The 56825-nt window shown below is 69.8% G+C and carries 49 protein-coding genes, 2 tRNA genes, 1 pseudogene and 1 riboswitch (1 of these 53 running past the window's edge); of the genes and pseudogenes, 27 read left to right on the top strand and 25 right to left on the bottom strand.

The features are described from left to right. On the top strand, positions 1–644 hold the 3' portion of the coding sequence (locus J8J14_RS19930) for an alpha/beta hydrolase (RefSeq protein WP_209381301.1). 259 nt of this gene lie to the left of the window's left edge; 644 of the gene's 903 nt are visible here — the last part of the coding sequence; its start codon lies off the left edge, out of view; the stop codon is at positions 642–644. 33 nt (positions 645–677) lie between these two features. Here J8J14_RS19930 and J8J14_RS19925 read toward each other — a convergent pair whose 3' ends face one another. Next, on the bottom strand, positions 678–1679 hold the full coding sequence (locus J8J14_RS19925) for an ATP-grasp domain-containing protein (RefSeq protein WP_209381300.1): 1002 nt from the start codon (positions 1677–1679) through the stop codon (positions 678–680). Positions 1680–1766: 87 nt separating this feature from the next. Continuing rightward, positions 1767–3341 (bottom strand): ABC transporter substrate-binding protein, encoded by a 1575-nt coding sequence (locus J8J14_RS19920; protein ID WP_209381299.1) that lies wholly within the window; start codon positions 3339–3341, stop codon positions 1767–1769. A gap of 130 nt (positions 3342–3471) precedes the next feature. On the opposite strand from J8J14_RS19920, the gene J8J14_RS19915 reads away from it, so the two are divergent. Continuing rightward, positions 3472–4929, top strand: a complete 1458-nt coding sequence (locus tag J8J14_RS19915) for an N-acyl-D-amino-acid deacylase family protein (RefSeq protein ID WP_245215994.1) — start codon at positions 3472–3474, stop codon at positions 4927–4929. A 4-nt stretch (positions 4930–4933) separates the two neighbouring features. On the opposite strand, the gene J8J14_RS19910 is transcribed toward J8J14_RS19915, so the two are convergent. The 3 genes from J8J14_RS19910 to J8J14_RS19900 are packed head-to-tail and all read right to left on the bottom strand — an operon-like array spanning position 4934 to position 6684. Then, positions 4934–5239 carry an AzlD family protein gene (locus tag J8J14_RS19910; RefSeq protein WP_245215993.1) on the bottom strand — a complete coding sequence of 102 codons (306 nt, stop codon included), beginning with the start codon at positions 5237–5239 and terminating at the stop codon, positions 4934–4936. Continuing rightward, positions 5236–6000 (bottom strand): AzlC family ABC transporter permease, encoded by a 765-nt coding sequence (locus J8J14_RS19905; RefSeq protein ID WP_245215992.1) that lies wholly within the window; start codon positions 5998–6000, stop codon positions 5236–5238. Before J8J14_RS19905 ends, J8J14_RS19910 begins: the two co-directional genes overlap by 4 nt. Positions 6001–6042: 42 nt before the next feature. Continuing rightward, complete coding sequence (locus J8J14_RS19900; RefSeq protein WP_209381298.1) at positions 6043–6684, bottom strand: regulatory protein RecX; 642 nt, start codon at positions 6682–6684, stop codon at positions 6043–6045. A 107-nt stretch (positions 6685–6791) separates the two neighbouring features. Here J8J14_RS19900 and J8J14_RS19895 point away from each other — a divergent pair, with 107 nt between their 5' ends. The 8 genes from J8J14_RS19895 to J8J14_RS19860 all read left to right on the top strand — a co-directional run bounded on the left by J8J14_RS19895 (position 6792) and on the right by J8J14_RS19860 (position 14071). Beyond that, positions 6792–8198 carry a PRC-barrel domain-containing protein gene (locus tag J8J14_RS19895; protein ID WP_209381297.1) on the top strand — a complete coding sequence of 469 codons (1407 nt, stop codon included), beginning with the start codon at positions 6792–6794 and terminating at the stop codon, positions 8196–8198. Positions 8199–8398: 200 nt separating this feature from the next. Continuing rightward, the gene (locus J8J14_RS19890) at positions 8399–8779 is read left to right on the top strand and encodes a hypothetical protein (RefSeq protein ID WP_209381296.1); all 381 of its coding nucleotides are present in this window, start codon (positions 8399–8401) and stop codon (positions 8777–8779) included. Positions 8780–8963: 184 nt separating this feature from the next. Further along, positions 8964–10169, top strand: coding sequence for an aspartate aminotransferase family protein (locus J8J14_RS19885; RefSeq protein ID WP_209381295.1), 1206 nt, complete (start codon positions 8964–8966; stop codon positions 10167–10169). After that, on the top strand, positions 10166–11113 hold the full coding sequence (argF, locus tag J8J14_RS19880; RefSeq protein WP_209381294.1) for an ornithine carbamoyltransferase: 948 nt from the start codon (positions 10166–10168) through the stop codon (positions 11111–11113). The genes J8J14_RS19885 and argF overlap by 4 nt, the downstream gene beginning before the upstream one ends. Positions 11114–11211: 98 nt before the next feature. After that, positions 11212–11922, top strand: a complete 711-nt coding sequence (locus J8J14_RS19875) for a CBS domain-containing protein (protein WP_209381293.1) — start codon at positions 11212–11214, stop codon at positions 11920–11922. A gap of 120 nt (positions 11923–12042) precedes the next feature. Next, on the top strand, positions 12043–12990 hold the full coding sequence (hslO, locus tag J8J14_RS19870; protein ID WP_342452497.1) for an Hsp33 family molecular chaperone HslO: 948 nt from the start codon (positions 12043–12045) through the stop codon (positions 12988–12990). 42 nt (positions 12991–13032) lie between these two features. Further along, the gene (locus J8J14_RS19865; RefSeq protein ID WP_209381292.1) at positions 13033–13638 is read left to right on the top strand and encodes a hypothetical protein; all 606 of its coding nucleotides are present in this window, start codon (positions 13033–13035) and stop codon (positions 13636–13638) included. Between the two features lie 55 nt (positions 13639–13693). Continuing rightward, on the top strand, positions 13694–14071 hold the full coding sequence (locus tag J8J14_RS19860) for a hypothetical protein (protein WP_209381291.1): 378 nt from the start codon (positions 13694–13696) through the stop codon (positions 14069–14071). 45 nt (positions 14072–14116) lie between these two features. Here J8J14_RS19860 and folE read toward each other — a convergent pair whose 3' ends face one another. The 4 genes from folE to metZ all read right to left on the bottom strand — a co-directional run bounded on the left by folE (position 14117) and on the right by metZ (position 17302). After that, on the bottom strand, positions 14117–14716 hold the full coding sequence (gene folE, locus J8J14_RS19855) for a GTP cyclohydrolase I FolE (protein WP_245215998.1): 600 nt from the start codon (positions 14714–14716) through the stop codon (positions 14117–14119). Positions 14717–14921: 205 nt separating this feature from the next. Then, a complete protein-coding gene (apaG, locus tag J8J14_RS19850) occupies positions 14922–15356 on the bottom strand; it encodes a Co2+/Mg2+ efflux protein ApaG (RefSeq protein ID WP_209381289.1) in 435 nt (144 codons plus the stop codon). Then, entirely contained in the window at positions 15353–15967 is a 615-nt protein-coding gene (locus J8J14_RS19845) for a LysE family translocator (protein ID WP_342452496.1), read from the bottom strand. The genes apaG and J8J14_RS19845 overlap by 4 nt, the downstream gene beginning before the upstream one ends. Positions 15968–16054: 87 nt before the next feature. Further along, positions 16055–17302: an O-succinylhomoserine sulfhydrylase gene (gene metZ / locus J8J14_RS19840; RefSeq protein ID WP_209381288.1), complete on the bottom strand. Its 1248-nt coding sequence runs from the start codon at positions 17300–17302 to the stop codon at positions 16055–16057. A gap of 44 nt (positions 17303–17346) precedes the next feature. Continuing rightward, positions 17347–17424, bottom strand: a riboswitch (SAM riboswitch). A gap of 232 nt (positions 17425–17656) precedes the next feature. On the opposite strand from metZ, the gene J8J14_RS19835 reads away from it, so the two are divergent. Further along, a tRNA-Gly gene (locus J8J14_RS19835) sits at positions 17657–17731 on the top strand. Positions 17732–18022: 291 nt separating this feature from the next. After that, positions 18023–18298, top strand: coding sequence for a hypothetical protein (locus tag J8J14_RS19830; RefSeq protein ID WP_209381287.1), 276 nt, complete (start codon positions 18023–18025; stop codon positions 18296–18298). A gap of 185 nt (positions 18299–18483) precedes the next feature. On the opposite strand, the gene J8J14_RS19825 is transcribed toward J8J14_RS19830, so the two are convergent. The 6 genes from J8J14_RS19825 to modA form a co-directional block, all read right to left on the bottom strand. Then, positions 18484–19053 (bottom strand): hypothetical protein, encoded by a 570-nt coding sequence (locus tag J8J14_RS19825; protein WP_209381286.1) that lies wholly within the window; start codon positions 19051–19053, stop codon positions 18484–18486. Further along, the gene (locus J8J14_RS19820; RefSeq protein ID WP_209381285.1) at positions 19050–20078 is read right to left on the bottom strand and encodes a hypothetical protein; all 1029 of its coding nucleotides are present in this window, start codon (positions 20076–20078) and stop codon (positions 19050–19052) included. The genes J8J14_RS19825 and J8J14_RS19820 overlap by 4 nt, the downstream gene beginning before the upstream one ends. A 20-nt stretch (positions 20079–20098) precedes the next feature. Continuing rightward, complete coding sequence (locus tag J8J14_RS19815) at positions 20099–21190, bottom strand: glycosyltransferase (protein WP_209381284.1); 1092 nt, start codon at positions 21188–21190, stop codon at positions 20099–20101. 206 nt (positions 21191–21396) lie between these two features. Next, positions 21397–22479, bottom strand: a complete 1083-nt coding sequence (gene modC / locus J8J14_RS19810; protein WP_209381283.1) for a molybdenum ABC transporter ATP-binding protein — start codon at positions 22477–22479, stop codon at positions 21397–21399. Further along, on the bottom strand, positions 22479–23174 hold the full coding sequence (modB, locus tag J8J14_RS19805; RefSeq protein ID WP_456307530.1) for a molybdate ABC transporter permease subunit: 696 nt from the start codon (positions 23172–23174) through the stop codon (positions 22479–22481). The genes modC and modB overlap by 1 nt, the downstream gene beginning before the upstream one ends. Further along, the gene (modA, locus tag J8J14_RS19800; RefSeq protein ID WP_209381282.1) at positions 23174–23965 is read right to left on the bottom strand and encodes a molybdate ABC transporter substrate-binding protein; all 792 of its coding nucleotides are present in this window, start codon (positions 23963–23965) and stop codon (positions 23174–23176) included. The genes modB and modA overlap by 1 nt, the downstream gene beginning before the upstream one ends. A 312-nt stretch (positions 23966–24277) precedes the next feature. Here modA and J8J14_RS19795 point away from each other — a divergent pair, with 312 nt between their 5' ends. From J8J14_RS19795 to J8J14_RS19780, 4 genes and pseudogenes are all read left to right on the top strand, one after another. Next, a complete protein-coding gene (locus J8J14_RS19795; RefSeq protein ID WP_209381281.1) occupies positions 24278–24598 on the top strand; it encodes a hypothetical protein in 321 nt (106 codons plus the stop codon). Between the two features lie 3 nt (positions 24599–24601). Next, positions 24602–25990 (top strand): L-seryl-tRNA(Sec) selenium transferase, encoded by a 1389-nt coding sequence (gene selA, locus J8J14_RS19790; protein ID WP_342452495.1) that lies wholly within the window; start codon positions 24602–24604, stop codon positions 25988–25990. Between the two features lie 171 nt (positions 25991–26161). Continuing rightward, positions 26162–28267: pseudogene (gene selB / locus J8J14_RS19785) on the top strand (selenocysteine-specific translation elongation factor); the annotation flags it as partial. 63 nt (positions 28268–28330) lie between these two features. Further along, positions 28331–28426, top strand: a tRNA-Sec gene (locus J8J14_RS19780). Positions 28427–28534: 108 nt separating this feature from the next. Here the strand turns inward: J8J14_RS19780 and J8J14_RS25655 are convergent. Further along, a complete protein-coding gene (locus J8J14_RS25655) occupies positions 28535–28864 on the bottom strand; it encodes a hypothetical protein (protein ID WP_342452494.1) in 330 nt (109 codons plus the stop codon). Next, a complete protein-coding gene (gene selD, locus J8J14_RS19775) occupies positions 28865–29581 on the bottom strand; it encodes a selenide, water dikinase SelD (protein WP_342452493.1) in 717 nt (238 codons plus the stop codon). A 304-nt stretch (positions 29582–29885) separates the two neighbouring features. Here selD and J8J14_RS19770 point away from each other — a divergent pair, with 304 nt between their 5' ends. Continuing rightward, entirely contained in the window at positions 29886–30734 is an 849-nt protein-coding gene (locus J8J14_RS19770) for a glycosyltransferase family 2 protein (RefSeq protein ID WP_209381280.1), read from the top strand. A gap of 24 nt (positions 30735–30758) precedes the next feature. Here the strand turns inward: J8J14_RS19770 and J8J14_RS19765 are convergent, their stop codons facing one another. The 5 genes from J8J14_RS19765 to J8J14_RS19745 form a co-directional block, all read right to left on the bottom strand. Then, positions 30759–33476 carry a class I SAM-dependent methyltransferase gene (locus tag J8J14_RS19765; protein ID WP_209381279.1) on the bottom strand — a complete coding sequence of 906 codons (2718 nt, stop codon included), beginning with the start codon at positions 33474–33476 and terminating at the stop codon, positions 30759–30761. 53 nt (positions 33477–33529) lie between these two features. Continuing rightward, a complete protein-coding gene (locus tag J8J14_RS19760; protein WP_209381278.1) occupies positions 33530–36964 on the bottom strand; it encodes a glycosyltransferase in 3435 nt (1144 codons plus the stop codon). 46 nt (positions 36965–37010) lie between these two features. Continuing rightward, positions 37011–41606 carry a glycosyltransferase gene (locus J8J14_RS19755; RefSeq protein ID WP_209381277.1) on the bottom strand — a complete coding sequence of 1532 codons (4596 nt, stop codon included), beginning with the start codon at positions 41604–41606 and terminating at the stop codon, positions 37011–37013. A gap of 172 nt (positions 41607–41778) precedes the next feature. Continuing rightward, entirely contained in the window at positions 41779–42474 is a 696-nt protein-coding gene (locus J8J14_RS19750) for a LysR substrate-binding domain-containing protein (RefSeq protein ID WP_209381276.1), read from the bottom strand. Then, entirely contained in the window at positions 42380–42715 is a 336-nt protein-coding gene (locus tag J8J14_RS19745) for a LysR family transcriptional regulator (protein ID WP_209381275.1), read from the bottom strand. Before J8J14_RS19745 ends, J8J14_RS19750 begins: the two co-directional genes overlap by 95 nt. Before the next feature lie 126 nt (positions 42716–42841). Here J8J14_RS19745 and J8J14_RS19740 point away from each other — a divergent pair, with 126 nt between their 5' ends. The 8 genes from J8J14_RS19740 to J8J14_RS19705 all read left to right on the top strand — a co-directional run bounded on the left by J8J14_RS19740 (position 42842) and on the right by J8J14_RS19705 (position 51351). Then, positions 42842–44197, top strand: a complete 1356-nt coding sequence (locus J8J14_RS19740) for an ABC transporter substrate-binding protein (protein ID WP_245215991.1) — start codon at positions 42842–42844, stop codon at positions 44195–44197. Positions 44198–44206: 9 nt separating this feature from the next. Further along, entirely contained in the window at positions 44207–45142 is a 936-nt protein-coding gene (locus tag J8J14_RS19735) for a branched-chain amino acid ABC transporter permease (RefSeq protein WP_209381274.1), read from the top strand. Then, positions 45139–46080, top strand: a complete 942-nt coding sequence (locus J8J14_RS19730) for a branched-chain amino acid ABC transporter permease (RefSeq protein WP_209381273.1) — start codon at positions 45139–45141, stop codon at positions 46078–46080. The genes J8J14_RS19735 and J8J14_RS19730 overlap by 4 nt, the downstream gene beginning before the upstream one ends. Further along, positions 46077–46847 (top strand): ABC transporter ATP-binding protein, encoded by a 771-nt coding sequence (locus J8J14_RS19725; RefSeq protein ID WP_209381272.1) that lies wholly within the window; start codon positions 46077–46079, stop codon positions 46845–46847. Before J8J14_RS19730 ends, J8J14_RS19725 begins: the two co-directional genes overlap by 4 nt. Then, positions 46834–47490, top strand: coding sequence for an ABC transporter ATP-binding protein (locus J8J14_RS19720; protein ID WP_209381271.1), 657 nt, complete (start codon positions 46834–46836; stop codon positions 47488–47490). Before J8J14_RS19725 ends, J8J14_RS19720 begins: the two co-directional genes overlap by 14 nt. A gap of 73 nt (positions 47491–47563) precedes the next feature. Continuing rightward, entirely contained in the window at positions 47564–49003 is a 1440-nt protein-coding gene (locus J8J14_RS19715; protein WP_245215990.1) for an aldehyde dehydrogenase family protein, read from the top strand. A 2-nt stretch (positions 49004–49005) separates the two neighbouring features. Then, positions 49006–50142, top strand: coding sequence for a CaiB/BaiF CoA transferase family protein (locus tag J8J14_RS19710; RefSeq protein ID WP_209381270.1), 1137 nt, complete (start codon positions 49006–49008; stop codon positions 50140–50142). 204 nt (positions 50143–50346) lie between these two features. Then, a complete protein-coding gene (locus J8J14_RS19705) occupies positions 50347–51351 on the top strand; it encodes an MBL fold metallo-hydrolase (RefSeq protein WP_209381269.1) in 1005 nt (334 codons plus the stop codon). 344 nt (positions 51352–51695) lie between these two features. Here the strand turns inward: J8J14_RS19705 and asd are convergent, their stop codons facing one another. Further along, entirely contained in the window at positions 51696–52559 is an 864-nt protein-coding gene (gene asd, locus J8J14_RS19700) for an archaetidylserine decarboxylase (RefSeq protein WP_209381268.1), read from the bottom strand. 37 nt (positions 52560–52596) lie between these two features. Between asd and J8J14_RS19695 the strand changes: the two genes are divergently transcribed. Beyond that, positions 52597–54252 (top strand): aminotransferase class III-fold pyridoxal phosphate-dependent enzyme, encoded by a 1656-nt coding sequence (locus tag J8J14_RS19695; protein ID WP_209381267.1) that lies wholly within the window; start codon positions 52597–52599, stop codon positions 54250–54252. A 67-nt stretch (positions 54253–54319) separates the two neighbouring features. Here the strand turns inward: J8J14_RS19695 and J8J14_RS19690 are convergent, their stop codons facing one another. Continuing rightward, positions 54320–54931, bottom strand: coding sequence for a hypothetical protein (locus J8J14_RS19690; protein ID WP_209381266.1), 612 nt, complete (start codon positions 54929–54931; stop codon positions 54320–54322). Further along, positions 54928–55641, bottom strand: a complete 714-nt coding sequence (locus J8J14_RS19685; RefSeq protein WP_209381265.1) for a class I SAM-dependent methyltransferase — start codon at positions 55639–55641, stop codon at positions 54928–54930. Before J8J14_RS19685 ends, J8J14_RS19690 begins: the two co-directional genes overlap by 4 nt. Positions 55642–55999: 358 nt before the next feature. Between J8J14_RS19685 and J8J14_RS19680 the strand changes: the two genes are divergently transcribed. Further along, a complete protein-coding gene (locus tag J8J14_RS19680; protein ID WP_209381264.1) occupies positions 56000–56515 on the top strand; it encodes a CYTH domain-containing protein in 516 nt (171 codons plus the stop codon). The last annotated feature ends 310 nt before the right edge of the window (positions 56516–56825 follow it).

Here is a 56825-nt window from a genome sequence, read left to right as displayed (position 1 = left end):
TCGACCTGCTGGACGTGCATTGGCGCGCGGTGGAGGAACTGGTGCGGCGCACCGGCGCCACGGTGACCATACCGCTTTATCCGCTGGCGCCACGCCATTGCTGGAAGGATGCGCTCGGCATGGTGCAGCCGCTGCATGCTGCACTGGCGGCGCGGCACGGGGCGGAGAACCTGATCGTCGCGGGCGACTCCGCCGGGGGCGGCATGACGCTGGCCCTGGCGCAGTTGATCCGGGATGCCGGGGAACGCCTTCCGGCGGGGCTGGTGATGTTCTCGCCCTGGCTGGATGTTGCCAGCGACGATCCGCGCCTGATGGCGCTGGCGGCCCGGGATCCGATGCTCGCGCCTCCGGCCGCACAGATGGCGGGCCGGTGGTATGCGCGGGACCTGCCGTTGGACGATCCGCGCGTGAGCCCTCTCTATGGCTCGCTCGAGGGGCTGCCGCCGATGATCCTGTTCACGGGCACGCGGGACATGCTGAACGCCGATGCGCACAGGTTGCGTGACAAGGCCGCAGCGGAAGCGGCCGATCTGCGCTTCCGCGAATATGAAGACATGTTCCATGTGTGGGTGTGCCTGCCGATCCCAGAGGCGCGGCAGGCACTGGCCGAGGCGGCCACCTTCATCATCGGCGGCCGATCCTGAGAGGGGCCGCGCCGGGCGGCGCGGCCCGGCCCGTCAGGCCGCCACCAGCCGCGTCCGGGCGAGTTCGCCGCCGAGGAAGCTGGCAATGGCGCCAGGGCCGGAGCGGTCCGTGCCCGCCAGCCCGGCGGCCGCCTCGGCGTCCGGGTTGTAATTGGTGTTGGTGTTCACGTCGTAGGTGAAGACCTTGCCTTCCGGCGTGCGGATGAACTCGATGCCAGCGACCTCGATGCCATTGGCGGCCAGGAACGCTTCCAGCTTCTGGCGCTGGGCGGCATCGATCCCCTCGGGCAGCACGCGGAAGCGGGGCTTCGCGGCGGCCGGGGTTTCACCCACGGGGCAGAAGGCGTCGCCCACGGCGGCGGAGGGGGCGGGCACTTCGCAGACATCGGCGGGGCAGAGCTCGAAGCCCGAGGAGGTGTCCACCTCCACCGCATAGAGGAAGCGGCCGCCGACGAACTCGGCGCGGGTGATGAAGGGCTGGGCGGCGCGGATATAGTCCTGCAGCAACCAGAGACCATCGGCGGGAAGCTCGTCCTCCGGCACCTCGGCGAGGAAGGCTGCCAGCGCGTCGGGATCGGAGAAGAGGCGGACGCCCAGGCCCTTGCCGCCGCGATTCGGCTTCAGGATCAGCGGAGCATTGCCGTAGCGCCGGCGGGCGGCCTGCACCACGTCGCCGGCCTCGCCCCGGACCACGACCGTGCCCGGCACGGTGATGCCGGCCGTTTCCAGTGCCGCGTACTGGCGAGCCTTGCTGATCTCAAGGTCAAGCGCCCGCGGGCCGTTCACGACGCGGCGGCCGTAGCGCTCCAGCCAGGCGAGCACGGCGGCGGTCAGCTCCGCCGAGTAGCGGTGCCCACGCGTGTGCGACGAGGCGGACATGCGGTTGTAGAACACGCCCTCCGGCGGGGGCGCCGAGAGGTCGAAGGTGCCGGAGGAGAGGTTCCACTCGGCCCAGGGCAGGCCACGCTGGTCAAGGGCCCGCGCCAGGGGCGGCAGCCATTCCGGGTTCTCGTGGATGATGTGGATCTTGGACAAGGCGGGCCCTCCGGTCGCGGCTGCGATGTGGTACCGGAGGTAGACCGATCAAGAGGCGTGCGAAAGTGGATTTCACGTCAATCCACGCTAGATCCGCCGGATGCCGGTGAAGGTCGGCAGGCCGGATTGCAGGTCCCGCAGGTTGGAGGCGTAGGCTGTGACGCGGAAATACTGCCCCAGGGGGAGATAGGGCAGGTCCTGCCAGAACTGGGCCTGGATGCGGTCCGCCACCGCCTTCTGGGCCGCCGTGTCGGGCGCGGCCATCCATTCGCGGCGCAGCGCTTCCAGGGCTGGGCTGTCCGGCCAGCCGAACCAGGCGCGGGCGCCATTCGCCCGCAGGCCAAGATGCGCCACCGGGTCCAGCAGCCCCGCCGCGCTGAGGCCGGAGATGAAAACGCTCCATCCGCCCTTCTCCACCGGCTCGCGCGAGTTCCGGCGCTGGACGACGCTGCCCCAATCGGCTGCATAGGCCTCGGCGTTCATTCCGGCGCGGGTGAACATGTCCAGCGCCACTTCGCTCATCGCCTTGAGGATGGGGAAGTCATTGGGCTGGAGGATGAGAACCTTCTCGCCCTTGTAGCCGGCGGCGGCCAGGTCGCGCCGCACCTTGTCCATGTCGCGTGGGCCCCGCAGCGCATCGAGCCCGGCCTCGCTGGCCATGGGCGAGCCGGAGAGGAAGACGCCCACGCCCTCTCGCCAGAGCGTGCGGTCCTCGCCGAAGGCGGCGGTCATGTAGGCGGACTGGTCCAGAGCGCCGAGCACGGCGCGGCGGATGGCCGGGTTGTTGAAGGGTGGCTGCAGGTGGTTGAAGCGCAGGATGCTGATGCTGCTGTCATCGGTGACCTGAACAGTGATGTTCCGGTTCCGCCGCATCAGCGGGATCAGGTCGTTGGGCGGGTATTCCACCCAGTCCACCTCGCCCTGCTGGAGGGCGGCCACGGCCGTCGCGGCATCGGGGAGGATATGCCACTCCACCCTCTCGAAATGGGCGATCTTCGGCCCGGCGGTGCGGCTGGCCGTGCCGCCCTGGCGCGGCACGTATCCATCGAAGCGCGCATAGGCGACGCGGGCGCCGGACACGCGCTCATTGGCGAGGAAGCGGAAGGGCCCGCTGCCGATCACCTCCGGCACGGGGCGGGCCGGATCGAGCATGGCGAGGCGCTCGGGCATGATGGCGGGCATGGCCGCCGTCACCTTGCCCAATGCGCGTGGAAGGAGCGGGAAGGGCTGCTTCAGGCGGAAGCGTATCGTGCGGTCCGTCGGGGCGGAGAGTTCGTCGGTGGCGGCCATCAGCTCGCCGCCGAAGGCATCCCGCGCGGCCCAGCGGCGCAGGCTCGCCACCGCGTCGCGCCCGCGCACGGGCTCGCCGTCATGGAAGCGCAGGCCTTCGCGCAAGGTGAGGGTCCAGTCGCGCCCATCCGCCTCGGTGGCGTGGCCTTCCACCATCTGCGGCTGGACATTGTAGTCGCCATCCAGCCCGTAGAGCGTGTCATAGACCATGAAGCCATGGGTCAGCGTGACGGTCGCGGTGGTGACGACCGGATCGGTGACGGCGAGATCGGCCTGGGGCACGAAGCGCAGCAGGCGGGCGCCCTGCGCCATGGTGAGGCGGGGCGTGGCGAGGGCCGCGCCCGAGGCGAGAAGCTGGCGGCGTGTCGGCATCGGCGATGCTCCTTCCCGGCGAAGGCAAGGTCGGGCGGTGTGGCGCGCCCTGTCAACGATTCCGCTGCGAAACGGCCTTGGCGCCCCGGGACGGCCAGCGCATGCTCGGCGCGTCCGTCCGGGAGAGGCGATGATGACCCTACGCTGCGACCTGATCATCCGTGACGCCACGCTGATCGACGGAACCGGCGCCCCGCGCCGCCGCGGCGATATCGGCGTGACCGGTGACCGGATCGTGGCGATGGGCGATCTCTCCGCGGCCAGCGGGGACCGCGAGGTGATGGCGGCCGGCCGTGCGGTGGCGCCCGGCTTCATCGATGCCCATACGCATGACGACCAAACCGTGCTCTGCGGCCCGGCCTGCATGCTCTGCAAGACGAGCCAGGGCGTGACGACGGTCGTGACGGGGAATTGCGGCATCAGCATCGCGCCCGTGGCGATGTCGGAGCGCCCGCCTGCGCCGCTGGATGGCGTATGCGACACGTCCTGGTACCGCTTCGGCAGCTTCGCCGCCTTTGCCGAGCAGTTCCGCGCCGCTCCTTCCTCGGTGAACACGCTGGCGCTGGTCGGCCATATGTCGCTGCGCATCGGAGCTATGGGAAAGGAACTGGACCGTCCGGCGACGGACGGGGAGGCGGAGCGGATGCGGAGCATGCTCGCCCAGTCCCTTGCTGAAGGCGCGGCGGGGCTTTCCACCGGCCTGTTCTACCCGCCCAGCAAGCATGCGCCGACCGATGAGGTGATCGCGGTGGCGGAGGCGCTGCGCGGCATCGGCGGCCTCTATGTCACGCATATGCGGAACGAGGCGGAGGGCGTGATCGATTCCATCGAGGAGACGCTGCGCATCGGGAAGGCGGTGGGCGCGCCCGTGGTGATCAGCCACCACAAATGCGCGCAGCCCGAGAATCATGGCCGGTCCGTGGAGACGCTGCCGCTGATCGCGCGCCACGCGGAGCGGTATCCGGTGGCCTTCGACGTCTATCCCTATACCGCCTCCTCCACCTCGCTTGCCGCGCGCAAGCCGCGGCCGGACGTGCCCGTGCAGATCACCACCTCCGTCCCGCATCCGGAGATGGCGGGGCGGATGCTATCCGACATCGCGGAGGAGTGGGGTGTCTCGCTGGAAGAGGCGGCGCAGCGGCTGATGCCCGGCGGGGGCGTGTTTCACAACATGGCGGAAGAGGATGTGCGCCGGATCATGGCGCATCCGCTCTCCATGATCGGCAGCGATGGCGGGCCGCTGGCGAAGCAGCCGCATCCTCGGCTCTGGGGCACTTTTCCGCGCGTGCTGGGGCAATACAGCCGGGAGCTCGGGCTGTTCAGCCTGGAGGCCGCGGTCCACAAGATGACCGGCCGCACGGCGGCGGTATTCGGCATCCCCGATCGCGGCGTGCTGCGGGAAGGCGCCTTCGCGGATCTCGTGATGTTCGACCCGGAGACCGTGCGGGACCGCGCCACCTTCGCGGAGCCGCGTCAGGTGGCGGATGGGATCGTGGAGACCTGGGTGAACGGACAGTCCGTCTATTCCCATGCGGCTGGCGCGAGCGAGACGCCGGCGGGGCGGCTGCTGCAGCGGCAGCCGGGCTGAGACGCTACATCCCTGCCCAGCGCAGCAGCGCGATGGCGCCAACCCCCACCACGATGGACAGGCCGAAATTGCCCCATCTGGCATGGGCGGCGGCACAGGGAATGCTGGCCAGCGTCGCCGCGAGATCCTGCTTCGAGAGGGCGAGGGCCACATAGGCGGCGAAGAGCGGCGCGGGCAGGTTGCGCAGCAGCGCGTCGATGAAGGGCGGCGTGGGCACGGCGCGCAGCACCGCATAGCCCCCCGCGCGGCAGAGATACGTCACCACGCCCATGGCGACGATGGCCATCACCACATCCCAGCGCATGGTCATGCCCGGGTCCCCCGCGTTTCCTGCCAGGCCGCGAGGAGGGCGCCCGAGAAGGCACCGGCGAGCAGCGGCACCGGCGCGGGCAGGTGCAGCGCCTGGGTGCCCAGGGCCGTGGCCGCGGCCAGGATCCAGGGCGGCACATCCTTGCGCGGGCTGCGCCAGAGGGCGACGAGGATGCCCACGAAGCTGGCCGTGGCCGCGAAGAAGAGTGGATGGTCCGGCGGCAGGGCCACCACCGAGCCCATCACATGGCCAACACCGGTGAAGATGAGCCATCCGAACCAGGTGAACACGCCAAGGCCGAAGAGGAAGCCCGCATCACGTCCGCCCGCACGGTTCTCCGCGACCGAGAGCGCGAAGGAATGGTCCACCGTGACGAAGAGGGATCCCCAGAGCCGCCATCCCCGCAGATGGTCGAGCCAGAAGGACAGGGCGGCGCCGATCGGCACCATGCGGATATTCACCACCAGCGCCGCGACCGCGACGGCGAGGATGTCCGGCGGGTTGGTCCAGAGTTCGAGCGCGAGAAGCTGCGAGGCGCCGGCAAAGACCAGGGCGCTCATCAGCAGCGTCTCCGCGAGGGTCAGTCCCTTTCCGAGGGCGATGACGCCCACCACCGCCCCGAAGGGCGCGATGCCGAGAAGGAGCGGCACGCCACGCCGGACACCGCGGAGGATGCCGTCCATCGTGAAGGTGATGCGCATCCCGGCCGTATAGGCGGAAGGGGAAGTGGGCACCATGCGCCGCTCCGCGAGGGCAGCCATGCCGGGCCGTCCGACGGAACTGCCGGGAGGGCGGAGGGGTCTTCAGCCGCGCCGGGACTCGATAATCCGCATCTCGGCCTCGGCCGGGTCCGTGTCGAGCGCGGCCTCGGCCACCTCGCGCGGGAAGCCGGCCCGGGCCAGGGAGCCCATGGCCTTCATCCGCGCGGTGCGCATGGCCTCGGGCTCCTCCGGAGGGGAGGGGTCGAAGGGGCCCTGGCGGCGGCGGCGCAGATGGGCGAGGGCCGCCGCCACCTCATCCGTCCCGGCCTCCTCCAGTGTTTCCGCCGCGACCTCCCCGCCCACGCCCTTGGCCGCCAGATGCGCGGAAATGGCGCGGCGGGAGCGTCCGGCGCGGGAAAGCCGGCGGGCGCGGGAAGCGGCGAAGGCCGCATCATCCACCGCCCCGGCCGAGACCATGCGCTTCGCCACGCCGGCCGCCGCGGCGCGGCCCTGTTCCACGATGGGCGCGATCTGCTCCGGCGGCATGCCCTCCCGCTCCGCCCTCTGCGCCCATCGCGCCACCCGGCGCTGCAGCACGCGGGTGAGCCCCGCCTCGGTCGCGGCGAAGCGGGCCAGGTGGTTCAGCGCGGCCTCGTGCAGCCGGGCCTCGGTGGGGGCGGGGCCGGCGGTGGGCGGGCGGCGCTCGCGCTTCCGCCATGCGGGCTTGGAAGGATCCTCGGCCATGGACGGAACCTGCCATGCCCGAACGAGTGGGGGGAGAGGCCGCGCAACGGCTTTCGCCGGGGCGCGTTCCTCGACCACTGCAAGACCACGCCGGAAGGAGGCGCCGCATGACCGATCGTTCCTACAAGTCGACCCTGATGGGCCTGACCGCTGCGGCCGCGCTGCTGGCGGGGCCTGCCCTCGCGCAGACCCAGGCCACGCCGCGCGACGGCACGCCGGGCAACCCCCCCTCGACCGCCACGCAGCGCGCTGCCGACCGTGCGACGGGCAACCAGACGCAGCCGGACGGCACCCCCGGCAACCCGCCCGGCACCGCGCTGGGCCGTGCCGCGGATCGCGCCGGCGATGCCGTCGGCAACGCGACTGACCGTGCCGCCGACAATGCATCCGCCGCGAATCGCCGCGCCGGCGATCCGCTGAACCTGCAGGGCCGCCCGGATGGAACCCCCGGCAACCCGCCGGGCACCGCCCTGGGCCGCACCATCGACAGCGCGGTGGACACCGCCGCGGATAACAGCCAGCGGCCGGGGAATGTGCTGAACGCCCCGGAACGCCCGGATGGCACGGCGGGCAACCCGCCCGGCACCGTTGTCACGCGCGGGCTCGACCGCGCCCTGGGCACCAACATGTCCGGTGCCTTCCCGCGGAACGAGGGCGAGAGCAACGGCGCCAACAGCCCTGATCATGGCGGCCAGGGTGCCACCAGCGGCACGCGCGCGACCGTGACGGGCCGTGGCCCGGCCGCCGAGGGTGGCGTGCGCGAGACCAACCCACCCGCCGCCAGCGCCCGCACCGATATCATGGGCAGCACCCAGTCCGCGCCCGCGGCCAGCGGTGGCCAGGGACCAGGGGCCACCAACCGTCCTGCCAACATGAACCAGGCGGCCAACGCGAACCTGGGGACCAACGAGCCCCGGGCCACCAGCACCAACCAGGCGAACTCCCAGGGGCAGAATTCCCAGGGGCAGAACTCCCAGGGCCCGAACGCCCAAGGGCAGGTGCAGCCCGGCGCGGTGAACCGGACTCCCGATGGCGACCAGGCGCGCGCCGGGACCATGACGGTTCCGCTGCAGAACCAGGCCGCGAACACCGGTACCGGCACGAACGCCAACATGACCGGCAGCAACGCCACCGCGACCACCGGTGCGCAGGGCGGCCAGGCGAACCAGGCCGGCACGGACCGCTCGGCCTCGGGCATGGCGGCCGGCACGGCCGCGACCGCGCCGGCGGCGCAGACCGAGCGGGTGAGCCGCATCATTGGCTCGAACGTCTATAATGAGCGGAACGAGTCCATCGGCTCGATCGACGATGTGATCCTGCCCTCGGGCAATTCCTCGCCGCTCGCGATCGTCTCGGTGGGCGGTTTCCTCGGGATCGGCGCGAAGCTCGTGGCCGTGCCGATGTCGGATCTGCGCTGGTCCGCCGCCGACAACCGCTGGACCATTACCGGCGCGACGCGGGAGAGCCTGACCTCGCTGCCGGCCTATTCCTACGACGCTGCCCGCCGCGGCTGAGCACGGCGCGGCTGCTCCATGCGAAGGGGCCCGGATGCGCAAGCATCCGGGCCTTTTGTGTGTCTCATGGCGTGACGCTCCTCTCGCACACGAAATCACGATGGTGCGGCGAAGGACGGAACCGCTGTCACAATCCAGCGTTGCCCTGACAGGTCCAGCAACATGCAGGACCATTTCAACCGGACCGGAGAAGCTATCCGATGCTGTCCCACACCTTCCGTGCTGCGGCGCTGGCCTTGAGCCTTGGTGGTCTGGCGGCCTGCGCGCAGGACCCGCTGAACACGCAGAACCGCCCGGACGGAACGCCCGGCAACCCGCCGGGCACGGCCGTTTCCCGCGCCAATGCCCAGGTCGGCGACCCGCTGAACACCCAGGGCCGCCCGGATGGCACGCCGGGCAACCCCCCGGGCACGGCCGTTTCCCGCGCCAATGCGCGGGCCGGCGATCCGCTGAACCTGCAGGACCGTCCGGACTGCACCCCCGGCAACCCGCCCGGCACCGCCGTCTCCCGTTCGCTGGGCACGACCGATACCAGCGACTGCGCCCCGCGGACCACGCGCCGCAGCAGCCGCAATCGCTGATCCGGCTTTCCGGGAGGGGGCGCCGCAGCGATGCGGCGCCCTTTCTCGTTTCCGATGGATGAGCCTTGCGTGAAGCGGGGGCCTATCCTTTGACCCGGCGCTTCCTTTCCGTCATCTTCCGCGGCTTCCCGCCCGGCGCTGCGACTTCCGCCCCGCCCGCGGGCCCAACGGAGGGCCACGCCGCGTGATCCCCCCCCTGATGCCGAACTACAACCGTGCCGACCTTGCTTTCGAGCGGGGTGAGGGTGCCTGGCTGTGGGATGCGCAGGGCCGACGATTCCTCGATTTCGGGGCCGGGATCGCGACCACGAGCATTGGCCATGCCCATCCGCATCTCGTGGCCACCATCGCCGAGCAGGCGGGGCGCGTGATGCACACCTCCAATCTCTACCGCGTGCCGCAGGCCGAGCGCCTGGCCGCGCGGCTGGTGGAGGCGACGCCTTTCGCGGACACGGTCTATTTCTCCAACTCGGGCGCCGAGGCGAACGAGGCGATGGTGAAGGCGGTGCGAAAGTACCACGCCGCCAACGGTCATCCGGAGCGCTACCGCACGATCTGCTTCGAGGGCGCCTTCCACGGGCGCACGCTGGCCATGATCTCCGCCACGGGCAACGCCAAGTACCTGGAGGGCTTCGGCCCGCCGGTCGAGGGGTTCGACCACGTGCCCTTCGGCAACATGAACGCCGTGCGCCAGGCGATCACGAAGGAAACGGCGGCGATCATGATCGAGCCGGTGCAGGGCGAGGGCGGCGTGCGTCCGGCCGACCTGCGCTTCCTGCGCGAGCTGCGCGCGGTCTGCGACGAGTTCGGGCTGTTGCTGGCGCTGGACGAGGTGCAGACCGGGATGGGCCGCTCCGGCAAGCTCTGGGCGCATGAATGGGCCGGGATCGAGCCGGATGTCATGTCCTCGGCCAAGGGTATCGGCGGCGGCTTCCCGCTGGGCGCGACGCTCGCGCGCGAGAAGGTGGCAGAGCATCTGAAGCCCGGCACCCATGGCAGCACCTATGGTGGCAACCCGCTGGCCTGCGCGGCCGGCAATGCCGTGCTGGACGTGATCCTGGCGCCGGGCTTCCTCGGTCAGGTGGACCGCGTGGCGCGCCATCTCTGGCGCGGCATGCAGGACCTGGCCGCGCGGCATCCGGCGGTGGTGACGGGGGTGCAGGGCGCGGGCCTGCTGCTCGGGCTGAAGCTGAGCGACGCGGTTTCCAACACCGAGGCGCAGGGCGCCGCGGTGGCGGAAGGGCTGCTGACCGTGGCGGCGGGGATGAATGTGCTGCGCGTGGCGCCGCCGCTCATCATCACCGAGGCCGAGGCGGACGAGGCGCTGCGCCTGCTGGACCGCGCCATGCTGCGCATCACGCCGGGCGCGGCGAAGGCGGCCGCCAAGTGAGCGCAGCGTTGAAGACCGTGGAGGGGGGGCCTGTGGCCCCCCGCCACTTCCTCGAGCTGATGGATTTCGACACCGCGACGCTGCGCCGGATGCTTGATCTCGGGACCCGCACCAAGCGCGGCGAGACGGTGGGCCAGCCCCTGGCCGGCAAGACCGTGGCGCTGATCTTCGAGAAGCCGAGCACGCGGACCCGCGTCTCCTTCGAGGTGGGGATCCGCCAGCTCGGCGGCTTCGTCACCACGCTGACCAGCAAGGACACGCAACTGGGACGCGGCGAGACGCCGGCCGATACGGCGCGCGTGCTGTCCCGCTATGTCGATGCCATCGTGCTGCGCACCGACAATGTCGAGAAGATGCGGGAGCTGGCGCAGTACGCCACGGTGCCCGTGATCAACGGCCTCACGGATGTGTCGCATCCCTGCCAGCTGATGGCGGATGTGATGACCTTCGAGGAGCATCGCGGCCCGATCGCGGGGCAGGTGGTGGCCTGGACCGGCGACGGCAACAACGTGGCGCAGTCCTTCATCCAGGCCGCCGCGCGCTTCAACTTCACGCTCCGCGTCGCCACCCCCGCGCAGCTCGCGCCGCCGGCCGATCTGATCGCCTGGGCGCGCGCGCAGGGCGCGACGGTCGAGCTCTTCAACGATCCGGCGGAGGCGGTGCGCGGTGCGCGCTGCGTGGTGACCGACACCTGGATCTCCATGAGCGACGAGAAGCGCGAGCTGCGGAACCGGCACAACATGCTGGCGCCCTATCAGCTGAACGCCGCGCTGATGCGCCATGCCGCGCCGGACGCCATCGTGATGCATTGCCTGCCCGCCCATCGGGGCGAGGAGATCACCGACGAGGTGATGGACGGCCCGCAGAGCGTGGTGTTCGACGAGGCCGAGAACCGGCTGCACGCGCAGAAGGGCGTGCTGCTCTGGGCCCTGGGCGCGGGCTGAGGCCATTCGCCGCCCCTTTCCCGGGGCTTGACGCAGATCAAGGTCGTTGCGTTCCCGGTTTCGCAACCTGTCTTCAGGCACAAGCCCTGGAGGCAGCGATGAGCACCGTGACCGAATCCCTTTTCGCCCGCGACCTGATGACGCGTGAGGTAATCTGCGTGCCTGCCGCGATGCCCGTGGCCTCTCTGGCCCGGCTCCTGGCGGAGCGCGGCATTTCCGCCGTGCCCGTGACCGGCGGCGATGGCCGGTTGCTGGGTATCGTGACCGAACTCGACCTGATCCGCCGGCTTTCCGGCGCGGAGGAACGCCCGGGATGGCTCCACCGCCTCTTCGGCAGCCGCGACCGGGATGCCGAGCGCTATGCCCAGCTGCATGGGATGCTGGCCGAGGATGTGATGACCCGCGACCTCATCACCGTGACCGAGAACACGCCGGTGGAGCAGATCGCCCGGATTATGGAGGAGCGGGGCATCCGCCGCGTTCCGGTGCTGCGGGGTGAGAGGCTGGTCGGCATCGTCTCTCGCGCCGACCTGCTCCAGGCCCTCCTGGTTCCCCCGGCGAGCCTGGGCGAGGGCGGTTCAGAGGATGAGCGGATCCGGGAGGTGATCTGGAGGGAGATCCGCCAGCAGCCCTGGGCGGACACGATCTACACCTTCGTGGCCGTGAAGAACGGGGTGGTGGAGTTCCAGGGCTTTGCCCGGTCACAGGCCGTGCGGCGCGGCCTTCAGTCCATCGCGCATCGTGTGCCCGGCGTGCGGCAGGTGGTGGACAACATGGTGGAGGGGGTTCCTCAGAACGTCCTCTACTGAGGGCCGGGCCCGCCGGCCCCGCCCGGGCTGTTGGCAGTGCGGGGCAGGGCGGGGGCGCCATGCACCGGGCGCAACCGGTTGGCCCTGTCGGCGCGGCGCGGCGCTCACTATCTAGCGCGGGTGCAGAACGTGACCCGCCCCTCCGAGACCTCCGATTTTCTCAACCATGACCGCCCGCCGGTGCCGGATATCGTGGTGCCGCGCGCCATCATGCCCTTCCACCTGGATGGCCGCCCCGTGCGCGGCCGGCTGGTGCGGCTGGGAGACCTGGCCGAGGCGCTGATCGGCCGCCATGACCTGCCCGAGGATGTCTCGCGCCTGCTGGGCCAGGCCCTGGCGCTGACCGCCGGCCTTGCCGCCGCGCTGAAGTTTCAGGGCTCCTTCTCCCTCCAGGCGAAGGGCGACGGCCCCGTTCCCATGCTGCTGGCCGACTGCACCGATAGCGGGGAGATCCGCGGCTATGCCCGCGCCGATGGCCCGGCCAGCGGCGAGGCCGCGGCTCTGCTCGGCAAGGGGTACCTGGCCTTCACCTGCGACCAGGGCCCTGAGATGGACCGCTACCAGGGTATCGTCGCGATCGAGGGCGAAACCCTGGCGGAGATGACGGACAACTACTTCCGCACCTCGGAGCAGCTCCAGGCCTTCGTGCGCCTTTCCTGCCGCCGCACGCCGCAGGGCTGGCGCGCCACGGCCCTGATCCTGGAGCGCGTGGCCGCCGAGGGCGGCATTGACGGGCTGCGGAACGAGGAGGCCGACGAGGCCTGGAACACCGCCACCATCCTGGCCTCCACGGTGAAGGAGGAGGAGATGCTGGATGACGCGCTGGCGCCCGAGCAGCTGCTGCACCGCCTGTTCCACGCGGAGGGGCTGCAGCTGGACCGGCCACGCGCCCTTTCCTATGGCTGCCGTTGCTCCCGCGCCAAGCTGGCCGGCGTGCTGCAGGGCTTCCCCGAGGCGGACCTGGACCATATGGCCGAGCACGGGCAGATCACCATGACCTGCGAGTTCTGCAACCTGGCCTTCCGTTTCGACCGCGCGGATGTCAGGGGTGGCGCTGGCCGGGCCTGATCGGCTAACGCGGAACCCAGTCTTTGGGGATTCCGTGGAACCATGACCGGATGCAGCCTGACCAGGCGGAGCCTCGCGATCGGCATGCCGCTGCTGCTGCTGGCCTGCGGGGAGCGCGAGCTGCCGCCCGCGCCGCCGCGGCTTGATGGCTATGCCTGGCTGACGCCGCTGCGCCTGAATGTCGCGGATGTGGAGGTGGTGGAGAATACCGCCGGCTCCCGCGCCGATCCGCCCGCGCCGATCATTCCGGCGGTCGAGGTGGCGCGGATGGGGCGGGACCGGGTGGTTCCCTCCGGCACCACGAATCGCGCCCGCTTCACGGTGGAGACGGCGAGCCTGGTTCGCTCGGGCGACTCCATCGCCGTTTTGCTGCGGGCACGGCTGGACGTGCTGGACAATGAGCGCCCCGTGGCCTTCGCCGTGGCCGAGGTGCGGCGCAACCTGACCGGGGCGGGCAGCAGCGCCGCCGCGCGGGCCCGCGCGGCCGAGACGGTGATGATCCGGGCAATGGAGGACCTGAACGTGGAGTTCGAGCTCCAGGTCCGCCGGAACCTGCGCGACTGGCTGCTGGAAACCACCCCCGCCGCGCCCGTCCTGCCGCTGGACAGCCCTGGCGGGATCCAGCGGCAGGATCTCCCCCAGGGCTGATCCGCAACCCGGATACGGGCTCCCGCGCTTTTCCTCTCACCAGAGGAGACACGCCATGACCCGTATCCGCTCGCTTATGCTGCTTCCGGCCATCGCCCTTGGCGCGGGCCTTGCCGCCTGCGCACCCTATCCGGCGGATCCCTATTTCCCGCCCGGCAGCTATGGCGTGGCGCCCAGCGCGGGCTATGCCACGCCGATGCCGGCCTATGTCGGCCAGGCCCCCGTCGCCCCGGGTTACGCTGCGCCAGGCTACGCTGCGCCCGGGTATGCAGCGCCGGGCTACGCGGCCACGGTCGCCGCCGCCAATGATCCCTATTGCCGCGAGGCCTATGCGGCTGCCGCCGGCGCGCAGCAGCAGGCCGCGATCACCGGTGCCTATGCCGATGCGGCACGCGCGCAGCGCACAGCGGGCTTCTATCGCCGCGACTGCTGATCGCGGCCGACAGGGCGCCGGGGTTCCGGCGCCCTGTCCCCGCTCCTAGCCCTCGAAGGTGCCGGTGCGGCCGTTGATGATCGAGAGGAACTCGCGCCGCGTTGCGTGATCGTCGCGGAAGGCGCCCAGCATGGTGCTGGTGACCATCGTCACGCCGTGCTTGTGCACGCCGCGCGTGGTCATGCACTGATGCGCGGCCTCCACCACCACGGCCACGCCGATCGGGTCCAGCACGTCATTGATGGCGTTGGCGATCTGGGCTGTCAGCTTCTCCTGGATCTGCAGGCGCTTGGCGAAGGCATCCACCACCCGCGCCAGCTTGCTGATCCCGACCACGCGCCCGCGCGGCAGGTAGCCGACATGGGCCCGGCCGATGATGGGCACCATGTGGTGCTCGCAATGGCTCTCCAGGCGGATGTCACGCAGCACCACCATCTCGTCATAGCCCGCCACCTCCTCGAAGGAGCGCTGGAGGAGCTGCACGGGGTCGGTGCCATAGCCGACGAACAATTCCCTGTAGGACTTCGCCACGCGCTTGGGCGTGTCCAGCAGGCCTTCCCGGTCCGGATCATCGCCAGCCCAGAGCAGCAGCGTGCGGACCGCCGCCTCCGCCTCGGCCTGGGTGGGGCGTTTGTGCCCGGCCAGGTCGGCGGGGAGGGCAGCGCCGGCCTCGGCGGCGTCCTGGGTGTCTGGGCGTGAATCCGTCACGGTCATTCTTCCTCTGGTGCGCGGCCGTGCCGGTCTGTCAGGCGATTTTTGGTAGCGGCACGCCGGGGAGAAGATGGGGGCGCTGGCGGAGCAGCGGAAGCGCGGCCCCTGCCGGGCTGCTCCGCGCCTGCGGCGATCCGGGCTAGTTCACCGTGAACTGCCCATGCGGGCTGTCCAGGCTGAAGGGGGGTATCTCTGCGTCGAACCGCTCCCCCGTGGCCGGAACCACCATGTGGTAGAGGCCGCGCATGAAGCCCGAGGGCGTGGCGAGGGGAGTGCCCGACGTGTATTCGAAGGCCTCCCCTGGCTCCAGAACGGGCTGTTCCCCCACCACCCCATCACCATGCACCCGCTGCGTGCGCCCTTGGGCATCGGTGATTTCCCAGCTGCGCTTCATCAGCTGCACGGTATCGCGCCCCTCATTGGTGATCCGCACGCGATAGGCCCAGACATGGCGGCCCAGCTCCGGGTCCGACTGGTCCGCCAGGTAGTAGCTGCGCACGGTGACCCGAAGCCCGCGGGTCACCGCGGTGAAGGCGTTCGTCTCCTTGCCACTCTCGCTGCGCCGCCCGCTCATGCGCGGCGGCCGATCAGGGCCGTGGCGAGCCCCGCGCCAACGAGCATGGAGCCGCCGATGCGGTTGATCCTGCGTCGGAACCGGGGCAGGCGGACAAGGCCGGAAAGCCGCCCGGCCAATAACGCGTAGCCCAGCGCATTGGCCGCGCCGAGGGCGACGAAGCTGGCGACCAGCAGCGCGGCCTGGGGCAGGAAGGGGCGCGCGGGATCCAGGAACTGCGGCACGAAGGCGACGAAGAAGGCAATCCCCTTCGGGTTCGTGGCCGTCACGATGAAGGCCTGCAGCCCCGCCCGGCGCGGCGGCAACGGCGCGGGCGCACCCTCGACCGGCGCATGCCAGAGGCGGAGGCCGAGATAGACGAGATAGGCCGCGCCGGCCCAGCGGAGCAGGGTGAAGGCGAGCGACGAGGTAGCGAGCAGCGCGCCCAGCCCGGCGAGGGAGAGGCTGAGGGCCAGCGCATCCCCCGCCGCCACGCCGGCGACGAGCGGCAGGGTGGACCGGCGGCCGCCACCGAGCGACTGGCCGAGCACCAGAAGGATGGTGGGCCCGGGAACGACCAGCATGGCGGCGGAGGCCGCCAGGAAGGCGAGCCAGGTCTCGATATTCATCATGCCTCCCTTCCTGGCGTCGTGGCCGGGGCGGGGCAGCCTGCCACCGGCCGCGCCGCCTCGTCCACCGTCATGCCCGGGTGGGCCCGGTCAGCGCTCCGGCGCCGCCGCGCGGGCCACGTTCAGGCGACCGCCGCCCGTTCCGCGCAGACCGTCCAGCGCCTGGGCCAGATCGTCGATCAGGTCCTGCGCATCCTCAAGGCCAACGGAGAAGCGAACCGTGCCATCGGTGATGCCGAGCCGCGCGCGCTCCTCCGGCCCCACCTTCATATGCGTGGTGGTCGCGGGGTGGGTGACCATGCTACGGGCATCGCCTAGATTGTTGGAGATGTCGATCAGGCGCAGCGCGTCCAGAACCCGGAACGCCGCCTCCTTGCCGCCCTCAACGTCGAAGGTGACAAGGGAACCGCCGGCCGACATCTGCTTCTTCGCCAGTGCCTGCTGCGGATGGCTGTCCAGGAAGGGATAGAGGGTGCGCGAGACTTCCGGCCGCGTGGAGAGGAAATCCGCCAGCTTCGCGGCATTGGCGCACATGGCCGGCAGGCGCAGATGCAGCGTTTCCAGCCCCTTCAGGATCACCCATGCATTGAAGGGGGAGATGCTGGGACCGGTGTTGCGGATGAAGGGCTGCAGCACCTCGTCCACCCATTTGGCGGAACCCAGCACGGCGCCGCCGAGCACGCGGCCCTGGCCATCGAAGTGCTTGGTGGCGGAATAGACGACCACATCCGCGCCCATGCTCAGCGGCTTCTGCAGCAGGGGGGTGGCGAAGACATTGTCCACCACCACGATGGCGCCGGCCGCATGCGCCAGCTCGGCCACGGCGGGCAGGTCCACCAGCTCCAGCATCGGGTTGGAGGGGGTTTCCAGCAGCACCAGCGCGGCCGGCTTCCTGAAGGCGTCCCGCCACTGGTCGAGGTCGGTGCCGTCCACGAACACCGTCTCGATGCCGTAGCGCGGCAGCAGGGTGGAGACGATCCAGTGGCACGACCCAAACAGGGCGCGGGAGGCGACCACGCGGTCCCCGGCCTTGAGATGGGCCAGCATGGCGGAATGGACGGCGGCCATGCCGGATGCGGTCACGCGGCAGGCCTCCGCGCCTTCGAGCGCGGCGAGCTTGTTCTGCAGCGCCTCGATCGTCGGGTTGCCGAAGCGGGAATACTGGAAGTGCTGGATCTGGCCGAGGAAGGTGTCTTCCGCCTGGCCCGCGCTTTCGTACATGAAGCCGGAGGTGAGATGCAGGGCTTCCGACATCTCGTCGAAGGAGCTGCGGTTCTGGCCGCCGCGCACCAGGAGGGTGGCGGGGCGGAGCGGGATATCCGGAAGGGTCCTGGGCATCGCGGGCATTCCATCAAGTCACGGATGGCCCGGTCGGGCGGGGGCTCGCCCCCGCCACGGCCGTTTAGCGCGTTTCTTTAGGCTCGCCGCAAGCTGGCCGACAAATCGCGAGCTGGCTTCCGCCCCGGGGGCATCGCCGGCCGCAAGCTAATCCGCTGCCCCGGGACGGGCAAGGCCAGCGAGGGCTCAAGCGGCCGTGAAGGGTGCCTTGCCGCTGCGGAGGCCGGAGAAGCGCCGTTAGCACCGGGTAAGATCGCAATGCGGGCTGTGGCCGGATGCCGGTAGCGTCCTCCTTCCGGAGGCCTGAGGTGGATTGCGCAGCTTGTAGGCCTGCGCTAGGTGTTGGCGCAGAGCGCGGGCGTAGTTCAGAGGTAGAACGTCAGCTTCCCAAGCTGAATGTCGTGGGTTCGATTCCCATCGCCCGCTCCACTTCCTGCCCCTCATCAACTCCCGGGGCGCCTTCCCCGCTTCATGCAGTTTCGCACCCGTGCCGTGGTATACCCCTGGACCACGGGCCATCCGTGCAGGACACGGACGCAATTGGGCGGTGCTCGTAGCCCCGACAGCCGATGTGTATAGACGGGGCAGGATGCGCTTGGTCGGACATTGGATGAGACGCTGTAAGGGACCGAGCATGCTTCGTCGGCAGAAAAGCTCATGAGCCGCAACCGCCGGCCCGGGCCAGCGAAGAGAGGACCCGGTCCTCGCGCGGGGAACCTTGTGGCAGAGGTCGCGCGCCTGAGCCGCGAGCTGGACGAGGCACGCGCCAGGCTCGCGCAGATCGAGAAGCATGGGATCGCGAAGGTGACAGCCCAGCGGCTTGCGGCCCTTGAGGAAGGGCAGCAGGTGGCGCGCGGCCAGGCTGTTGATGCCGCCCTCGCGAAGTCGAAGGCCGAGGCCGAGCTGCGTAGCCTTCGCAAGGCCATCACGGAGGCGCCTGGCCCGCTGGGATGGCTTTTGCGGCGTGCGGCGCGGCGCCTCACGCCTGGCGCATAGCCGAACGGGAAGTTCATCCCCGGGAACGGCGGTGGCGCGGGCCTGCGGCTGGGACGGGATCGTCCGGGCGCCGGGGCCAGGATAGGCATGCCGCGGCCACGGGTGACATCCCGGGGCGCCACTCCTCAGAGGCAGACGCCGCCCTGGACGATATGAGGGCAGTTGAGAGCAGCGGGCTCCCGCAGCTAGCTGTCGGAGCGTTGCGCCACGACTCGCTCGCCGAGCGCACGCAGGACCGCAACGTGGTGCACGAGGTTGAGGTCGAGCCGGTCCACCTCCTGCTCGACCTTCTCGGAAATCTGCCGCGCCTGCGCCTGGGAAGCGTCGGTCAGGCGCGTGGCCAGCGGGTCCTGAGATGCATGAACCATTGCAAAGTGGTAGGCGAGATAACCATCCAGCCGGTCCACTTCTGACGCCGTGATTTCGGCCATGCGGGTGGTGATTCGCACCGGCATGTCGCGGAGCGCGATCTCCGACACGCTGAGCCTCTCGTTCACGGCGTTGAGGGATGCCCGGAGCTCCTCCAGCGTGCGCGCGAGGCCGGCTGAGGTCTGCTGCAGCTCTTGGAACATGGCGCTGAGCGCCAGCTGCTGTTGCTCGATGCGGTAGGTGTGCTGCTGGATATCTTGCGTGTGCTGCTGGATACCTTGCGTATGCTGCTCGACACGGTGAAGGCGTTCGATCGGGCCCAGGAGGCGAAGCGCCCGGGCCACTTGAAGGATCGCCCGCCGGAAACGACCGAGCAGCTTCCTCATGATCGAACTCCCAGAAGGTTGGCCCAGGCAGCACGCGCGGCTTCAGGGGCAAAGGGGGCGAGCAAGGCCGGTGCGGCGGCCCGGATCTCTGCGGCGAGAGTCGTGTTGCCCCCGACGAGGGCCTCGGCCTTCGCGCGCATCTCCGCCAGATCGGCGCAGCCACCGGGCAAGCCGGGGACGAGCCGATCGAGAAGGGAGCCGCGCAGATAGAGGACCGGCGCGCCGATGACCAACGCCTCGACCGGAGGATAATGCAGGTGCCGGGGCTCGCTTGAGGTGTAGGCGAAGGCCGAGCAGGAGGCGAAGAGGTTCAGCAGCTCATCGTCAGGGGGAGAGGCGATCACGGAAGGGTCGGCGACGGGGCGTGGCTGATGCCCGAAAATGCGATGTGGCACGCCTGCGAAGGTTGCCTTCGCGCCCTCGTAGATCGGCTGGTAGTACGGTGAGGCACCGATCAGGGGAATGTTGAGCAGGACGAAGCCGCCGGCCCCGTTCCAGCTATCCCGGCGAGCGTCCACCCAGCCCGGCCTGACAAGAGGAAGGGTGAAGGCGTGGCGGGCGTTGAGCGGGGGCTCGACTTCCGCAAGGAACGGATAGGCCTGGCCGAATATGTAGCGCTCGCCAGCCTGCTCGATATGATCCTCAAGGTCCGGAAGTCCCCAGGCGGAGGTCCAGTGCCGGTAATTCGCAGTCCCCTCCCGGCCGAAGCAGCGGGCGATGACACGCCCCTGGAAATGCTGGATGGCGGAGCTGAAGCACTCCGGGTAGAAGGCCGTCACGACGGCCTCGAAATGTTCATTCAGGATGGAGGTGAGCGTCGGCGTCCAGCGCCGTTCGTAGAAGGGGAACGCTTCGAGCACGGCGCGTGTCTCGGGCGGCAGGTCAAGGGCCGCGTCATCCGGGTCCTGCTCGATGGCAGTGGACCGCCCTTCCAAGCCGCGTGGCAGGACACGCGGCGTGAACACGGCGAAGCCGAGGCTGCGAAGAATCGCGACCTCATCCGGCATGAGGGTGCGATGGTTCAACGCCCATAGGACACGGCGGGTCAGGGTGCCCTCCCCAGCACGGCTTCCCATTGCCGCCGGGCGAGATCGGATGAGAACGTATCGACGATGCGGCCCTGCGTCGCGCGGATTGCTTCCGCGAGGTTACTGTCCCCGGCAAGAAGGCGCTGCGCCTTGTCACGCATCTCCGCTGTGTCCGCGCAGGCGCCCGGCAAATCCGCCCCTTCGGCCAGCGTGTCGGTCAGGCTGCCGCGCCGATAGAGCACGGGCGTTCCGACCACCATCGCCTCGATGGGGGAGTAGTGGATATGCCGCGGCTCAGCCGACGGATAGATGAAGACAGGAGCGCGGGCGTAGAGATCCAGGAGTTCCGGATCGGTGAGATAGGGCAGCACAGCCGGATCGTTCACCGGTTCGGGCTGGCGACCGAAGATCACATGGGGCAGGTCGCCGAAGTCACGCTTTATCCCGCGATAGATGTTGCCGTAGTAGCTCTGGCCACCGGCCGCCATGATCGCGGGGCACAGGAGAACAGCCTCCTTTCCGCCCCCCCGCCACGTGTTGGCAGAGGCGTAGATATAGGGAGGCAGCGGCACGGTGACGGTCATCGCGGTGCGCTGAAGCACCGGGGGCTCGATATCGGCAATGTTGGCGTAGCCCTGGGCATGGACGAGGCGAGAGCCCAATGCGTCCAGCTCGTCCAGAACGGATTTGCGAGGCCCGATCTCCGCGAACTCGGCATAGCGGCTGGGATGTTCCCGCCCGAAGGTCCGCAGCACGACTAGCCCCGGGAAATGGCGCGCTGCTTCTGAAACCGGCACGCTGTAATAGGAAAAGTGATTTATAATGACGTCGAAATAACGGCCTGCGACATGCCGCACGGTACTTGACCAGGAACGCTCATAAAAATCCTGGCTGTTCAATACATCGAGCGCTTCCTTTGGGATTGTCAGGCTGCTGTCGTATTCGCGCGTGACCAGGGCGCTCCGAAAGCCTGGATCATGCGACGGAACGATTTTTGGGCAGAATACCTCCCACCCGAGTTCCATGAGCATGGGGACTTCGGCTGGCATGAGCGTGCGGTGATTCACAATGTAGAGCAGCCTTCGCGGCCGATCTGTCACTTCCACCATGTCCCGCGCTCCTCAGAGCAGCGCAGGTGCCTTCCGCAATTCACCGTGTCAAGCGACCGCGGCCCGGGCTGCGCTGCCGGTGTGGCCTGGAAATGCCGTCGTGCAGGTCTCGTGAGAGGCGACCCAGGACCGCCAGACCGACTGGCCGGAACGCGCCCGCCGACCCCTTCCTGGAGCGGCCTTTTTCCCATGTGGGGACAGGCAACTCAGCCGCCTGGCCCTGCGAAGGCCACCGACTTCACCAGCGCCCAGATTCGCTGTCCCGGATGGAGGCCAAGCCGGGCCGCCGCATCGGCGGTGATCCGGGCGAGCAGCAGCGCCTCTCCGATCCGCAATCGCAGCACCGCCTCCAGCGCGCCCATAGGCTCGATGGCCTCCAGCGTGGCGGGCAGGATGTTCTGCACGGAAAGGCCGCGTGGCTCCTCCGTGGCAACAGCGACATCACGCGCGCGCACCCGCACGCGGATGGGTGTGCCGGGCGCGCCATCCTGCAACGGCACGCGGAGCTCCCCTCCGGCGAAGCCGAGCCGGGTAAGCCCGCGCGCCGGGTCATGCCCCAGGACCACGCAGGCGAGCAGCGCGCCCGCATCCCGCCGCGTGGCGAGAAGGGGCAGGTCGGTCCGGGCAGCCAGCTCTTCCACTGGCCCCGAGGCGAGGACGCGCCCGGCCTGGAGAAGCACGAGGTGATCCGCAAGCCGGTCCACCTCGTCCAGCGCATGGGTGACATAGAGCATGGGCAGCCGGAACCGGTCCCGCACACGGGCGAGATAGGGCAGCACCTCGGCACGGCGCGCGGCGTCCAGCGCGGCCAGGGGCTCGTCCATCAGCAGGATGCGGGGGCGGGAGAGCAGGGCGCGGCCGAGCGCGACGCGCTGCTTCTCCCCGCCCGAAAGTGCCGCGGGGCGGCGGGCGAGGAGGTGGCCGATCCCGAGAAGGGCGGTGATCTCTTCCAACCCCGGACCTTCCGCCCCGCGCGGGGCACGGCGCAGCCCGTAGCGGAGGTTCGTTTCCACCGAGAGATGCGGGAAGAGCCGCGCATCCTGGAAGACCACCCCGCAGCGCCGGCGCTCTGGCGGAGCGGCGATCCGGGCGGCGGTGTCCAGCAGTACGGCACCATCCAGGGCGAGCCGCCCCTCATCCGGGTGCAGCAGCCCTGCCACGGCCGCGAGCAGGGTGGACTTCCCGCAGCCGGATGGGCCGAAGACGGCTGTCACCCCCGGGGATGGCGCCTGGAACGCGATGTCCAGGGTAAAGCCGGGGAAGCGATGCCGGATGGCGGCGTCGAGCATCAGCGCGCCGGGCGGCCGAGGAACCCGGCCAGGCGCTTGCCGGCCAAATCCGCGAGAAGGAGCCCTGCCACGGCCAGTGCGAAGGAGATGGCGGCCAGCCGCGCCGCCACAGCCTCGCCGCCCGGGGTCTGGGTGGCGGCGTAAATTGCCAGGGGCAGGGTCTGGGTTTCGCCGGGGATGTTGGAGGCGAAGGTGATGACCGCCCCGAATTCCCCCAGCCCCGCCGCGAAGGCGGTGATCGCGCCGGAGAGGATGCCGGGCGCGATCAGCGGCAGGGTGATGGTGGCGAAGCGGTCGATCGGCCCCGCCCCCAGGGTGCGCGCCGCCGCCTCCAGCCCGGGATCGACGGCATCCAGGCTGAGGCGCACGGCCCGCACGATCAGGGGGAAGGACATGACGGCGGTGGCCAGGGAGGCGCCCGAGGTCGTGAAGACCAGGCGCATGCCGAACCACTCGTCCAGCAGCGAGCCCACCGGCCCGCGGACGCCGAAGGTGACCAGGAGCAGCCAGCCCACAACGACGGGCGGCAGCACCAGGGGCAGGTGCACCAGTGCATCCAGCAGCGCGCGCCCCGGGAAGCGCCCGCGCGCCAGTAGCCAGGCCATCAGGACCGCAGGCGGCAGCCCGAAGACCACGGAGCGCAGGGCGACGGAAAGGCTGAGGCGCACGGCGCCCCATTCCTCCGGGGTGAGCACTATTCGGCGCGCAAGGTGAAGCCGAGGCGCCGATAGGTCCCGGCTGCCCCGGGACCGGTCGCGAAGCCGAGGAAGGCGCGCGCATGCCCGTTCGCCGCTGCGCGCCGGGTGAGGGCGAAGGGATAGCGGATGGCGGGATGGCTCCCCCCCGGGAAGGTCCCGATGACCCGCACCTGGTCGGAGGCCGCGGCATCGGTGGCATAGACGATGCCGAGCGGCGCCTCCCCTCGCTCCACCAGCAGCAGGGCGGAGCGGACATTGTCGGCCCGCGCGATGCGGGACGCGAGGCTGCCCCACTGCCCCATCCAGGTGAGGGCGGCCTGGGCATAGCGGCCGGCCGGCACATGGGCGGGATCTCCCGTGGCGAGCCGGCCGGAGGGACCGAGCAGCGCGGCGAGGTCTGTTCCAGGGGTAAGCGGCACTGGAGCCTGCGCCGCACCGGCCGGCGCGATCAGCACGAGCGCGTTCCCGACCGGGCTCACGCGTGTCTCGCCCAGGATGAGGCCGCGCTGCGCGGCATAGTCCATCCAGGCCTCGTCGGCCGAGGCGAAGATATCGGCCGGCGCCCCCTGCTCCATCTGGCGTGCAAGGGCAGAGGAGGCCGCGAAGGAGAAGCGCGGCACGGGGTTGCCGTCTGCACGCCAGGCCTCGCCGAGCGCGCGCATCGCATCGGCCAGGCTGGCCGCGGCGAACACGATCGGGCCTTCCTGTCCCGGGGTGGCGGCGATGGTGGGGCGCGCCAGCGGGGCGGCGAGCCCGGCGAGCACGGCGCGAAGGAGCAGGCGACGCATGGACCGCATCCACCGTTGTTCCCGATTGGATATATCGGTGCGGCCGCGGCGGAGCAATCGTGGCGCCGGGATGGGAAAGGAGCGGGATCGGGAAGCCTGGCCCGCCATGGCCGTGCTGCGCGCCGCGCACGGGGGGGCAAGCCCAGGGCGGCACGGGACCTCCCCTTGTTGCTGCTCCGCGGCCTCATTGGCGCAGTGCTGATCGTCCGCCTTTTTATGTTTGGCCTGACTTCGGGATCTGGACCTGCGGTCCGCTCCGGGCGATGACGCGGGCCCGTTGATTGGCGGTGGATCCTGGCGCTGCCTCCGCCGATGTTGCGGGAGCTGACGGGCAAGCCGAAGATCGGCTTGGCCGAGCAACCCTTCCATGGCGGCGTGGCCGGTCCGGCCTGCCGAGGTGACATGACCGGATCCAGCAGCGTGCAGCCCGATCTTCCTGCGACCGGGCGGCTCATGGGGGCCACCTTCGCCAGCCTGCCCAATCCGCCGGGCCTGTCCATGCGAGGGGCGGCGCGGTTCGAGGTCCGGGCGGTGGGAAGCGGCGCCGTACCCGCCTTTTGCTTCCTCACCCGACGCTGCGGCAGGTCGCAGAACCGGGGCGCGGGCTTCGATTTTTTCCGTCCGGTGCACTGAATCGTGGCGAAGGCGCCGCTGCGCGCGCTCCCATCGGTGGATCGTGTTCTCGGGCTGGCGGCGGCAGCGGCACTGGTGGAGCGCTTCGGGCGGAGCGAGGCAGTGGACGCCATCCGCGCGGCCCTGGCCGAGGCCCGTGCGGCCGGCGGTGCCTTGCCAGGCGCCGCGGACGTGGCGGCCATGGCGCGGGACGCGCTGGAGCGGCGCCACCGCGACGCGCTCCGGCCCCTGTTCAACCTCACCGGTACGGTGCTGCACACCAATCTCGGCCGGGCGCTTCTGGCCGAGGCGGCCATCGAGGCAGCCGTCGCGGCCATGCGGGATGCGGCCGCCCTGGAGTTCGACCTGGAGACGGGGCGGCGCGGGGAGCGCGACGGCCATCTCCGGGAAATCCTCTGCGAACTGACCGGGGCGGAGGACGCCACCCTCGTCAACAACAACGCTGCCGCGGTGCTGATCGCGCTCAATACGCTGGGCCAGGGACGCGAAGCGATCGTGTCCCGCGGGGAGCTGATCGAGATCGGCGGCGCCTTCCGCATGCCGGACATCATGGCGCGCGCCGGGGTGAGGCTGGTGGAGGTGGGCACCACCAACCGCACCCATCCCGGGGATTACCGCACCGCCCTTGGCCCGGAGACGGGGCTGGTGCTGAAGGTCCACACCTCCAACTACCGGATCGAGGGCTTCACCGCGGAAGTGGCCGGCGCCGCGCTGGCGGCCATCGCCCGTGAAGGCGGGGTGCCCCTGCTGAACGACCTCGGCTCCGGAACGCTGCTCAATCTGTCGCGCTGGGGGCTGAAAAGGGAGCCGACGGTGCGAGAGGCGGTGGAGGAGGGGGCCGATCTTGTCACCTTCTCCGGGGACAAGTTGCTGGGCGGGCCGCAGGCCGGCTTCATCGTTGGCCGGAAGGATCTCATCGCGGCGATCAACCGCAACCCGATGAAGCGCGCCCTGCGGGTGGATAAGGTGCGCATCGCCGCCCTGGCCGCGACGCTGAAGCTCTACCGTGACCCGGACCGGCTGGCGAAGCGGCTGCCCACCCTTGCGTTGCTGTCCCGCAAGGTGGTGGAGATCGAGGCGCTGGCGCGGCGGGTGGAGCCGCATCTGGCCGCCGCGCTGCCCGCCGGCTTCGGGGTGGCCCTGTGCGAGTGCCGCAGCCAGATCGGGTCCGGGGCCTTGCCGCTGGACACCTTGCCCAGCGCCGGCCTTCGCATCACCGCCCCGCGTGGGCGGGATCTTGATGCCCTGTCCGCTGCCTTCCGGGCCTTGCCGCGCCCGGTGATCGGGTATGTGCGCGATGGCGCGCTGGTGCTGGACCTGCGCTGCCTGACTGACGAGGCGGGCTTCATCGCCAACCTCTCCGCCCTGAGGGCCCCTCATGGGCTGGCCTGACCACGACCGGTGCCCCGCCCCGCCGCCGGGGCGGATGGCGGAGGCCATGGCCGCCGCCCGCGAACCCTGGAAGCCGTGGAGTGGGGAGGGGCTGGCGATGGCGCCCGGCCCGGCCGGGGCGCGGCGGGTCGCAATGAAGGCAGGCGAGGCAGGCATCGCCTCCGCCATGACATGTTTGGAAGCGCTTTATCGCCCCGCAATGGGCGTGGAGCAGCGTGTGGCCGAGGCGGCGCACTGGTGGTGGGTGGCGGCGGGGCAGGGCGATGCCGATGGGCAGGCCGGGCCGGACGCCGCGCGTCGCGCCGGCGCCGGGCCGGGGCGTGGCCCCGTGCAGGCCGCCTTCCCGGCGGAGCGGATGGCAGGGGCAGCGCGGCGATCAGTGCGACCCCGGCCGGGGTTGGCCGCATGATCATCGGCACCGCCGGCCATGCCGGCCATGGCAAGACCGCGCTCGTGAAGGCTCTTACCGGCGTGGACACGGACCGGCTGAAGGAGGAGAAGGCGCGCGCGATCACCGTGGATCTCGGCTTTGCCTATCTCGGCCAAGGTGAGCAGCGCATGGGCTTCGTGGACGTGCCGGGGCATGAGCGCTTCGCGCACACCATGCTGGCCGGGGCCACAGGCATCGATTTCGCGCTGCTGGTCGTTGCCGCCGACGAGGGCGTGATGCCCCAGACCCGCGAGCATCTGGCAATCCTCGACCTGCTCGGCATCGGGCGGGGGATCGTGGCGCTGAACAAGTCCGACCTGGCCGTTGCGGAGCGCCGCGAGGCCGTGGCGGGCGAGATCCGGGCGGCGCTGGCCGGCACGGCCCTGGCTGGGGCGCCGATCCTGGCTGTTTCCGCCCGAACCGGCGAAGGGATCGAGGCGCTGAAGGCGGCGCTCGACAAAGCCCAGGCCGGGACGCCGCCGCCGGATCGGCGCGGGGCCTTCCGGCTCTCGGTGGACCGCAGCTTCGACCTCCCCGGCGCAGGCACGGTGGTCACGGGCATGGTGCGGTCCGGTGCCGTTGCGGTGGGCGACCAGGTGCTGGTCAGCCCGCGGGGCATCCCGGCGCGGGTGCAGTCCATCCATGCCCAGAACCGCCCGGCCGAACGCGGCCTGGCCGGGCAGCGCTGTGCGCTGAGCCTGGCGGGCGAGGAGATCAGCAAGGAGGCCATCTCGCGCGGGGACATGGTGCTGGACCCCGCGCTGCATGCGCCGGCCGACCGGATCGATGCCGAGCTCCGCGTGCTGGCAGGCGAACCCCGGCCGATCGACGACTGGTTCCCCGCGCGGCTGCACCATGCGAGCGCGGAGCTGGGCGTGCGGCTGGTGCCGCTGGAGGAGGGGATTGCGCCAGGAGGCCGGGGCCGGGTGCAGCTGGTGCTGGAACGCCCCATCGCGGCTGCCATCGGTGACCGCTTCATCCTCCGCGATGTCTCGGCGCAGCGGACCATCGGGGGCGGGCGTTTCCTCGATATCCGGGCACCGGCCCGCAAGCGGCGCACGCCGGAGCGCCTGGCCCAGCTGGAGGCGCTGTCCGAAGCCTCCCCGGCGCGGGCCTTCGCCCGGCTGCTGGAGGTGCCTCCTTATTGGGTGGAGGTTACCGGCTTCACCCGCGACCACGCCCTGACGGCCGAGGAAGGAAGAAGCATCCTGCAGGCGGCGGAGGCCGTGGTGCTGGAAGCCGGCGGGCTGCGACATGCCCTTTCCGAAAGGTGCTGGGCGGCGTTCCGTGAGGGACTGCTCGGGACGATTGCGCGGCTCTATGAGGAGAGCCCGGACCAGCAGGGCGTCGGGCGCGAGCGGCTGCGCATGCTCGTCGAGCCCCGGCTGCCCGCCGCCGCTTTCCGGGCGGCGCTGGAGCGGGAGGCGCGGGCGGGCAACCTGGTGCTGGAAGGCGCCTTCCTGCGCCTGCCTGGCCAGGAGTTGCGGCTGGAGCCGGCTGACGAGGCGCTATACGCGCGTATCGCGCCGCTGCTGGGGGCGGAGGCGCGGTTCCGGCCGCCCCGCGTGCGGGACTTCGCCCACCTCCTCGATCACCCGGAAGCGGATCTGCGGCGTCTGCTGCGCGCCTGCGCCCGGCTGGGCCGCGTGGACCAGATCGCCCAGGACCACTTTTTCCTGCGCGCCACCACGGCCGAGATGGTGGCCATCGCCCGGGATGTGCAGAGCGCCGCGGCGGATGGCTGGATCACGGCCGCTGCCTTCCGGGACCGGATGGACAACGGGCGCAAGGTGGCCATCCAGATCCTAGACTTCTTCGACAGGCATGGTGTCACCTTGCGGCAGGGCGACCTGCGGCGCATCAATCCGCACCGGGCGGACCTGTTCGGTCCCACCGCAGCCAGTGGTGCTGGAGGAGAATCGTCCCCGGTGGGGCGTCCGGACGTCACGTCCGGGTGGGGCAGCGAGACTGTCCCGGGTGGGTTCGACTCCCATTCTCTTCCGCCACTGTCCGGGCCCCTCTGACCTTTCTCGTGCTGCCCCAGGGCAGGAAAGCCGCACCGAGGGCGTTTGGCTGAAGGGCGGTTCGTTCCGCCCGAATTGCCTTGCCGCGCGTCAGATCACGGCGATCCCTGGTATCCCCTCTGCCGCGGTCCCGATATCGCGTGCCAGCGGATAGCCGGCCGCGCGGATGCGCTGCACCAGCTCGTCCGCCGCCTCGGGGGCGCAGGCAAGAAGAAGCCCGCCCGAGGTCTGCGGGTCGGTCAGCAGGAGGCGCTGCGCATCCGTGCCATGCGCCGGTAGCTCCACCGAGCTGCCATAGCTGTCCCAGTTGCGGTGGGAAGCGCCGGTGACGAAGCCCTGCTCGGCCAATGCCCTCGCCTGGGCGAGCAAGGGCACCTCCTCGCGCCGGAGGGTCAGCCGCAGGCCAGAGCCGCGCGCCATCTACAGCGCATGCCCCAACAACCCGAAGCCGGTGACATCGGTCATGCCGTGCACCGCGGGATCCGATGACAATTCCGCGCCGATGCGGTTCAGCAGCGTGGTGGAGGCGATCATCTCGTCATAGGCGGCCGAGGGAAGGGCGCCCTTCCTGATGGCGGCGGAATAGATCCCGACCCCGATGCCCTTGGTGAGGATGAGCGCGTCGCCGGGCCTTGCCCCGCTGTTGCGCCGGATCCGGTCCGGGCGCGCCAGGCCGGTTACCGCGAGGCCGTAGAAAGGATCCGGGGAATTGATGGAATGGCCGCCCGCCACGGGAATGCCCGCCTCCGCGCAGATGGAGGCACCGCCCTGCAGGATTTCCCGCACGATGGCAGCGTCCAGCCTGCGCTCGGGGATGCCGAGGATGGCGAGCGCCATGATCGGCTTTCCGCCCATGGCGTAGATGTCGGAGATCGCGTTTGTGGCGGCGATGCGCCCGAAATCGCGCGGGGCATCCACCATGGGTGTGAAGAAATCCGTGGTGGCGATGACGGCGAGGTTCTCGTCCACCTGCCAGACCGCGGCGTCATCGGCGGTTTCCGTGCCTACCAGGAGCTGGCTGAAACCAGCGGCCATGGGCTGGTCGGCCAGGATGCTCTGCAGCACGGCAGGGGCCAGCTTGCACCCGCACCCACCCCCATGGGTCAGTTCTGTGAGCCGGATGGTCGGCGCGTCCATGTCGTGGTCCGTCATTCTAGCCCCAGGGACGCCGCAGATGGCGCTGGCCCCCTGGCTGTGAAAGGGATGGGCTGCAACGCCCTGATCCCCTGCCGGGGAGGGGCGGCCTGCGAAGGTTGCATCCGGCACGGCTGCCGATACCTTGTGCCGCCACCCCGTGCCGGTGGGATGGCTATGGCGGCTCACGCGTCCCCGGGCCGGTCCGGCGGAGTAGCCGCCGCGCGACAATCCGGGGAGAGATGCCCTTGCGAGGAACGGAACTATCCGTGCCGGGAAGCGGACTGGCCGTGCGGATGGCTGAGCCATGCTGAGGGGAACCGTCGGTGTTGTCGTCCCGAACTACAACTACGCCCGCTACCTTCCCGAGCGCCTCGCCTCCATTGCGTCGCAGGGCGAGGTGCTGGGCGGCCTGACCTTTCTGGATGATGCATCCACCGACAACAGCATGGCCGTGGCGGAACCGTTGCTGGCCGAGTTCGCCTGTCCTGTTTCGGTGCTGCGGAACCCGCTGAATTCAGGTTCCGTGCTGCGCCAATGGGCGCGGGGACTGGCCGAGACGAGGACACCCTATCTCTGGATCGCGGAGGCCGACGACACTGCGGAGCCCGGCATGGCGGAGATCCTGGCGAAGCGGCTTGCCGCCGACCCGGCTGCCGCCTTCGCCTTCGCCGACAGCGCGGCGATCGGGCCGGAGGGCGAGGTGATCGAGGAGAGTGGCAAGCGCTACAGCGCCGCGATGGGCGACCCGGTGCTGGAACGCGACGCGGCATTCCCCGCCGGCGAATTTCTTCGGCGCTGCCTTGCCCCGCGCAACCTCGTGGTGAGCGCAAGCGCCGTGCTCTGGCGCACGGAGGCGCTGCGGGCGGCCTTTGCGCGGCTGAGGGAGGAGGTAGCGCGCTGGCGCTTCGCGGGGGACTGGCGGGTCTATGTGGAGGCGATGCGGGAGGATGCGCGCGTGCACTATGTGGCACGCCCGCTGAGCCGGCACCGACGGCACGGCGGCAGCGTTACCGGCGCGGCCAGCGCCGCCGCGCATTATGCGGAGGTGGTGGCCCTGCACTGCCTGCTCCGCCGCCTCCTGCCGGAGGAGCAGGCCACGGCGCGGATGCGCCGCCACCTGTCCGATCTGCGCCGCGCCTGGGCCCTGGGCTGAGGTGCCCTCTTCCGGGGTGGAGGGCTACTTGCCCTTCTTCTCGGGCGGAAGAAGCAGCCAGGTCTGGCGGTTGGCCTGGATCGTGAATCCCTTTTCCGCGGCAAAGGCCTTCACATGCTCCTGCATGCGCAGAACGCCCGTCGCGTCAGGCCAGAGCCAGTCGTCGCCGCAGAGGATGGAGTCCGGGAAGAGATCAAAGGCCGCGTCCAGGTCCTCGCGGTGCTTGCCTGCATCGATGTAGATCAGCTCGGGCACGATGCCGCGGGCATGGAGGTAGTGCAGGGCCTCCGGCGAGCGTCGCCGAACGGGGTAGAAGCGCTGTTTGTAGAGGCGCAGATTGTTCATCGCGACGCAGAAGCTTCCATGCCGCCGGATATCCGCCACGATGCTGGCGATCTTCTCGTCGCCCAGGTGCCAGAGGCTGCGGGACTGGACCGGGTCCTGCGCGATGCGCTCGATATAGGCCGCCCAGTTATCGTCCCAGGGATCGACGCCGATGACGGTGAGCTTTTCCGAACTGCGAAGCCACTGGAGCGTGGAGCCGCCGAGGAAGCATCCAATCTCCACCATTAGTGAGACTTCGCGCTGCTTGATGATATCCGTGACGAGCTCCCGCCCACCGCGCCCGTTGCCGTCCAGCGCGAGGTGGAAGGGCTCGATCTCGCCATAGCCGAATTCAGGCCAGGGATTGTCGCGCAGCAGGGCGCGCATGCCCAGGTTGATGCGCGAGACCGGCCAGTTGCCTGTGCCCGCCGCCTCGCGGGGCGCGCGCTTCTCGGGCCCGGCCTTCACGGCCTCCGGGGCGGCTTCTGCCATGAGGGCTCTCCTTGTCGATTGGTCAGCTCGTTTCGCCCTGCGGCGCCAGGCAGGCGCGAAGGGCCTGGGCCTTCGCGCATGGACTTCGGGAGGGCAAGGAGAGGGCGGCTGCCTTTCCCCGTCGGTCGTAGCGTCCCCATGCCCGGCAGGCCGCTCCTGATCGAGTGCGAGGCACAGGCGACGGAGCGTCTCGGCATCCCAGGCCTGGAAGGCCGCGTCGTCGATGACGGCCACATCGCCCTGCAAGGCGGCGGGATCCAGGCCGAAGCGCCCGGCGAGGTAGCCGATCTCGCGCGCCAGCACGGGTTCCAGGCGGCGCCAGACAGCTTCCGGGAAGGCCAGTGGCTCGCCCTCCAGCCGCGCCAGCCTCTTCTCCAGGGCCGCGCTGCCCGGCCCACCCCTGCGCAGGGCGAGGAGCGCCCGTGCCGCGGTGAGAGATGGCTTCGGCTCGGCCGGGCCCGCGCCGCGGAGCGGCGTTTCGGGAATGGCGATGCCGAGCCCGGCCAATGCCGTCCGCCAGGCTTCCGGTGCTTCCCCGGGCGACAGGCAGAGCGTCACAGCCTGGGGGCCGAAGCTGCCGAGCCATGCATCCAGCCGCTTGTAGGAGGGGGCGAAGCGTGCGCCGATCCCGGGCCCCAGCGCATCGGGGGAGAGATCGCGCAGCAGCCGGTCCTCCAGCATGGCGGCGATCTGCTCCGCCGGCGGGCGAAGCCAGCACAGCAGGCTGGCGCGGACCCGCCTTGCGGCCAGATGCCCGGCGAGGGCGGAAATCTCGGGGGGCTGCATGGTCCAGAGGCCATCAGCCAGCAGCAGCCCCGTTCCCTCGCCCAGGCTGTCGAGCCAGGCATCAAGCCGCACGCGCGCGGCCTCGGGGGAACGGAGCCCGCCCGGGCGTGCCTGCGCCCGGCGGAGCCAGCCCTCCTGTCCTGCGAGGCGCTCCGGCGTGCCGAAGCCGGCGAACAGGGTCGCCATGGGGTCCTCGCCCGCCGGCCAGGCCTGCACGCCCAAAGGCTGCAGATGGGATCTGGCCGAGCGCAGCCAGCGCTCCATCGGCGTAACCCCGGCAGGGCGCGCGCCCGTCACCAGGATCAGGCGTGGGCCACCGGTTGCCACCGGTGGCGGATGCGGCCCGGCCAGTGGAGCGGGGGGGACGGATGCAGCCCGGATCCGGAGCGGCCAGCAGACCGGCCGCTGGCGATGGAACACGGAATGGCCGCTGATGCCCCGCCAGGCGACGTCAGGAATCCCTGCGCTGGCCAGTTCCTCGGGCGTCAGCAGGGAGAGCGGCTCGATGACCGGGTTCTGGTCGCCCCATACACGCTGCAGCAACTCCACCAGATCAGTGGCCCCGAAGATCCGCATATGGTCGTCCTGGCCGAAGAGGCGGCGCCTCTCATCGGGCGTGAGGCGTTCGTCCAGATCCTCCTGCGTCGCGTCGCCCCGGATGGGCACGGAGAAGAAATGGTGTCCGCCCGGCGCCAGGATGCGCTCCATCTCCCCGAGCACGGCTTCCACATCGCAGGGCAGGTGCTCCAGCACATGGCTGTGCAGGATCAGGTCGAAGCTTCGCGAAGGAAGCTTCTGCAGGTCCGTGCAGAGATCCATGGGGCGCAGCTGCACGAAACGGCTGCGGTAGCGCTCCGGTTCGATGTCGGAGGGGTGGTAGCGGTCCCCGCACAGGTCCCACAGTTGCCGCGCAATGCCCGTCTCCGGAGCCATGTGCAACACGCGCATGCCGGTCCGCAGCACGCCCATCTTCTGCAGCAGCATCCAGAGGAGCCGGTTGCGCTCCACCGCCTTGCAACTGGCGCAGCGTGCCATCTCGCGCCCGTTGAACGGGCTGAATTCCGTGCCGCCGCAGATCGGGCAGCGATGCGCGGACAGGGCCTCGCCGGAATCGGCCGCGGGCAGGGTTCGGGTGTTCATCCGCAACTCGCTATCCTTGCCGCGGGGGGGCGCATGCAGGGCTGCCTTCCGGTTCATGGCGCGGCACCCTTCCTGGCAAAGGCATCGCGCAAGCCCGCCATGATGGCCTGCATCCGGGACTCCCAGGACAGGGCGCGCATCCTGGCGGGCTCCGGCCAGATCCGCCCTCTGCGCCGCTCCTCCAGCGCCCCATCGAGAGCGGAGAGGAAGTCCTCGGGCGTCGCCGCGATGCGGATCTCCCCCGCCAGGTCTTCCAGATTGGCGATGGGCGTCGAGACCACGGGCAGGCCGAGGCTGCGATACACATAGAGCTTCAGCGGGTTCATCCGCTCCGAAAGGCCGGTGCGGAGATGCGGGATGATCGCCGCGTCGAAAGCCGCGATATGCGCCTTGGCTTCCGCATAGGGTACCACGCCGGTCGCGTGGATGTTTGGACGCGCCATTGCTTCCGCCGCCCGCGTATCGCCCGGGGTGGCGCCGATCAGCACGAAGGACCAGCCGGGCCGGGCATCGGCCAGCCCGGCGATAAGCTCCCAGTCCACGCGGTCCTGCAGGTTGCCGGCATAGCCGATGATGGGGCGCGGGAGGCCCGAAAGGGCGGATGGCACGGGCCAGCCCTCCACGCCCTCATGCAGTTCCATCCCGTTGGGCACGAGCAGGGGACGGAAGCCCTCGGCCTCCATCCATTCTGCCACGGGTGCACAGTTGGCGAGGAGCAGGTCACTGGCCGCGAAGGTGGCGCGGTAATTCGCTTCCATCTCGGCGCGTGCGCCGGGGCGCATGGGCCATTGCCGCTGGTCGTCGATCACGTCCGACACGATGAAGGAAAAGCCGAGCCGCGCCTGCACCTCCGGGAACATCGGCACGACGGGGCAGACCCAGGCAAGCAGGTTCGAGGTCATGTCCAGTTCCCGCAGCCATTGTCCGACGGCCTGTGGAAAGAGCGCCCGGTGCGGCAGGGGCTGGCCGAGCACGCTGGCATTCCGCCCAGCATGCAGGAAGACGCGGCGATGCACCTTCCCGCGGTCCTGCAGGCGGAGAAAGCGCTGCAGCGTGGCGCCTGCGCCGAAGCGGTGCTGGCTGGGCGCACGAGAGCCGGACATCGCTTCCAGCTTATCCGCCGAGATCGGCGCGTCGACATGCAGGATGCGGCGCACCGAGGGCAGTCGCTCCAGTTGCTCGAGCAGCATGTCCTGGCGGCGCCCGTAAAGGCCGGAATCATTCTGCTTCCAGAAGAAGGCGATGTTGATCCCCTCCTCGAGAGAGGCGAGCCTGCCGATGCGCGGGAAGGCGGGAATCGCGCCTCCGAGATGCCGTGTCAGATCGGGCTCGATCAGCCCGGGCATGTGCTGGTCCAGATGGGCCAGCAGCCGCAGGAAGCCTTGCGGCACTCCGTCCGTCGCGGCCCGGGCGGCTTCGAGCGCCTCCCGCGCGCGCGGGAGGTTGGCGGCGTAGGAGAGCTCCTGCAGAAAGACGGCGCGCCCGTCCACGGCGCCGCGCCCAGCCTCGAGCGCGCGGCGCAGCGCCTGGGTGATATCCTCTCCTTCCTGCATGGCACCGGGCAGCAGGTCGTTCAGCGGCGGGGCCGCGCGGGCCAGAACGGGGGTACCGACGGCGAGCGCGTCGGTCAGCTTCGCCGGGGTCTGGCTCTGCGCGATCGGGCTTTCCGGATCCTGCAGCAGGCAAACCAGGTCGGCCATGGCGTTCAGCTCTGCCGCGCGGCGGAAGGGCTGGTCGGGATGCAGGGAAACCCGCAATCCCCCGAAGCCCAGCAGGCGGCCGCGGAGCTCGCGGTCCGCGATGGTCCCGATGATGCAGAGCACCACGCGCGGGTCGCCCAACTCCCGTAGCGCCTCCGCAACTTCGATCAGCCCCTTGTGCCGGCGCGGCGTGCCGAGGAAGAGCACGACCTTGTCGTCCTCCCCGAAGCCGAACTCCGCCCGCACCGCCTGGCGGTCGATTCGCGCGGGGTCATAGGCCGCCTCGTCGCGTGCATGCCGGATGATGATGCCGCCATGGCGGGCCTGCAGCACCGGGTTGCAGACCGTGACGGCATCGCCCCAGCCGATCATCGACTGGGCAAGCCGGGTCCAGCGCGTCCCGTAGGGATCTTTCCAGTCCTCGGGGCCGCTTTCCGCGAGGAAGGTGTCGAGGGTCAGCGGCTCCTCGGCATGCACGAATGCCAGCTCGTCGTCGTCGATATCGACCAGGATGCGGGCGCCGTGGATCAGCCGTTGCAGCAGCCCGATGAACAACCCGGGGAAGCGAGGCTTGCAGACCCACGCGATGTCGCAGGGATGGTCCAGCACCAGCCGGATGGCGCCGTTCACGAAGCTGGCGAAGCCATCGGCCATGTAGCCGCTGATGGACAGGCCGCGATCACTGTCCCGCAGCGGTGCCCAGAGCGAGGTGCCGAAGGCCGGGAACAGCGGGCCGACGATCTCGGTTGGGCCGAGATGGGCGCCAAGCTCCGCCAGCACCCAGGCCCGCCCCAGCGGGTTGTGCGCCAGGTCCCAGGAGATGACGCCGATGCGCGGCCCTTCCGGCATGGTGCGGGGATGCGTGGCCGGCCAGTGCTGCAGGGCTGGCACGCTCTGCACGGCCTGCCGGCGCCGCAACTCGCCCAGCCTTTCGCGGATGAGGTCCTGCTCTGCGGCAGGGGCGCGCGTCAGCGCCTGTGAAAGGGCGGCGATGGCGGAGGTGGCGTCCGCCTGCCCCTCATGCAGCTCCGCGAGGGTGAGATGCGGCCGTGGGGAGGCCGGATCCAAGGTGGCAGCCTTTACCAGGCGCTCCTCGGCCTCCTCGTAGCGCCCGAGGATCATCGCGGCCTCGGCAAGGTCGCAGAGCAGATCCGCCGAAGGCGTGAGGCGGCGCCTGCCGATCAGGCGCTCCGCCCCGCCATCGCGCACGACCGCCGAGACCTCCAACTCCTGCATGCCATCCAGCGGAAGGGCGGTGAGGGGTATCTCGAACCCATGGGAGCCATCGCCGATCCCGGCGCGCTGCAGATCGCCGCGGCGGCGATTCGCCAGGACGGGAATGGAGGCACCGTCGGGCAGCTGGAGCGTGACGCGGAGATGCCGTGCGGGATGTGCCGGATCATAGGCCCAGCCGACCAGCCTTCCGCGCCGCGGCTCCTCAAGCCGCCCCATGATGGCCTGGTGCTCCGCCGCGGGGATGTCGCGCTGATCCAGGACCAGCAGCTGGCCGCCGATCCGCGTGCGAAGCGACACGCGGATGTCGCCCCTGGCGGAGAGAGCGGGGGGCAGGCGCCAGTCGAAGCCATGGGCTCCGTTGCCGATACCGGCGCGTTGCAAATCCCCCCGCCGCAGGGCGGCGGGAAGACTCGCCACGGGCTCCCCATCCACCAGGATCTCCGCCGTCAGCACCTCTTCGGGGCGCGCGGGATCCCAGAGCCAGCCGCGCAGCCGGCCATCGAGGATGCCATCGATCCGGCCGCGGGGGGGAAGGGAGGAAGCGCTGCTCAAGCGCCGCTCCTGCTCGCGCCAGCGTTGGCGGGAACCGGCCTGGCGATCATGCGTCGGCCAGCGCGGGCTGGGGCCGCGCCTCGGCCAGGCGCTCCGCCAGCGCGGCGTCGAGATCTCGGCCCGGTCGCGCGTGCAGGATCGCGGCGCGTGCAGCACGGGTGGCTTCCTTCGCCATTCCCTCTCGCCGGCGCTTGTCGGCGGCCAGTTCGGCCAGGGCGCGCAGCAACTCATCCTGCGCCCGCCCGGCTATCCCCGGGTCCTCCGCCGACAGGGTGGGCGGGATGGGCAGCACGGGCAGGCCGAGGGCCTGCAGCGCCAGCATGGCCTGGCCGGGCCGGGCCAGCCCGATCTGGTGGGCGGGCGCAGCCTGCCGGAGCGTTGCGACTGCATCATCCCCGGCCGGCTGGAGGGGCTGGTACCAGTCCTCCTCGGACGCGGGCGCCCCCAGCACATGCAGGGTGGCGACGCCGAGCGCTTTCAGATCCTCGAAAACAGGCCGGAGCGCCGGGAGGAGCACGTCGTCCGGATCGGCGAGATAGAGAATCCTGGCCGGGGCATCGGCCTCGGCTGGTGGGGGTGGCGCGGCGCGCTCCTCGGCCAGCCAGCGCGCGGGATCAAGCCCGAGGCCGGTCGCGACGCCCCCTGCGCCCCCTCCGGCCTCGATGACAGGCAGGCCGGCGGCGGCGCAGCGGCGGCGCATTCTCTCCAGGTCGCCGGGCGGCAGGGCATCCGGCTCCACCAGCACCGCATCGGCTGTGCCTGTGGCGGGATGACCGAAGGGGAAGGAGGGCGTGACCGCACGGAAGATGAAGGGGCGGGAGACAAAGTTGCGCGTGGCGACAGCAAGCGGCGTGGGCAGCGCGCCGCCGTGCCTGCCCAGGGTCAGCACCACGCGGGGCGCCAAGGCTTCCGTGCGGAAGGCGCGGCTGCGGGCGAGGACCTGGCGGTAGAGTCGGTCGTATTCCACGGCCATGGCGGTTGCATCGCGGTGCCGGCCAGTGGTGGCCTGCCAGTCCAGCACGGCGTCGCGGCGGGCGCGCAGCTCGCCCGGGGCACGGCGCAGCCGGTGCAGCAGGGCGAGCATGGCCTCTGGTTCCATCCAGCGGTCCACGAGCCATCCGCCGGGATGCTCGGCCAGGCGCTCGGCCAGGGCGCCAAGGGCGGTGGCCATCACGGGCAGCCCCGTCGCCCAGCATTCCGTCAGGGTGTGGCAGTAGGTTTCAGGCCAGAGCGACAGGATGGCGCCGAGATGCGGCCGGATGCGCGCGACATGAGCGGCGAAATCGGAGCGGTCGTAGCGGCCATGCAGCACGATGCCGGGTGCGCGGGCGAGGCTGGCATCCACCGCGCCGAGGATGTGGAACTCTACTTCCCGCCCGCGGTCCAGCGCGGCCATGGCCGCGACCAGGCCACCGCCCTTGGAGGAGGAGACATTGCCGGGAACGAGGACACGCAGCTTCTCGTCCAGCGTTGGCTCCGCACCCAGCATCTCCATGCGCGCGAAGCTGCGGCCATGCGGAATGACGCGGAAGTCGCGCTCGGCCAGGAAGGGGAAGTTGGCCAGCAGCGTGGTCCTGGCGCTGGGGGAGGTGGTGACGAAGGCGTCGCAGGCCTCCAGCATCCCGCCCATCATTTCCTGCCATCGATGGACGAAGCGATGGCGCAGCGGCGGCATGGCCTCCGCGTTCCACAGCTCCGCGGTGCAATCCGCCTCGCCCGGCGTGCAGGGGCCGGCGCAGAACCTCCCCTCCGCATCCAGCAGCTTCGTCACGGGACAGACCGTGTAGAAATCGTGGAAGGAGAAGACCACGGGCAGGTTGAGGCGCCGGCAGATCCCGGTGAGCCCGAGGCCGTGCCAGGCAATGTGCCGGATATGGACCAGTTCGAACCCATGCCGCAGCAGAAGGTCGGCGATAAGGCGGTCATATTCGGAGGAACGGTGGGTGGCGGGCTCGATCGGGCGTTCAAGGCGATGCGCCTCCACCAGCTCCGCGCCGGAGGCGCGGTGGCGGGACAAGGTGATGCTGCGGGAATCGCAGCGCAGCACCCAGGGCTCGTAGCGGTCCGACAGCGCCTCCATCAGGTCGCGGTTGGTCTGGGGCGTGCCGCCGCTTTCGGTGGAGATCACGTAGAGAAGTCGCGGGCGCGGCGTGCTGCCTGCCGCCCTGGTGCGATCGAGCGCGCGCCGCACGCGCCAGCGCATGGCGAGCATGGCCGGATCGCCTTCGAACATGCGGATCATCGTGCGATATTCGGGGTAGCGCTCGTCCAGCACACCGCGTGCCGATGCGATCAGCGCCGCCTTCTCCGCGCCGAAGGAGGCGGAGCGCTGGTGCCATACGTAGCTGCGGTCATCGACCACATTCTCGAACCCCGCGCGCAGGGCACGCATGCAGAGATCGTTCTCCTCGCCATAGCCGCGCGGGAAGGCCTCCGCGTCCAGTAGGCCGACCTCGTCCAGCATGTTGCGACGGAGATAGAGGCAGAAGCCGTGGCCCGTTGGCACGGCGGGGTAGAGTGAAAGCGCGGCGCCGCGTACCAGCCGCGCCATGTCCTCCACCGCGAGCCAGGGCGGCAGGGCGTTGGCCGTGTTGAACTCGGGCACCGAGACGACGCCGGCATTGTTCGACAGGGCGGTAGCCGTGCCGGTGCGCGGGCCGGAATGGGCCGCGGCGCGCAGCCCGTCCAGCCAGCCCGGCCCGACCTCCGTGTCGGAATTCAGCAGCACCACGTCATCCCGCCCGGCGAGTTCGATGCCCCGGTTGGCGCTGCGGGTGAAGCCGAGATTCTCCACGTTGCGGTGGATCTCCACGCCCGGGATCTCCTGCCACCGGCGGAGCAGGGAGCCCACGGCGGGGTCGGGGCTGGCGTCATCCACCAGGATCAGGCGCGCGGTGCCGGTGGTGTGGCGGAGGACGCTCTCCACGCAACGCTCCAGCTCCGCCGCGGCGTTGTGGATGGGAATGACGATGGCCATCGGCGGGTCGCCATCCACGGGCAGGCGCCAGGCGACCTCACCGCGGTCCTTGCGCCAGGGGGGAAGGTCCTCCAGCACCGTGGCGCCGGGGATGGGGTCCGTGCCATGGCGCGGCACGGCGGCGATGGGCAGCGGGCCGCCCTCCCCAGGGTGGAGGCTGGGCAGCGCGACGCGGAACCCGCCGCCGCGCAGGGCGATGCTGTGCTTCGCAAGGTCCGGACGCGGAATGGATGCGTCCACCGAAGCCCAGCGCGTGCCATCCAGCACGATGTCCACCTGCTGCGACGCCAGCGGACGCCCAGGTTCGGCCAGCCAGCCTACCGCCTCGCCGTCCGAACTGCGTTCGAGCATGCCCATCATGTCCAGCCTGACCGCCAGGCTGCGGCGCGCCAGCTCCGTACCGGAGGCGGTAAGGATGAGTTCCCGCGAGCGGCCGTCGAACAGGGCGGCATCGGGCCGGGCCTGGCGCAGCGCGGCGGCGAGAACCTCGAGCGGCAGGTGGAAGCCGAAGAGCGGCTGCTCCGTGCCGTCATCAAAGAACAGGTCAGGGCGGTGCAGGTCGAGTGACAGAGGGATCGGGTGGCTGCCCTCCAGCTGGATGCTGGGTTGCCGCCCGGACAGGTCCACCACCCAGCCACGGATCCCGTCCCTGTCCGGGTTGTCCATCCCGCCGCGAGGCTGGAAAGGGCCGGGTTCCAGCTGGGCGGGCGTAAGCGGCACCACCTCCTCCCCGGCGAGGAGGAGGGCTGTTGCGGGGCCGGCGGATGCGGGCGCATCGATCAGCACCTGGAATCCGCGGCCCGCCGGACGATCGTCCTGCGCCGGAAGGTCGCGCCGTTCCCGCAGGCGCCGCATTGGCATCTCGCGCCGTGTCTCGCCCCAGGCGATCCGGAGGCGCGCCGGCTCTTCCGCCAGCATCGAATCGGGCGCGCGGAACCATCCGGCGACGTAGAGGCGGTTGCCCTCCTGGGCGAAGACCTCGACATGGCCGCCGAAGCGCGGATCACGCCGGAAGGAGCGGGTGAGCATGCCGGGATCGAAGCTGGCGCTGCGGCGTGCCAGCTCGGTGCCGCAGGCGCGCAGCACCAGCTCATGCGCCTGGCCGTCCAGCAGGTTGAGCGCGGGCGCATTCTCGCGGAGCAGGGCCAACAGGGCGTCGAGCGAAAGCTCGAAGCCGAGATGCGGTGTCTCGGACCCATCGTCGAAAGGGAGGTCCGGCCGGTGCAGATCCGGGACGAGGGGAATGGCATGGCCATCAACGCCGAGTTCCGCCACCTCGCCAGGTGGCTGGAAGACCCAGCCGCGAATGCCGCGCCCATCCGGCGCATCCATCCCGCCCCGCGGCTTGAAGCGCGTCTCCCGCAGCGGGGCGGGGGTGAGCGCCACGCTTTCCCCGCCGAGCAGAAGCGATGCCGTGGAGGATTCCCCGGAAGGGGGTGCCTTCAGCAGGAGCTGGAAGCCATATCCTGCCGGCCAGTCCTTTTCCTGCGGCAGGTCGCGCCGTGGCCGCAGGCGACGCAGCGGGAACTCCCAGCGTTCCGCACCCGAGAAGATGACGAGGCGCGGCAGCTCGGCGGCGAGGCGCTCCTCCGGCGCACGGAGCCAGCCCGCGACATGCAGGTGGTTACCATGCCGGGCAAAGACCTCGATGTGGCCCTGAATCATCTCCCCGCCTCGTCCCATCGCGACATTCGCGGGCCTGCACGGCCGCGCCCATGCAAGCCAGGCGAGGTCCGGGTTGCGCATGCATCCATGGCGGCATTTTCCGGCCCCTGTACTGGATGATCAAGGACCCCGCAGCACCGGGTGCGCGTTGCTCATTTTTCTTCCTGTATCCCTAAGATGAGACGGGCTGGCGGGTGCTCGCGGCAGCCTCGCCGCCGATCCGCTCATGCCCGCGCGCGAGCACAAGATCTCGGAACGCGTGGGTGAGGGCGGGTGAGGCCTCGTCTTGGTAGGCCAGGCTCATTTCGGCGCGCGGCACCTTGCCCTTCACGGGCCGGTAGGTGACGCCTGGTGCCTGCAGATGCGCCATGGAGGCTGGCACGATGGAGATGCCGATCCCGGCGGCGACGAGGGTGACGGTGGATGCCATCTGCGGTGCCTCCTGCCCGACGCGCGGCGTGAACCCTTCCTTCCTGCAGGCTTCCATGATGGCGTCGTACAGGGCGCTGCCGTTTCGCCGTGGATAGAGGATGAAGGTTTCCTTAGACAATTGCCGGAGCGGCACTGCGGCCATGCCCGCCAGCTCATGGTCGCTGGGCAGGGCGACAAGCATCGGCTCCGCGCGCAGGAGCACCACCTTCAGCCCCTGCGCTTCTCCTCTCGTCGGGCGCAGGAAGGCGGCGTCGATTTGCCTGTCCTGGAAGCGCGCCAGGAGATTCGCCGTGGTGTCTTCCAGGAGCCGGATACCAACACGTGGGAAAGCTGCGCGGTAATCACGGATCGTGCGCGTGACGAAGGAATTGAAGGCCGCGGAGGAGGTGAAGCCGATGCGGATGGTCCCGAGCTCCCCGCGCGGCGCGGCGCGCATCGTCCAGCGCCCTGTCGGCCTGTGCCAGGATGGCGCGCGCATCCTGCACGAGGCGCAGCCCGGCCTGGGTGAGTGCCACGCCCCGTGGCAGGCGGTTGAAGAGCGGCGAGCCGACTTCCCGCTCGAGCTGCTGGATCTGCTGGCTCAGTGGCGGTTGTCGGATGCCCAGGAGCTCGGCTGCGCGGGTGACGCTGCGTGCGTCGGCAACCGCCAGGAAGTAACGGAGATGGCGCAGATCCATATCTCAAACCTATGGGACGGGCGCGCACGCCGTATTGGACAGTATGGCAAAGCGGGACCAGACTGCGCACCCATGCCGAGCCGGGAATCCAACCCGAGCCGGTGAGAAACATATGGAGGGAGCGTCATGACGTCCGAGAACCCTGGGAATCCCGCGGGGCGGGCCGCCGGCCTCATCACCCGCCGCGCAACGCTGGGCGCCGCCATGGCAGGCAGCCTTCTTCTGCCGGGGCGCCAGACGCAGGCGCAGGCGGCCAAGCCAGCCGAGATCAAGGTCGGCATCGCGACCTATCTCTCCGGCCCGGCCAGCGTCTTCGGCGTGCCCGGGCGCCAGGCGGCGGAAATGCTCTTCGACGAGATCAACGAGGCTGGCGGGATCGGTGGCGTGCGCGTCCGCCCGATCTTCGTGGATGAAGGCCCGGGCGTGGACCATTTCGTCGGCGAGTATCGCCGGCTCGTGCAGAGCGAGGGCGTGCATCTCCTTTTTGCCGCCATCTCCTCGGCCGATTGCCTCGCCTGCACCCCACTGGCGGATGAGCTGAAGCGGCCGACGCTTCTCTGGGATTGCGGCACGCAGCGCATCTTCGAGGACAACCGCTTCGAATACTCCTTCCGCACCCAGGCAAATGCGACGCCCGAGATTCTCTCGGCGCTGCTCTACCTTCTCCGCGCCAAGCCGGATTTCCGCAGCATCGCCGTGGTGAACCAGGACTATGCCTGGGGCCGCGATTCCTGGGAGATCTTCCGCACGGGCATGCAGGCGCTGAAGCCCGGCGTGCGGATCGCCGCGGAGCTCTTCCCGCGTTTCGGCGCCACGGATTACTCCACCGAGATCACGAGGCTGCTGGCGCTGCGCCCCGATGTCGTGCTCTCCACCACCTGGGGCGGTGACCTCGACGCTTTCATCCGGCAATCCTCCGACCGCCGGCTGTTCGAGCGGAGCACCTTCGTCCTGCCGCTGGCCGAATCCTCGCTGGAGCGCGTGGGCAAGGCCCTGCCGGCCGGGCACATCATCGGCGCGCGGGGTGACCATTGGTTCCTGCACCCGAATCCACGGGACCAGGCGCTCCTCGCGCGCTTCACGGATAACTTCCGCAAGCGCTTCAACGCCTATCCCATTTACCCCTGCCACCACATGGCCCAGGCCGTGTTCGCGATGAAGGCGGGGTATGAGAAGGCCATGGCGGCGAAGAATGGCGGCTGGCCGACCGATGCCGAACTGGCCGGGGCTTTCCGCGGGCTGGAATTCCCATCGCTCACCTCCTCCGTCCGCATCCGAGAGGACGGACAGGGGCTGGAGAACCAGATCATCGGCACCAGCCACCACACCGACAAATACCCGTTCCCCGTGATGACGGACATGGTGGTGTTCCCGGCGGAGATGGTGACCACGCCCGTGGGGCAGAAGAGCACGGACTGGCTGAAGACCTTGAAGCCGGACATTGTGCAGGGCCTGCCGCAACCCGTCGCCTATCGTCCGTAAGGGCGCGGCATGCTGGCCTGGTTCTCGGAGAACACGCTTCTCCTCGGCCTCGCCGCGCTGGACGGCCTGTCCTACGCGGCGACGGTCTTCATGGTGGCGGTCGGGCTCAACCTGGTGTTCGGGGTGCTCCGCATCCTGAACGTCGCCCATGGAAGCCTCTTCGCGATCGGCGGCTATGTGGCGGCCACGCTTGGCCTGTTCATCGCGAGCCATGGCCTGCCCGCCTGGCTGTCGCTGCCGGCGCTGCTGCTGGCGGCGGTGCTCACCGGCGCGCTGCTCGGGCCGGTGATTGAGAGGCTGCTTCTCCGCCGGGTGGAGAACCAGGAACCGGTCCTGCAGCTCCTGGTGACCTTCGCGCTGTTCATGATCCTGGAGGACCTGCAGAAGCTCGTCTGGGGCGTGCAGCCCGTGGTGTCGGACGCGCCGGTCCGGCTGCTGGGCACGGTGGACGTGCCCTTCGGGACCGATGTGATTCCCTTCACCGCCTATCAGCTCTTCGTCCTTCCGGGCGTCGCGGTGGTCACGCTGCTCGGGCTTGTCTGGTTCCTGCGGCGTACCCTGGCCGGGCGGATGATCGTGGCGGTGACGGAGGACCGTGAGGCGGCGCGTGCCATGGGCATCGATGCCGCGCGTGTCACGCTTCTCACCTTCTCGGCGGGCGCTGCGCTGGCCGCGCTGGGCGGGGCGCTGGCCTCTCCCACGGCCTCGCTGGTGCCGGGCGTGGGGGCGCAGACCATCGTGCTCTCCTTCGCGGTGGTGGCCACGGCCGGGCTGGGCCGGGTGGAGGGTGCTGCGGTGACGGCCCTGCTCATCGGCCTCGGCCGTGCCTTCGCCGTATATTTCGAACCGGAGCTGGAGGTGGTGATCCCCTACATCATCATGGTGGCGGTGCTGCTGGTGCGGCCACAGGGCCTGTTCGGCGTGCTGGAGACCCGGCGCATATGAGGCGCGCGGGAGAGGTCCTTCTCGTCCTCCTGGCCGCCGCCCTTGTCCTGGTGGTGGCCTGGACCGTGCCCTGGCTGCGCTTCGTGCTCACCATTGCCCTTGCCAAGGGGCTGGCCGTGCTGGGCATCCTGCTGCTGCTCCGCGCGGGGCAGGTGAGCTTCGGCCATGCGCTCTACCTGGCCTTCGCCGCCTATGCGATCGCCTTCGGGGCGGCGCGGGTGCCGGAGACGCTGCTGCTGCTTCCGCTCGCCGCCATCGGGGCGGCCCTGCTCGGCCTCCTGGTCGGGCTCTTCGTGGTGCGGTACCGCGAGATCTTCTTCGGCATGCTGAACCTGGCGCTCAGCATGGTGTTCTACTCCCTGCTGGAGAAGTTCTACTCCATCACCCACGGCACGGACGGCATCCGCCTGCCGCCCACCACCTTCGCGGGCCAGGTGCTGGATCCGGAGACGCAGGGCTGGGCGATGCTCTGCCTCGCGCTGCTGCTCTCCATCCTCTTCGCGGTCCTGGTGCGGATCTATCTCGCTTCCCCGATCGGCCAGGCGCTGGCGGGGATCAAGACGCGCGAGGCGAGGCTGGAGTTCATGGGCATCTCCGGGCGCCGCGTGCTGCTCTCGGCCTATGTGCTCTCCACGCTGATGGCGGGATGCGGCGGGGCGGTGCTGGCGATGACCACGCGCCACGTCACGCCCGCCCTGTCCTACTGGACCGCCTCGGGCGAGCTGGTCTTCATCGCCATCCTGGGCGGCTCCGGCAGCGTGGCCGGGCCTTTCCTTGGCGCGGTGGCCTATGAGCTGACCCGCGTCTATGCCGCCGCGCTGGTCGCGGATGCCTGGCAGATGGTGCTGGGGGCCGTCCTGCTGCTGGTCATCCTCTTCGCGCCCGGCGGGCTCTGGGGCATGGGGCGGGCCCTGGTGGGACGGAGGCGGCAGGCATGAGCGTGCTTCTCTCCGCCCGCGGGCTGAGGATCGCCTTCGGTGGGCTGAAGGCGGCCGATGGCATCGACCTGGATGTGATGGAGGGGGAGTTCCTCGCCATCATCGGCCCGAACGGGGCAGGCAAGACCACCTTCATCAACATGGCCACCGGCTATCTCAAGCCCCAGGCCGGCCAGATCACCTATGCCGGGCGCAATATCCTGGGCATGACGCCGCGGCAGATCGTCCGCCTGGGCGTGGCGCGCTCCTTCCAGCTGCCGCAGCTCTTCACGGAGCACACGGTTCTGGAGAACACAGCCCTTGCGGTGGCGGCGCGGGAAGGGGTGTGGTCGCCCTTCGCGCCCCTGCTGCGCCCGCGCTTCCGGCGCGAGGCGGAGGAGGTGCTGGACCGCTTCGGCCTGCTGCCCCTGGCCGGGCAGAGGGCGGATGGGCTGAACGAGGGGGCGCGCAAGCTGGCGGACATCGCCATGGCCGTGGCTCTCCGGCCGCGCCTCCTTCTCATGGACGAGCCGACCAGCGGCGTGGCTTCCGCCGACAAGATGGGCGTGGTGGAGACGCTGGCGCGGGTGCTGCGCCAGTCCGGCGTCACCGCTGTCTTCGTGGAGCACGACATGGACGTGGTGGCCCGCTTCGCCGACCGGGTGGCGGTCTGGGGGCAGGGGCGGATCATGGCGCTGGGGCCGCCGGAGCAGGTTCTGAACGACCCGGATGTGCGGCGGGACGTGATCGGCATCGGCCCCGGGGAGGCGAGCCATGCTGCGGCTTGAGAACGTCTCGGTGGATATTGCGGGCGCGCCGGTCCTGCGCGGGGTCTCGCTGCAGGTGCCGCCCGGTGGGCGGGTGGCGCTGATCGGCCGGAACGGGGCGGGCAAGACCACGACCCTGCGCGCGCTGATGGGCCTGCTGCCCCCGCGCGGCGGCTCCATCAAGCTGGACGGGATGGAATGCGCGGCGGTGCCGGCGCATCGCCGTGCCGGGCTCGGGATCGGCTATGCGCCGGAGGAACGGCGCCTTTTCGGCTCCTTCACCGTGCGAGAGAACCTGCTGTTGCCGGCACAGGTTATCGGCCTTTCGCAGGCTGAGCTGGCGCGGCGGCTGGAGGCGGTGTTCGACCTCCTGCCGGAGCTGCGCGACTTCGCGCCGCGCCGGGCAGCCGGGCTTTCCGGTGGGCAGGGCAAGATGGTGGCGCTGGGCCGGGCGCTGATGGTGGGCACCCGGGCCGTGCTGCTGGACGAACCCTTCCAGGGGCTCGCCCCAGCCCTCGCCCTGCGCTACGCGGAGGCGCTGGGGCGGCTCCGCACGGCCCTGCCGGATGTGGCCATCCTCATCACCGAGAGCAGCCCGGAGCTGCTGCGGTCACTCGTGGACAGCACCTTCGTGATCGAGCGCGGAGAAATTGCCGCGGCCTGAGCGGGCGGCGCGGCGGGCGCCCCGGCAGGGGACGACGCCTGGCGCTGCCCCGTGGCCCGGATCGTGGAACGGAATGATGGACAGTTACCAGCACTTCATCGGCGGCGAATGGGTGGGCGGGGACGCCTTCCTGACGGTGATCAATCCATCGGATGGCGCGCCGATGGCGCGGATCGCCCGGGGTGGGGAGGCGGAGGTGGATGCGGCCGTGCGGGCCGGCCACGCGGCGCTGGAGGGCGCCTGGGGCCGGGTGGATGCGGCTGCGCGCGGGCGCCTTCTCTCCCGCCTGGCCGAGCTGATCCGCCGCGATGCGGACGCGCTGGCCCGGATGGAAAGCGAGGATGTGGGCAAGCCGATGAGCCTGGCCCGCAACGACGTGGCCGTCTGCGCCCGCTACTTCGAATATTACGGTGGCGCGGCCGACAAGGTGCATGGCGAGACCATCCCCTTCCAGGACGGCTTCACGGTGATGACGCTGTGGGAGCCCCATGGAGTCACGGCGCATATCGTGCCCTGGAACTACCCGCTGCAAATGATGGGGCGCTCCGTGGCGCCAGCCCTTGCCATGGGCAACGCGGTTGTTCTGAAGCCGGCCGAGGACACGCCGCTGACGGCGCTGGCCCTGGCACGGCTGGCGGCCGAGGCAGGCTTTCCCGCTGGTTCCTTCAACGTGGTGACAGGGCTGGGCGAGGAGGCCGGTGCCGCGCTGAGCGCGCATCCCGGAATCAGCCATATCAGCTTCACCGGCTCCACCGAGGTCGGCACGCTGGTGCAGACGGCGGCCGCGAAGAACACGATCCCGGTGACGCTGGAACTCGGCGGCAAGTCCCCGCAGATCGTCTTCGCGGATGCGGATTCGGAACTGGCCGCCTCCACCATTCTGCGCGGCATCGTGCAGAATGCCGGGCAGACCTGCAGCGCCGGCTCGCGCGTGCTGATCGAGGACAGCATCTATGAGCGCTTCACCGCGGATCTCGCCGGGCGCTTCAAGGCGATGAGGGTGGGCTCCGCCTCGCAGGACCTTGATCTGGGGCCGGTGGTGAATGCGAAGCAGAAGGAGCGCGTCGAGGGCTATATCGAGCTCGCGCGGCGTGACGGGCTGCCCATCCTCGCCCAGGGAGAGCTGGGCACGAATCTTCCCTCGGACGGCTTCTATGTGCGGCCGACCCTGATCGGTGACGTGCCGCCGGACCATCGCCTGGCGCAGGAGGAGATCTTCGGTCCCGTCCTCGTCGCCATTCGCGTGAAGGACGAGGCGGAAGCGCTGCACGTCGCGAATGGCACGCGCTACGGACTGGCAGCGGGGATCTGGACGCAGGATATCGGCCGCGCCTTCCGGCTGGCGCGGAAGGTGCAGTCGGGCCAGGTCTTCATCAACAACTATGGCGCGGGTGGCGGGGTGGAACTGCCCTTTGGCGGCGTGAAGGGTTCCGGCCACGGGCGCGAGAAGGGCTTCGAGGCGCTCTATGGCTTCGGCACCTTGAAGACCGTTGCCCTGCGGCAGGGCGCCTGACCATGGAGAGCAGCCGCAAGGGGCCGCTGGACGGCATTCTGGTGGTGGCGCTGGAGCAGGCTGTCGCCGCGCCCTATTGCTCCTCGCGCCTCGCGGATGCCGGGGCGCGGGTGATCAAGATCGAGCGGCCCGAGGGCGATTTCGCGCGCGGCTATGACACGGCAGTGAACGGGCTTTCGAGCTACTTCGTCTGGCTGAACCGAGGGAAGCAGAGCCTGACGGCCGACATCAAGGATCCGGAGGATGCGGCGCTGCTGCACCGGATCCTCGGGAAGGCGGATGTGTTCATCCAGAACCTCGCGCCGGGCGCGGCGGAGCGCGCGGGCTTCGGTTCGCGGGAGCTTCGGGCGCGCTACCCCAGGCTGATCACCGTCGATGTCTCCGGCTATGGCGCGGGCCACAGCTACTCCGAGATGAAGGCCTATGACCTGCTGGTTCAGGCGGAGAGCGGCCTGGCCTCGATCACGGGCCATCCGGCCGGGCCGGGGCGCGTGGGCGTTTCCGTCTGCGACATCGCCTGCGGCATGTCCGCCCATGCGGCGGTGCTGGAAGCGCTGATCGCCCGCGGCATCACGGGGCAGGGGCAGCATATCCAGGTCAGCCTTTTTGACGGCATGGCGGATTGGATGAACGTGCCGCTCCTCTACTACGAGGGGACGGGGCAAGCGCCGAAGCGCGTGGGGCTGGCCCATCCCTCCATCTGCCCCTACGGCGCCTTCCCGCTGGCGGATGGCAGCCTCGTCCTGCTTTCCATCCAGAACGAGCGCGAATGGGCGAGCTTCTGCCGGACGGTGCTGCGCGAGCCGGAGCTGACCCTGCGGCCGGGCTTCGAGAATAATAACGCGCGCGTCGCCAACCGCGCGGAAGTTGATGCGCGGGTGGCGCGGGAACTGGGTGCCCTGTCCCGTGGCGACGCCGCCGCGCGGCTGCGCGAGGCACGCACGGCCTACGGCTTCGTCAATGAGTTGGACGACCTGCCACAGCATCCGGCCCTGCGGCGCGTGACGGTGGAAACGGCGCATGGGCCGGCCTCCATCGTGGCGCCGCCCGCGATCCGGGACGGCAGGAAGCCGGAACTGGGGCGGGTTCCCGCCATCGGCGAGCATGACGATGTGATCCGCCAGGAATTTGGCGGCTGAGCCAGGCGCCGTTCCGCCTGGCGTGCTGTCTCCTGCAGGAAGCGCACACACGCACAAGGCGGTGACGCAGGTTCCTGCAGTTCGCGATGGAAGGCGCTGCGCTGAGGCGTTAGCGTCCTCTCGCGGGTGCCATGCAGGTCCTGTCCGTTCGACCGGTGAGACTGGCCGCCATGCGCTCCGCCAAGGCAATGGAGGAGAACGGCTATGGCTCTCAATCGGCGCGATCTCATTCTGGGAACGGGCGGACTGGCACTTGGCGCGGCGATCCTGCCCGGCTCGGCGCGGGAGGCATCCGCGGCGGCACCTTTCCGGAACGACGTGCCGCCTGCCTGGTACCGCTTCCGTTTCGGTGAAAACGAGGCGACCATCGTCTCCGACGGGCGCCTTCCCCTCGGCAAGCCGGAGCCGGCCTTTCCGGCTGCCCCGCCGCAGGAGATCAATGCGCTGCTGCGCGGCAACTTCCTGCCGCCCGATGCGGCGACGCTGGAGCAGAACGTGCTGGTCCTGAACACAGGGCGCCAGCTCGTGCTGTTCGATACCGGCATGGGCGAGAGCATGGGCGCCGACAGCAAGATGTTCGGCCCCACGACCGGGCGCATGCTGTCCAATCTTCGCGCCGCGGGCATCTCGCCAGAGCAGATCGACCTCGTGGTGCTGAGCCATGCCCATAGCGACCATTGCTGGGCGCTGGTGGATGCGGAGGGCAGGCGGAACTTCCCCAATGCCCAGGTGGCGGTGAGCGAGGCGGATCTGCGCTACTGGACCGATGACGGCAACAAGCGTGGCCCTGCCTTTATGACGAGCTTCATCGAAGGGGCGAAGAAGAACCTCTCGGCGTATCGTGACCGCATGGTGATGGTGCGGGACGGCGCGGAGGTCACGCCGGGGGTCACCGCCATCGCGGCCCCCGGGCATACGGTTGGCCATACCTGCTACGCCATCAACTCCGGCGGACGGACCATGGTCTATACGGGCGATCTGGCGCACCACCATGTCCTGCTGCTGCAGCGCCCGATGTGGGAATTCTCCTTCGACACGGATCCGAAGCAGTCCGCGCAGACGCGCAGCCGCCTGCTGGCCCGCCTGGCGGATGAGCGGCACGCCGTCCTCTCCTATCACTTCCCCTGGCCAGGGCTGGGGCATGTGGTGCGCGCGGGCGAGGGATATGCCTGGCTGGCCGAGCCCATGGACCTGACGCCACCGGGTTGAAGCACCGCCGGCGCCGGGGTGCGGCACGTGCATTCCCGGCGCCGGAATGGGGCGACGCGCCAGAGTCAGACGCGGCGCGTGTTCATCCAAACTTCATGCCGTGAACAGGCGCGGCTGCGTAAGGACATCCGGCGGATCGTGCCGGAACCTGCATGCACCCCGAGGATGCGAAGCGCCTGAGCGCCCCTGCAATCGGTCTTGTCCCCGACACGCCCCCCGACATCTGGCCTTGGGGATGGGCGCCGAAGGCGGGCTACGCCGGTCGGCGCGAGGCCTGCGCGGCCCGTTGGCGTTCCTGCCGGCACCCGTCGCCGGCTAGCCCGATGGCCCGCGCACGGGGTGGATCAGCCTGGGAGCCGGAACAGGGGCTGGCCGGCCCGGATCGTCTCTCCCTCGCGCAGAGCCTCGTGCGGGGAGAAGGAGGCCGGGACGAAGAGGATGATGGTCGAGCCGTGCTCGAACCACCCCATCTCCTCGCCCTTGCTCACCGGGATGTCGCAGGGAATGGTGCGGGGCCCGGCCTCCCGCAGGTCGAGCGTGGCGTCGAGGAACGACAGGCGGATGCTCGCCACGAGGATGGCGGCGACGGGCACCAGCGTGACGGCATGGCCGCCCTGCGCGAGCCGGGTGCGGATCACCGCCCGCTCGTTCCTGCAGAACAGGCGCTCCACCCGTTTCAGCGCGATCGGATTCACGTTCCAGGTGTCGCCCGAGATGTAGGTGACCGATTCCACCCGGCCGTCATGTGGCGCATGGAAATGGTGATACATGCTGGAGGTCAGCCGCAACGTGACATAGCGGCCGTTCTCATGGGCCTTTGCCCAACCATCATCGCCGAGCAGGTCGCGCAGCGGGTAGGGGAAGCCCTTCACCTGCAGCACCTGCCCCGCCTCGACCACGCCCGATGCGCCGATGATCGCGTCACATGGGCTGACGAGCAGGGCCGGATCGGCATCGACAGGACGCGCTCCCGCCTTCAGGCGGCGGATGAAGCAGTCATGCAGGCTGCGGAAGTTCTGCCGCTCCGCATCGCGCAGGTCCAGGTCGGCGAAAAGCCGCCACATGCTGATCGAGAGATCGCGGACCAGCGGGTTCTCGATACGGCTGAACCAGCCCATGAACCGCGTCGCAAGCCTGCGCGGGATGCGGTTGGTGAGAAGGAAGTTGATGTCTTCCTGCTGCGTGATCCCGGCGATCGTGGATCGCAAACCCGGCATGGCCATTGCCCTGTGAATGGATTCTGACATGTTGAGCACCTACGCGACCTATGCCGCCGGCGCGGGCGCCCTGTGCGCGCTGCTTGTGAAGGGAAGGGCGCGGCTGCGGCTCTCCCGAGCGAAGTACCGCTCGCTCACGGGCCATGCGCGGATGGCGCGGCGCGTGGCCTCGATGATTCCCTTCTATGAATTCGGGGAAGACAGCTTCTTCCGCACGGATGACGCGCCGGAGGAGGTGGTTGCGCGACGGCGCGCGGGGTTCTTCCGGCTTGCCGCGGAATACCGGGAGCGCTTCCCGCAGACGCTGGCGATGACGGCGGCGGCTCGGGAGGGTCTCTCCGACCTGCAATTCACCAGCGCCTATCGCGTGCCCTTCCAGTACAGCCGCTTCTTTCGCAAGCACCTGGCCGCCGGCTCCTTCCTCGCGTCGTCTTCCGGTGTCACGGTCACCGATCTCGACGGGAACCGCTTTTACGACCTCACCGGCTCCTATGGCGTGAACCTTCTTGGATATGACTTCTACAAGGCCTGCATCGCGGAAGGGGCGGCGCTGGTGGGGGAGCTCGGGCCCGTGCTCGGCGCCTATCACCCGGTGGTGGCGGAGAATCTGGACCAGCTGCGCCGGATCTCCGGGCTGGATGAGATCTCCTTCCATATGTCCGGAACGGAGGCGGTGATGCAGGCCGTGCGCCTGGCGCGCTATCACACCGGCCGGTCCCATCTCGTCCGTTTCTGCGGCGCCTATCATGGGTGGTGGGGGGATGTGCAGCCGGGCATCGGAAACCCCGTCCCGGCGCGGGAGACCTATACGCTCGAGGAGATGTCCGAGCGGACGCTGGGTGTTCTGCGCACGCGGGCCAACATTGCCTGCGTCCTCGTCAATCCGCTTCAGGCGTTGCATCCGAATGCCGCCGCTCCTGCGGATTCCTCGCTGGTGGATGGGGCGCGAAGCGCCGGCTTCGATCGCGCTGCCTACACGGAATGGCTGAAGAAGCTGCGCGAGGTCTGTACGGAGCGAGGGATCGTCCTGATCTTCGACGAGGTCTTTGTCGGCTTCCGCCTCGCGCCCGGCGGAGCGCAGGAGTATTTTGGCGTGCGGGCCGACATGGTCACCTATGGCAAGACTCTCGGCGGGGGATTGCCTGTGGGGGTTCTCTGCGGCCGCGGCGCCCTGATGCGGCGGTTCCGTGAGAAGAGGCCGGTGGATGTCTGCTTCGCGCGCGGCACCTTCAACGCTCATCCCTATGTCATGGGGACCATGAATGCGTTTCTCCGCCGCCTGGAAAGCCCCGAGATCCGCTCGCTCTATGCCGGGCTGGATGGTGTCTGGAATGCGCGCGCGGAGATGCTGAACCGCCGACTGGAAGCCGAAGGGTTGCCGGTGCGTGTGGCGCATCTCTCGACAATCTGGACCGTAACCTACACGCGTCCCTCCCGCTACAACTGGATGCTGCAGGCCTATCTGCGCGAGCGAGGGCTCGCTCTGAGCTGGGTTGGCACGGGCAGGCTGATCTTCAGCCTGAACTACGGGGACGAGGACTTCGCGGCGGTGGCCGACCGCTTCCTGGATGCTGCACGCGCGATGGAGCGGGATGGCTGGTGGTGGACAGCCCCGTCCACGACGAACAAGGACGTCAAGCGACGGATCCTACGAGAGATGCTAGGCCGCCGCCGGGTGGCGTGAATGCTGCCAAGTCGCGTTCACGCAGATAAGCGCCCCGCCCGCGACGGGCGGGGCGGGGCAGGGCAGTTTAGCGCGAGTGCTCGCGCGCGATGGAGCGGTCGATCAGCTCGCCCTGCAGGAGATAGGCCGGGGCGCGGTGGTAAAGCTTGATGTCGTGGAAGGGGTCCGTGAGGATCTTCGTCGCCCACACAAGCCCGGTCTGCACGTCGCGTATGATGAAGAGCTGGACGGTGCGGAACAGCAGTCCCGCGATGCCGAGGAAAAGCCAGAGATAGCCAAGGTTCCGCAGAAAGCCGCCCATGTCGCGATGCGGCTCCACCATGCCCAGCAAGGTGGGGTCAAGGACGAGCAACAGGGGCGAAAGCGCCCAGAGCGCCATCAGGACGATCTTGCGGTGAAGATTATACCCCACCTTGATCTCCTCCTTATGCTCATGCGTGGCGTGGTTGACGGTGTCATAGCCCTTCGGCTCGAACACCAGATGGCCGAGCTGTCGGCTGGTCATGGCGATCAGCCATCCGATCAGCGCCGCAATCGCCGGATCCTTGAAGGCGATGGCATAGGCACAGACGAAGCTGAGGGCGCTGACCAGATGAAGGCTCTGGTTGATGCGGCTGTGGTGGTAGTAGCGGTGGTCATCCCAGCGCTGCTCCCGCAGGTGGTCAGCGAAGCCCTTCATCGTCCGTCCTTCTCAAGTTCCGGGAGCCTCTGGCGATTTTTTGCCTGCGAGGTGATGGTCCTGGCGGGATCCTGATCCTTCCTGTAGCGGATCAGGGCGAAATGCCCGAGCGGCGGCAGGGGACGCCGGTCCACAAGAGTGACGCCGGGCGCGGAAGCGGCCCAGCGGGCGTAACGAGCCCAGGGGAATTCGGTGCGCCATCCCAGCCGGTTGCTCACCGGCATCATCAGCTTTTCGATGCGGCTGCGGAGTCCCGTTTCCGCACCGATGCGGGTGGCGATCACGATCTCTCCGCCGGGCCGGACAACGCGCAGGAACTCACCCAGCGCCCGCTCCGGATTGGGAACGGCTGTCACCACATACTGCGCGACCACGACGTCGAAGGATGAATCGGGAAAGGCAAGCTGCTCGGCATCCATCACGGACAGCCCGCCCACATGGCGGAGGCGCAGGCGCTCCACGCGCCGATGCGCCTTCTGGAGCATCGGCGCGGAGATATCGACCCCGATCACGGTGTTCGAGGCGCGATAGCCGGCGAGCGACAGGCCGGTGCCTACGCCAACCTCAAGGATGCGCCCGCCGGTCCGCTCCGCCGCATCCGTCGCCAGGCGGCGACCGCGGCGAAACACCGGCCCGAAGATGACGTCGTAGACAGGAGCCCAGCGATCATAGGCCAGCGCCACCTGTTCTGGGGGCTGCTCTCCAGACATGGCGTATTCCCGGTCAATCGTTCGGACAGGCCGCGCCGGGCAGCATGAGCGCGCCAGGCGTGAAGCAGAGCAAGGAGAGCGTCATCCAGTTGCGACCTCTGTGCCGTCTCGCCTTCGAGACCGTGCGATGACGTGTCACGGATCCGATGCCATGACCAGCGACGGAATTATGTCAGTGCGCATTGCCGTTTTGCGGGCGCGCAGGTGGCTGGTCTGGCTTGCTCCATTTGGAAGTTTGCAAATGGACATTGCGACATTGCAAGCCGGAGGGCGGCGCTTCGGGCATGGCCCGGAGCGGGTGAACCTGCCATAAGCGCGCCCGTTCTCAACCAGCCAATCGCGGTCCGGAGCGTCTTCCGTGGGTATCGAAATCGAGCGCAAGTTCCTGATCACCAGCAGTGACTGGCGAGCAGGCGTTGTGCGTTCCTATGTCCTGCGGGACGGGCTGCTGGCGCGTTTCGGCGAGGGCAAGGTGCGGATCCGGCATGCGGGCAGCCAGGCCTGGATCACGGTGAAGGGGCCGCGCAGCGGAATCAGCCGGGCTGAGTTCGAATACGAGGTCCCGGTGTCCGAGGCAGAGGAGATGCTCTCCCTCTGCGGCATGCCGCACATCGAGAAGCACCGTTACATCGTGCCCCATGCCGGTTTCGAATGGGCGGTCGATCTCCACCAGGGTCCGCTTGCCGGGATCGAGTTCGCGGAGGTGGAACTGGAGCATCCGGATCAGCCCGTGCCGCTTCCAGGCTGGGTCGGGGCCGAGGTGACGAACGACCCGAACTACAGCAAGGCCACGCTGCTGAGTCGCTTGGCCTCGGCGTTAGGAACGGGCGGCGGAGCACAGCTGCACCGCGCCTGCTTCCAGCATCAGCCTTAACAAATGGTCATGGCCCCTGCGGCCGAGGAATGCCGATCCGTCATGCCGCAATGCAAAAAAAGGCGATCGCTCCATGGGCAGTCTGCTGGTAGATGCGGCGGCACAGCAGGCTGGCTAGCCCGGGCTGCTGCTTTCTTGGACGTTTCCTCCCTAAACTCGGCGGAGCCTCTGGCTCCGCCTTTTTTTTCTAGGCCGGCAAAGTCGGCTGGCAGGCAGTCTGTTCCAGTTGGGCCAGGTAGGCTTGTGGATCGCGGCGGAACCGGGTTCGCAGTGTCCGGGCATGGCGTCGCTGTTCAAGACGCTGGCGAAG

Source organism: Pararoseomonas baculiformis (genome assembly GCF_017813395.1).
Lineage (GTDB): Bacteria > Pseudomonadota > Alphaproteobacteria > Acetobacterales > Acetobacteraceae > Roseomonas > Roseomonas baculiformis.
This window is presented reverse-complemented; position numbering and strand designations above follow the sequence as displayed.

Bases quoted from the DNA above. Each gene is read 5' to 3' on its own strand.
- J8J14_RS19865 (WP_209381292.1), top strand. From the start codon at position 13,033: ATGACCGGATGCAGCCTGACCAGGCGGAGCCTCGCGATCGGCATGCCG.
- J8J14_RS19875 (WP_209381293.1), top strand. From the start codon at position 11,212: ATGAGCACCGTGACCGAATCCCTTTTCGCCCGCGACCTGATGACGCGT.
- J8J14_RS25655 (WP_342452494.1), bottom strand. From the start codon at position 28,864: ATGGCGCGCGGCTCTGGCCTGCGGCTGACCCTCCGGCGCGAGGAGGTG.
- J8J14_RS19905 (WP_245215992.1), bottom strand. From the start codon at position 6,000: ATGGCTGCCCTCGCGGAGCGGCGCATGGTGCCCACTTCCCCTTCCGCC.
- selD (WP_342452493.1), bottom strand. From the start codon at position 29,581: ATGGACGCGCCGACCATCCGGCTCACAGAACTGACCCATGGGGGTGGG.
- J8J14_RS19710 (WP_209381270.1), top strand. From the start codon at position 49,006: ATGGAGAGCAGCCGCAAGGGGCCGCTGGACGGCATTCTGGTGGTGGCG.
- J8J14_RS19725 (WP_209381272.1), top strand. From the start codon at position 46,077: ATGAGCGTGCTTCTCTCCGCCCGCGGGCTGAGGATCGCCTTCGGTGGG.
- J8J14_RS19755 (WP_209381277.1), bottom strand. From the start codon at position 41,606: ATGATTCAGGGCCACATCGAGGTCTTTGCCCGGCATGGTAACCACCTG.
- apaG (WP_209381289.1), bottom strand. From the start codon at position 15,356: ATGAGCGGGCGGCGCAGCGAGAGTGGCAAGGAGACGAACGCCTTCACC.
- J8J14_RS19720 (WP_209381271.1), top strand. From the start codon at position 46,834: ATGCTGCGGCTTGAGAACGTCTCGGTGGATATTGCGGGCGCGCCGGTC.
- J8J14_RS19910 (WP_245215993.1), bottom strand. From the start codon at position 5,239: ATGACCATGCGCTGGGATGTGGTGATGGCCATCGTCGCCATGGGCGTG.
- J8J14_RS19900 (WP_209381298.1), bottom strand. From the start codon at position 6,684: ATGGCCGAGGATCCTTCCAAGCCCGCATGGCGGAAGCGCGAGCGCCGC.
- J8J14_RS19825 (WP_209381286.1), bottom strand. From the start codon at position 19,053: ATGAGGAAGCTGCTCGGTCGTTTCCGGCGGGCGATCCTTCAAGTGGCC.
- J8J14_RS19795 (WP_209381281.1), top strand. From the start codon at position 24,278: ATGTTGCGGGAGCTGACGGGCAAGCCGAAGATCGGCTTGGCCGAGCAA.
- J8J14_RS19765 (WP_209381279.1), bottom strand. From the start codon at position 33,476: ATGAACACCCGAACCCTGCCCGCGGCCGATTCCGGCGAGGCCCTGTCC.
- J8J14_RS19705 (WP_209381269.1), top strand. From the start codon at position 50,347: ATGGCTCTCAATCGGCGCGATCTCATTCTGGGAACGGGCGGACTGGCA.
- J8J14_RS19735 (WP_209381274.1), top strand. From the start codon at position 44,207: ATGCTGGCCTGGTTCTCGGAGAACACGCTTCTCCTCGGCCTCGCCGCG.
- J8J14_RS19690 (WP_209381266.1), bottom strand. From the start codon at position 54,931: ATGAAGGGCTTCGCTGACCACCTGCGGGAGCAGCGCTGGGATGACCAC.
- J8J14_RS19685 (WP_209381265.1), bottom strand. From the start codon at position 55,641: ATGTCTGGAGAGCAGCCCCCAGAACAGGTGGCGCTGGCCTATGATCGC.
- J8J14_RS19740 (WP_245215991.1), top strand. From the start codon at position 42,842: ATGACGTCCGAGAACCCTGGGAATCCCGCGGGGCGGGCCGCCGGCCTC.
- J8J14_RS19915 (WP_245215994.1), top strand. From the start codon at position 3,472: ATGATGACCCTACGCTGCGACCTGATCATCCGTGACGCCACGCTGATC.
- J8J14_RS19695 (WP_209381267.1), top strand. From the start codon at position 52,597: ATGTTGAGCACCTACGCGACCTATGCCGCCGGCGCGGGCGCCCTGTGC.
- J8J14_RS19730 (WP_209381273.1), top strand. From the start codon at position 45,139: ATGAGGCGCGCGGGAGAGGTCCTTCTCGTCCTCCTGGCCGCCGCCCTT.
- J8J14_RS19845 (WP_342452496.1), bottom strand. From the start codon at position 15,967: ATGATGAATATCGAGACCTGGCTCGCCTTCCTGGCGGCCTCCGCCGCC.
- J8J14_RS19745 (WP_209381275.1), bottom strand. From the start codon at position 42,715: ATGGATCTGCGCCATCTCCGTTACTTCCTGGCGGTTGCCGACGCACGC.
- J8J14_RS19920 (WP_209381299.1), bottom strand. From the start codon at position 3,341: ATGCCGACACGCCGCCAGCTTCTCGCCTCGGGCGCGGCCCTCGCCACG.
- J8J14_RS19770 (WP_209381280.1), top strand. From the start codon at position 29,886: ATGCTGAGGGGAACCGTCGGTGTTGTCGTCCCGAACTACAACTACGCC.
- modC (WP_209381283.1), bottom strand. From the start codon at position 22,479: ATGCTCGACGCCGCCATCCGGCATCGCTTCCCCGGCTTTACCCTGGAC.
- metZ (WP_209381288.1), bottom strand. From the start codon at position 17,302: ATGCCCAGGACCCTTCCGGATATCCCGCTCCGCCCCGCCACCCTCCTG.
- J8J14_RS19895 (WP_209381297.1), top strand. From the start codon at position 6,792: ATGACCGATCGTTCCTACAAGTCGACCCTGATGGGCCTGACCGCTGCG.
- J8J14_RS19750 (WP_209381276.1), bottom strand. From the start codon at position 42,474: ATGCGCGCCGCGCCGCGCGGGGAGCTCGGGACCATCCGCATCGGCTTC.
- J8J14_RS19815 (WP_209381284.1), bottom strand. From the start codon at position 21,190: ATGGTGGAAGTGACAGATCGGCCGCGAAGGCTGCTCTACATTGTGAAT.
- J8J14_RS19715 (WP_245215990.1), top strand. From the start codon at position 47,564: ATGATGGACAGTTACCAGCACTTCATCGGCGGCGAATGGGTGGGCGGG.
- modA (WP_209381282.1), bottom strand. From the start codon at position 23,965: ATGCGTCGCCTGCTCCTTCGCGCCGTGCTCGCCGGGCTCGCCGCCCCG.
- J8J14_RS19860 (WP_209381291.1), top strand. From the start codon at position 13,694: ATGACCCGTATCCGCTCGCTTATGCTGCTTCCGGCCATCGCCCTTGGC.
- J8J14_RS19890 (WP_209381296.1), top strand. From the start codon at position 8,399: ATGCTGTCCCACACCTTCCGTGCTGCGGCGCTGGCCTTGAGCCTTGGT.